This window comes from Spirochaetia bacterium 38H-sp (assembly GCA_039023545.1).
In the GTDB taxonomy this organism is placed as follows: domain Bacteria; phylum Spirochaetota; class Spirochaetia; order Winmispirales; family Winmispiraceae; genus Rarispira; species Rarispira pelagica.
The window spans coordinates 230686-288356 of the sequence record JBCHKQ010000003.1 but is presented as its reverse complement, the minus strand read 5'-3'; the positions used below and the strand labels follow the sequence as shown (position 1 = coordinate 288356).

The 57671-nt window shown below is 40.5% G+C and carries 59 protein-coding genes (2 of these 59 only partly in view); 31 read left to right on the top strand and 28 right to left on the bottom strand.

Annotated features, from left to right (window positions below):
• The 3 genes in view from pta to dapA are tightly spaced (at most 11 nt apart) and all read left to right on the top strand, a layout consistent with a single transcriptional unit that may run on beyond the window.
• Nucleotides 1-802: the 3' portion of a phosphate acetyltransferase gene (gene pta, locus WKV44_08105; GenBank protein MEM5948507.1), read on the top strand. The gene continues 191 nt to the left of window position 1, outside the view; only the last 802 of its 993 coding nucleotides appear in the window; the start codon falls outside the window, past its left edge; the stop codon is at nucleotides 800-802.
• A gap of 11 nt (nucleotides 803-813) precedes the next feature.
• Nucleotides 814-1563: a 4-hydroxy-tetrahydrodipicolinate reductase gene (gene dapB, locus WKV44_08100; GenBank protein ID MEM5948506.1), complete on the top strand. Its 750-nt coding sequence runs from the start codon at nucleotides 814-816 to the stop codon at nucleotides 1561-1563.
• Nucleotides 1564-1565: 2 nt separating this feature from the next.
• On the top strand, nucleotides 1566-2447 hold the full coding sequence (gene dapA, locus WKV44_08095) for a 4-hydroxy-tetrahydrodipicolinate synthase (protein MEM5948505.1): 882 nt from the start codon (nucleotides 1566-1568) through the stop codon (nucleotides 2445-2447).
• Nucleotides 2448-2523: 76 nt separating this feature from the next.
• On the opposite strand, the gene rsmA is transcribed toward dapA, so the two are convergent.
• From rsmA to WKV44_08075, 4 genes are all read right to left on the bottom strand, one after another.
• Entirely contained in the window at nucleotides 2524-3369 is an 846-nt protein-coding gene (gene rsmA / locus WKV44_08090) for a 16S rRNA (adenine(1518)-N(6)/adenine(1519)-N(6))-dimethyltransferase RsmA (GenBank protein MEM5948504.1), read from the bottom strand.
• On the bottom strand, nucleotides 3351-4595 hold the full coding sequence (locus tag WKV44_08085; protein ID MEM5948503.1) for a ComEC/Rec2 family competence protein: 1245 nt from the start codon (nucleotides 4593-4595) through the stop codon (nucleotides 3351-3353). The genes rsmA and WKV44_08085 overlap by 19 nt, the downstream gene beginning before the upstream one ends.
• A 190-nt stretch (nucleotides 4596-4785) precedes the next feature.
• Nucleotides 4786-5991, bottom strand: coding sequence for a hypothetical protein (locus WKV44_08080; GenBank protein ID MEM5948502.1), 1206 nt, complete (start codon nucleotides 5989-5991; stop codon nucleotides 4786-4788).
• 50 nt (nucleotides 5992-6041) lie between these two features.
• Nucleotides 6042-7079 carry a PilZ domain-containing protein gene (locus tag WKV44_08075; protein ID MEM5948501.1) on the bottom strand — a complete coding sequence of 346 codons (1038 nt, stop codon included), beginning with the start codon at nucleotides 7077-7079 and terminating at the stop codon, nucleotides 6042-6044.
• Nucleotides 7080-7161: 82 nt separating this feature from the next.
• On the opposite strand from WKV44_08075, the gene WKV44_08070 reads away from it, so the two are divergent.
• From WKV44_08070 to WKV44_08060, 3 genes are all read left to right on the top strand, one after another.
• Nucleotides 7162-7860 (top strand): type II CAAX endopeptidase family protein, encoded by a 699-nt coding sequence (locus tag WKV44_08070; GenBank protein MEM5948500.1) that lies wholly within the window; start codon nucleotides 7162-7164, stop codon nucleotides 7858-7860.
• A 92-nt stretch (nucleotides 7861-7952) separates the two neighbouring features.
• A complete protein-coding gene (locus WKV44_08065; GenBank protein ID MEM5948499.1) occupies nucleotides 7953-8570 on the top strand; it encodes a TlpA disulfide reductase family protein in 618 nt (205 codons plus the stop codon).
• Between the two features lies 1 nt (nucleotide 8571).
• Nucleotides 8572-9537: a cytochrome c biogenesis protein CcdA gene (locus WKV44_08060; GenBank protein ID MEM5948498.1), complete on the top strand. Its 966-nt coding sequence runs from the start codon at nucleotides 8572-8574 to the stop codon at nucleotides 9535-9537.
• A gap of 80 nt (nucleotides 9538-9617) precedes the next feature.
• Here the strand turns inward: WKV44_08060 and WKV44_08055 are convergent, their stop codons facing one another.
• From WKV44_08055 to accB, 4 genes are read right to left on the bottom strand one after another with little or no spacing between them, the layout of a single operon-like run.
• Nucleotides 9618-10592, bottom strand: coding sequence for an acetyl-CoA carboxylase carboxyltransferase subunit alpha (locus WKV44_08055; protein ID MEM5948497.1), 975 nt, complete (start codon nucleotides 10590-10592; stop codon nucleotides 9618-9620).
• A 1-nt stretch (nucleotide 10593) separates the two neighbouring features.
• Nucleotides 10594-11481: an acetyl-CoA carboxylase, carboxyltransferase subunit beta gene (accD, locus tag WKV44_08050; protein MEM5948496.1), complete on the bottom strand. Its 888-nt coding sequence runs from the start codon at nucleotides 11479-11481 to the stop codon at nucleotides 10594-10596.
• A complete protein-coding gene (gene accC, locus WKV44_08045; protein MEM5948495.1) occupies nucleotides 11478-12800 on the bottom strand; it encodes an acetyl-CoA carboxylase biotin carboxylase subunit in 1323 nt (440 codons plus the stop codon). Before accC ends, accD begins: the two co-directional genes overlap by 4 nt.
• On the bottom strand, nucleotides 12797-13267 hold the full coding sequence (gene accB, locus WKV44_08040; protein MEM5948494.1) for an acetyl-CoA carboxylase biotin carboxyl carrier protein: 471 nt from the start codon (nucleotides 13265-13267) through the stop codon (nucleotides 12797-12799). Before accB ends, accC begins: the two co-directional genes overlap by 4 nt.
• A gap of 143 nt (nucleotides 13268-13410) precedes the next feature.
• Between accB and fabZ the strand changes: the two genes are divergently transcribed.
• The 9 genes from fabZ (at nucleotide 13411) to WKV44_07995 (ending at nucleotide 21501) form a co-directional block, all read left to right on the top strand.
• A complete protein-coding gene (fabZ, locus tag WKV44_08035) occupies nucleotides 13411-13842 on the top strand; it encodes a 3-hydroxyacyl-ACP dehydratase FabZ (GenBank protein MEM5948493.1) in 432 nt (143 codons plus the stop codon).
• A gap of 123 nt (nucleotides 13843-13965) precedes the next feature.
• Nucleotides 13966-15873, top strand: a complete 1908-nt coding sequence (locus WKV44_08030) for an AMP-binding protein (GenBank protein ID MEM5948492.1) — start codon at nucleotides 13966-13968, stop codon at nucleotides 15871-15873.
• Nucleotides 15874-16034: 161 nt separating this feature from the next.
• Complete coding sequence (locus WKV44_08025; protein MEM5948491.1) at nucleotides 16035-16505, top strand: hypothetical protein; 471 nt, start codon at nucleotides 16035-16037, stop codon at nucleotides 16503-16505.
• Nucleotides 16506-16644: 139 nt separating this feature from the next.
• Nucleotides 16645-16986, top strand: a complete 342-nt coding sequence (locus WKV44_08020) for a hypothetical protein (GenBank protein ID MEM5948490.1) — start codon at nucleotides 16645-16647, stop codon at nucleotides 16984-16986.
• 246 nt (nucleotides 16987-17232) lie between these two features.
• Nucleotides 17233-18138: a pyridoxal 5'-phosphate synthase lyase subunit PdxS gene (gene pdxS / locus WKV44_08015; protein MEM5948489.1), complete on the top strand. Its 906-nt coding sequence runs from the start codon at nucleotides 17233-17235 to the stop codon at nucleotides 18136-18138.
• A gap of 6 nt (nucleotides 18139-18144) precedes the next feature.
• Complete coding sequence (pdxT, locus tag WKV44_08010) at nucleotides 18145-18732, top strand: pyridoxal 5'-phosphate synthase glutaminase subunit PdxT (protein MEM5948488.1); 588 nt, start codon at nucleotides 18145-18147, stop codon at nucleotides 18730-18732.
• A 45-nt stretch (nucleotides 18733-18777) separates the two neighbouring features.
• Nucleotides 18778-19668 (top strand): 4-hydroxy-3-methylbut-2-enyl diphosphate reductase, encoded by an 891-nt coding sequence (gene ispH, locus WKV44_08005; protein ID MEM5948487.1) that lies wholly within the window; start codon nucleotides 18778-18780, stop codon nucleotides 19666-19668.
• A gap of 281 nt (nucleotides 19669-19949) precedes the next feature.
• The gene (locus WKV44_08000) at nucleotides 19950-21149 is read left to right on the top strand and encodes an ammonium transporter (GenBank protein ID MEM5948486.1); all 1200 of its coding nucleotides are present in this window, start codon (nucleotides 19950-19952) and stop codon (nucleotides 21147-21149) included.
• A gap of 10 nt (nucleotides 21150-21159) precedes the next feature.
• A complete protein-coding gene (locus WKV44_07995; GenBank protein MEM5948485.1) occupies nucleotides 21160-21501 on the top strand; it encodes a P-II family nitrogen regulator in 342 nt (113 codons plus the stop codon).
• Nucleotides 21502-21549: 48 nt separating this feature from the next.
• Here the strand turns inward: WKV44_07995 and WKV44_07990 are convergent, their stop codons facing one another.
• Nucleotides 21550-22593: a polyprenyl synthetase family protein gene (locus WKV44_07990; protein ID MEM5948484.1), complete on the bottom strand. Its 1044-nt coding sequence runs from the start codon at nucleotides 22591-22593 to the stop codon at nucleotides 21550-21552.
• An 84-nt stretch (nucleotides 22594-22677) separates the two neighbouring features.
• Here WKV44_07990 and WKV44_07985 point away from each other — a divergent pair, with 84 nt between their 5' ends.
• Entirely contained in the window at nucleotides 22678-23256 is a 579-nt protein-coding gene (locus WKV44_07985) for a peptidylprolyl isomerase (GenBank protein ID MEM5948483.1), read from the top strand.
• A gap of 101 nt (nucleotides 23257-23357) precedes the next feature.
• Here the strand turns inward: WKV44_07985 and WKV44_07980 are convergent, their stop codons facing one another.
• Genes WKV44_07980 through WKV44_07965 form a run of 4 tightly spaced genes read right to left on the bottom strand, consistent with a single transcriptional unit; the run spans nucleotide 23358 to nucleotide 26013 of the window.
• Entirely contained in the window at nucleotides 23358-24047 is a 690-nt protein-coding gene (locus tag WKV44_07980) for a DUF2807 domain-containing protein (GenBank protein ID MEM5948482.1), read from the bottom strand.
• Entirely contained in the window at nucleotides 24028-24414 is a 387-nt protein-coding gene (locus WKV44_07975; protein MEM5948481.1) for a GntR family transcriptional regulator, read from the bottom strand. Before WKV44_07975 ends, WKV44_07980 begins: the two co-directional genes overlap by 20 nt.
• On the bottom strand, nucleotides 24404-25168 hold the full coding sequence (locus WKV44_07970; GenBank protein ID MEM5948480.1) for a hypothetical protein: 765 nt from the start codon (nucleotides 25166-25168) through the stop codon (nucleotides 24404-24406). Before WKV44_07970 ends, WKV44_07975 begins: the two co-directional genes overlap by 11 nt.
• Nucleotides 25165-26013 carry an ABC transporter ATP-binding protein gene (locus WKV44_07965; protein MEM5948479.1) on the bottom strand — a complete coding sequence of 283 codons (849 nt, stop codon included), beginning with the start codon at nucleotides 26011-26013 and terminating at the stop codon, nucleotides 25165-25167. Before WKV44_07965 ends, WKV44_07970 begins: the two co-directional genes overlap by 4 nt.
• A gap of 87 nt (nucleotides 26014-26100) precedes the next feature.
• Between WKV44_07965 and WKV44_07960 the strand changes: the two genes are divergently transcribed.
• Together WKV44_07960 and WKV44_07955 are read left to right on the top strand one after the other, a co-directional pair.
• Entirely contained in the window at nucleotides 26101-26409 is a 309-nt protein-coding gene (locus WKV44_07960; GenBank protein MEM5948478.1) for a thioredoxin family protein, read from the top strand.
• Between the two features lie 52 nt (nucleotides 26410-26461).
• Nucleotides 26462-29218 carry a hypothetical protein gene (locus WKV44_07955; protein ID MEM5948477.1) on the top strand — a complete coding sequence of 919 codons (2757 nt, stop codon included), beginning with the start codon at nucleotides 26462-26464 and terminating at the stop codon, nucleotides 29216-29218.
• A gap of 134 nt (nucleotides 29219-29352) precedes the next feature.
• Here WKV44_07955 and WKV44_07950 read toward each other — a convergent pair whose 3' ends face one another.
• On the bottom strand, nucleotides 29353-30183 hold the full coding sequence (locus WKV44_07950) for a recombination protein O N-terminal domain-containing protein (protein MEM5948476.1): 831 nt from the start codon (nucleotides 30181-30183) through the stop codon (nucleotides 29353-29355).
• A 57-nt stretch (nucleotides 30184-30240) separates the two neighbouring features.
• On the opposite strand from WKV44_07950, the gene lon reads away from it, so the two are divergent.
• Together lon and WKV44_07940 are read left to right on the top strand one after the other, a co-directional pair.
• The gene (gene lon / locus WKV44_07945) at nucleotides 30241-32634 is read left to right on the top strand and encodes an endopeptidase La (GenBank protein ID MEM5948475.1); all 2394 of its coding nucleotides are present in this window, start codon (nucleotides 30241-30243) and stop codon (nucleotides 32632-32634) included.
• Entirely contained in the window at nucleotides 32631-33536 is a 906-nt protein-coding gene (locus tag WKV44_07940; GenBank protein MEM5948474.1) for a M15 family metallopeptidase, read from the top strand. Before lon ends, WKV44_07940 begins: the two co-directional genes overlap by 4 nt.
• A gap of 173 nt (nucleotides 33537-33709) precedes the next feature.
• On the opposite strand, the gene WKV44_07935 is transcribed toward WKV44_07940, so the two are convergent.
• The 4 genes from WKV44_07935 to WKV44_07920 form a co-directional block, all read right to left on the bottom strand.
• Nucleotides 33710-34168: a TPM domain-containing protein gene (locus WKV44_07935; GenBank protein MEM5948473.1), complete on the bottom strand. Its 459-nt coding sequence runs from the start codon at nucleotides 34166-34168 to the stop codon at nucleotides 33710-33712.
• Complete coding sequence (locus tag WKV44_07930) at nucleotides 34155-34985, bottom strand: TPM domain-containing protein (protein ID MEM5948472.1); 831 nt, start codon at nucleotides 34983-34985, stop codon at nucleotides 34155-34157. The genes WKV44_07935 and WKV44_07930 overlap by 14 nt, the downstream gene beginning before the upstream one ends.
• A 13-nt stretch (nucleotides 34986-34998) precedes the next feature.
• Entirely contained in the window at nucleotides 34999-35607 is a 609-nt protein-coding gene (locus tag WKV44_07925; GenBank protein ID MEM5948471.1) for a LemA family protein, read from the bottom strand.
• Between the two features lie 359 nt (nucleotides 35608-35966).
• A complete protein-coding gene (locus tag WKV44_07920) occupies nucleotides 35967-38048 on the bottom strand; it encodes a glycoside hydrolase family 3 N-terminal domain-containing protein (GenBank protein MEM5948470.1) in 2082 nt (693 codons plus the stop codon).
• 221 nt (nucleotides 38049-38269) lie between these two features.
• On the opposite strand from WKV44_07920, the gene WKV44_07915 reads away from it, so the two are divergent.
• Nucleotides 38270-38884: a protein-L-isoaspartate(D-aspartate) O-methyltransferase gene (locus WKV44_07915; protein MEM5948469.1), complete on the top strand. Its 615-nt coding sequence runs from the start codon at nucleotides 38270-38272 to the stop codon at nucleotides 38882-38884.
• A gap of 76 nt (nucleotides 38885-38960) precedes the next feature.
• A complete protein-coding gene (locus WKV44_07910) occupies nucleotides 38961-39776 on the top strand; it encodes a nitrilase-related carbon-nitrogen hydrolase (GenBank protein MEM5948468.1) in 816 nt (271 codons plus the stop codon).
• On the opposite strand, the gene WKV44_07905 is transcribed toward WKV44_07910, so the two are convergent.
• Nucleotides 39769-40140, bottom strand: a complete 372-nt coding sequence (locus WKV44_07905; protein ID MEM5948467.1) for a hypothetical protein — start codon at nucleotides 40138-40140, stop codon at nucleotides 39769-39771. The two genes, WKV44_07910 and WKV44_07905, sit on opposite strands and share 8 nt — an antisense overlap.
• A gap of 210 nt (nucleotides 40141-40350) precedes the next feature.
• Between WKV44_07905 and WKV44_07900 the strand changes: the two genes are divergently transcribed.
• Nucleotides 40351-42342 carry a methyl-accepting chemotaxis protein gene (locus WKV44_07900; protein ID MEM5948466.1) on the top strand — a complete coding sequence of 664 codons (1992 nt, stop codon included), beginning with the start codon at nucleotides 40351-40353 and terminating at the stop codon, nucleotides 42340-42342.
• Between the two features lie 45 nt (nucleotides 42343-42387).
• Here the strand turns inward: WKV44_07900 and WKV44_07895 are convergent, their stop codons facing one another.
• From WKV44_07895 to WKV44_07875, 5 genes are read right to left on the bottom strand one after another with little or no spacing between them, the layout of a single operon-like run.
• Nucleotides 42388-44133, bottom strand: a complete 1746-nt coding sequence (locus WKV44_07895; protein ID MEM5948465.1) for an NADH-dependent [FeFe] hydrogenase, group A6 — start codon at nucleotides 44131-44133, stop codon at nucleotides 42388-42390.
• 20 nt (nucleotides 44134-44153) lie between these two features.
• On the bottom strand, nucleotides 44154-45941 hold the full coding sequence (locus WKV44_07890) for an NADH-quinone oxidoreductase subunit NuoF (protein ID MEM5948464.1): 1788 nt from the start codon (nucleotides 45939-45941) through the stop codon (nucleotides 44154-44156).
• A gap of 9 nt (nucleotides 45942-45950) precedes the next feature.
• Nucleotides 45951-46346: a (2Fe-2S) ferredoxin domain-containing protein gene (locus WKV44_07885; GenBank protein ID MEM5948463.1), complete on the bottom strand. Its 396-nt coding sequence runs from the start codon at nucleotides 46344-46346 to the stop codon at nucleotides 45951-45953.
• A 12-nt stretch (nucleotides 46347-46358) separates the two neighbouring features.
• On the bottom strand, nucleotides 46359-46901 hold the full coding sequence (locus tag WKV44_07880) for an ATP-binding protein (GenBank protein ID MEM5948462.1): 543 nt from the start codon (nucleotides 46899-46901) through the stop codon (nucleotides 46359-46361).
• A 6-nt stretch (nucleotides 46902-46907) separates the two neighbouring features.
• Nucleotides 46908-47384, bottom strand: a complete 477-nt coding sequence (locus WKV44_07875) for an NAD(P)H-dependent oxidoreductase subunit E (GenBank protein MEM5948461.1) — start codon at nucleotides 47382-47384, stop codon at nucleotides 46908-46910.
• 151 nt (nucleotides 47385-47535) lie between these two features.
• On the opposite strand from WKV44_07875, the gene WKV44_07870 reads away from it, so the two are divergent.
• Genes WKV44_07870 through WKV44_07850 form a run of 5 tightly spaced genes read left to right on the top strand, consistent with a single transcriptional unit; the run spans nucleotide 47536 to nucleotide 50559 of the window.
• Complete coding sequence (locus WKV44_07870) at nucleotides 47536-48219, top strand: redox-sensing transcriptional repressor Rex (GenBank protein ID MEM5948460.1); 684 nt, start codon at nucleotides 47536-47538, stop codon at nucleotides 48217-48219.
• 11 nt (nucleotides 48220-48230) lie between these two features.
• Nucleotides 48231-48575: a DRTGG domain-containing protein gene (locus WKV44_07865; protein MEM5948459.1), complete on the top strand. Its 345-nt coding sequence runs from the start codon at nucleotides 48231-48233 to the stop codon at nucleotides 48573-48575.
• 3 nt (nucleotides 48576-48578) lie between these two features.
• A complete protein-coding gene (locus WKV44_07860) occupies nucleotides 48579-49505 on the top strand; it encodes a CBS domain-containing protein (protein MEM5948458.1) in 927 nt (308 codons plus the stop codon).
• 3 nt (nucleotides 49506-49508) lie between these two features.
• Entirely contained in the window at nucleotides 49509-49856 is a 348-nt protein-coding gene (locus tag WKV44_07855; protein ID MEM5948457.1) for a hypothetical protein, read from the top strand.
• Nucleotides 49843-50559 carry a PHP domain-containing protein gene (locus WKV44_07850; GenBank protein MEM5948456.1) on the top strand — a complete coding sequence of 239 codons (717 nt, stop codon included), beginning with the start codon at nucleotides 49843-49845 and terminating at the stop codon, nucleotides 50557-50559. Before WKV44_07855 ends, WKV44_07850 begins: the two co-directional genes overlap by 14 nt.
• 76 nt (nucleotides 50560-50635) lie before the next feature.
• On the opposite strand, the gene WKV44_07845 is transcribed toward WKV44_07850, so the two are convergent.
• The 3 genes from WKV44_07845 to WKV44_07835 all read right to left on the bottom strand — a co-directional run bounded on the left by WKV44_07845 (nucleotide 50636) and on the right by WKV44_07835 (nucleotide 54551).
• A complete protein-coding gene (locus WKV44_07845) occupies nucleotides 50636-52084 on the bottom strand; it encodes a family 16 glycosylhydrolase (protein MEM5948455.1) in 1449 nt (482 codons plus the stop codon).
• A gap of 99 nt (nucleotides 52085-52183) precedes the next feature.
• Nucleotides 52184-54208, bottom strand: a complete 2025-nt coding sequence (locus tag WKV44_07840) for a family 16 glycosylhydrolase (protein MEM5948454.1) — start codon at nucleotides 54206-54208, stop codon at nucleotides 52184-52186.
• Nucleotides 54209-54344: 136 nt separating this feature from the next.
• Nucleotides 54345-54551, bottom strand: a complete 207-nt coding sequence (locus tag WKV44_07835) for a hypothetical protein (GenBank protein MEM5948453.1) — start codon at nucleotides 54549-54551, stop codon at nucleotides 54345-54347.
• A gap of 243 nt (nucleotides 54552-54794) precedes the next feature.
• Between WKV44_07835 and WKV44_07830 the strand changes: the two genes are divergently transcribed.
• The 3 genes from WKV44_07830 (at nucleotide 54795) to kduD (ending at nucleotide 57528) form a co-directional block, all read left to right on the top strand.
• Nucleotides 54795-55304, top strand: coding sequence for a nitroreductase family protein (locus tag WKV44_07830; GenBank protein MEM5948452.1), 510 nt, complete (start codon nucleotides 54795-54797; stop codon nucleotides 55302-55304).
• A gap of 298 nt (nucleotides 55305-55602) precedes the next feature.
• Entirely contained in the window at nucleotides 55603-56640 is a 1038-nt protein-coding gene (locus WKV44_07825; GenBank protein ID MEM5948451.1) for a sugar kinase, read from the top strand.
• Nucleotides 56641-56757: 117 nt separating this feature from the next.
• Nucleotides 56758-57528, top strand: a complete 771-nt coding sequence (gene kduD / locus WKV44_07820; GenBank protein ID MEM5948450.1) for a 2-dehydro-3-deoxy-D-gluconate 5-dehydrogenase KduD — start codon at nucleotides 56758-56760, stop codon at nucleotides 57526-57528.
• 4 nt (nucleotides 57529-57532) lie between these two features.
• On the opposite strand, the gene WKV44_07815 is transcribed toward kduD, so the two are convergent.
• Nucleotides 57533-57671, bottom strand: the 3' portion of a protein-coding gene (locus WKV44_07815; GenBank protein ID MEM5948449.1) for an IclR family transcriptional regulator C-terminal domain-containing protein. It continues 629 nt past the right edge of the window; only the last 139 of its 768 coding nucleotides appear in the window; its start codon lies beyond the right edge, outside the window — the gene reads right to left on this strand; it ends in the stop codon at nucleotides 57533-57535.

The window sequence follows — 57671 nt, the reverse complement described above, 5'->3', positions numbered from 1 at the left end:
TGACGGAATAACACTAATCAGTCCCGGTATCCCAGACGAGCTTGAGCCATTTGCAGAAGAATACTATCAACTTAGAAAGCACAAGGGACTAACAAAAGATGAAGCATTGGAAACAATAAGAGAACCCCTCAACTGGGGAGCCATGATGGTAAGGCTGGGCAAAGCGGATGCGATGGTAGCAGGAGCAGAAAACTCTACGGGTAACGTTTTGAGAGCAGCCCTCACAATAATCAAGACAAAACCAGGAAGCAAATACGCATCATCATGCTTTGTCATGAAGATGCAGGATGAAAAATGGGGAGTAGACGGACACATGATATTTGCAGACTGTGCAACAATTCCCGACCCAAGCCCTGAACAACTTGCAGAGATAGCAATAGCATCCGCAACATCCTGTAAAAACTTTCTGGAAGCAGAACCATATGTTGCACTACTGTCATTTTCTACAAAAGGCTCAGCAAAACACCCGCTTGTAGACAAGGTAAAAGAGGCACTTGATATCATAAGGCAGAAAGCACCTGAGCTAAAAGCAGACGGAGAACTACAGGCAGACGCTGCGATAATCCCCTCTGTAGCCGAAAAAAAAGCTCCAGCCTCTGATATAGCAGGAAGAGCCAACGTACTAGTATTTCCCGACCTAAATGCAGGCAACATAGGCTATAAGCTTGTACAAAGACTAGCAGGAGCAGAAGCATACGGCCCATTCTTGCAGGGATTTGCAAAACCTGTAAGCGACCTCTCCAGAGGCTGCTCGGTAGAAGACATAGTCAACACAGCCGCAGCCACACTTGCACAGGACTGAGGAGAAAGAAAATGAACGTTGCAATAATTGGCTACGGCCAAATGGGAAAAGAAGTAGAAAAAATACTAGTGCAGAGAGGACATAAAGTCACAGTAAGAATAGACCCGCATACAGAAGCCGACTATCCGACACTTTCTGCCGAAATGCTCTCCGACACTGACGCTGCAATAGAATTTTCCCATGCAGTATCCGTATTTGACAATGCAAAAATATACGCAGAAACAAAAACCCCAGCAGTAGTAGGAACCACAGGCTGGACAGATAAGATAGAAGAAGTAAAAAAAATAATAGCAAACAATACAGCATACCTATGGGGCTCCAACTTCTCCATAGGCGCACATATATTCTTCTCAATAGCAGCATATACTGCAAAACTAATAGAAAATTTCGAAGAATATGACATAATGGCATATGAGCTGCATCATAAAAGGAAAAAAGACAGCCCCTCTGGGACAGCCCTCACACTTGCAGAAAAAATACTCACAAACAACACAAGAAAAACAACAATAGTAACAGACAAACTAGACAGAGCACCTCAGCCACAAGAACTCCACGTAGCATCCGTAAGAGGAGGAGAAATCCCCGGCACCCACACAGTGATATGCGACTCGCAAGCAGACAGCATAGAAATAACACACAGAGCAAGAAACAGAAGCGGATTTGCACTTGGAGCAGTAAGAGCAGCAGAATGGCTGGCAGACAAAAAAGGATTCTTTACAGTGGACGACTTTATATCCGACATACTAGGAGGAATAAGATGACAATAAAACCCGGCGTATATACAGCGTTAATAACCCCATTCAACCAGGACGGTACAATAGATTACGGAGCACTCAGAGAACTTGTAGAATTTCAGATACAGGAAGGAATAACAGGGCTGGTACCGGTAGGCACAACAGGAGAAAGCCCCACTGTAAGCCACGAAGAGAACCTGAAAATCATAGAAGAAGTTGTAAAGCAGGCAGCAGGAAGAGTCCCCATAATAGCCGGGACAGGCTCCAACTGCACACAAGAAGCAATTGACATGACAAAACGCGCAAAAGACATAGGTGCTGATGCAAGCCTGCAAGTTGCACCATATTACAACAAACCCAACCAAGAAGGCTTCTACAAACACTTTACAAGCATAGCAGACACCTGCCAGCTTCCCATAGTAATCTACAACATCCCAGGCAGAACAGGAAAAAACATAGAAACAAACACTATATTAAAACTCGCCAGTCATCCCAACATCGTCGCAGTAAAAGAAGCAAGTGGAAACCTTAGCCAGATAATGGACATAATAAGAGAAGCACCCGCAGACTTCACAATCCTATCAGGAGACGACAACATAACATACCCATTTATAACACTCGGCGGACATGGTGTAATCTCTGTTGCCAGCAACCTCATCCCCGGCACAATGACAAAATTTATCTCGGCAGCCCTTGCAGGCGACATAAAAACAGCAAAAGCAGAACACTACAGACTCCTCCCCCTCTTTAAGAACCTATTCATAGACACAAACCCAATACCCATAAAATTTGCAATGAGCCTGTTAAAAAACCTCAACATCAGAGAAACCTACAGACTCCCGCTCTGTCCCCTCAGTCAGGAAAAAAAAGAAACAGTAAAAAACACACTAAAAGAATTAAAAATAATATAAACCGAACGGCAGACCTGCAAAAGCAGGTCTGCCTGCCTGAGGCAAAGAGAAAACAAACATATAAAAACTCCCAAACTCAAGCCCCCAACAACTTCCACATATTCAAAAAAACATCCGGTTCAATGACCTCTGCCCTCAAAGAGCCATCAAGCCCTACATCATCAAGAAAAGAATCCACCTCAGAAGCAGTTTTAAAATAAGGAAGAGCCTTGAGAACATTTCTAAGACTCTTACGCCTGTATGAAAAAAGTTCAAAAACAAACCTCACAAAACAACCAATCTCACTAGAGGAAACAGGAAGAACCTCTTTAGGAACAAGCTTTACAACAGAAGATACAACCCTTGGACGTGGCCAGAAAGCAGAAGCAGGCACATCAAAACAGAAAATACGCTCATAAAAAAAAGACATAACAAGAGACAAAGCACCATAAAACTCATCACCACGATCTGCCACAAACCTGCGAGCAACCTCCTTCTGAAACATAAACACAGAAGGAACAATACAAGCATTCTTTAGAAGCTCAAGAACAATAACAGTACCCACATTATACGGCAAATTACCCACAATAAAATCAGGCATCCCCCTATTAAATTCTCCCATCCAAGTCTTAAGAAAATCGCCCTCTATAATCCTGCAGGAAGGGAAAAGAGAAGACAAAATTTTTACAAACCCCCTATCGATCTCAAAAACGCACAAATCATCTATCTTATCTATAAGAAGAGAAGTAAGAGAACCTATCCCCGGACCTATCTCCCACACCCGCATATCGGGAGAAACCTCAATCACATCCGCAATTCTATGCCTAAACACAGAAGAAACAAGAAAATTCTGACCAAACCTCTTCTGCATAGAAAAGCCATAAGACTCAAGAAAAGAAGAAACAGAAGCAGGAGAATTATAATCTATCTTTTCAAATTCCATGAAAACGGATAATACCACAACAAAATAACAAAAGTAAGTATAGGCCATAAAGCAAGAAACACATATCCGAAACTTCCCTCAATAACAGGGAACAAGGAAAAAACATATACCAACTTCTCCAAAATAAAATACAAGAAACTAAGAACCCAATCAAAAACAACAGAAAACCAGGAAACAACAAAAGACAGCAATAACCTAGCAACAGAAAAAAACATAAAAAAAGTTATAACAGGAACAATAAAAATAGCAGAGACAGCCCCTGCCAAACTAAGCGCAGAAAAAACAATAATAACAACAGGAACAGTAGCCCAAAAAGCAGAAAACGAACAGGCAAAAACAGAAGAAATAAAACTCCCCACATATGGCCTTATCATTATAGAAAGAGGCCACGTAAACAAAACAATCCCCAGAACAGCAGAAAAAGAAAGAAGAGAACCGAGAGAATACATCTGAGACGGGAAAAAAACAGCCATAAACACTGCCGTAAAACCAAGAATATTTATAAGACGCATTCCCTTATATGAAAACAAAATAGTAAAAGCAAAAAACACAGAAGCCCTCAAAAGAGAAGGATAAGGCCCAGCAATAAAAACATATAAAAAGAGAAACAACGCAGAAATGGGACGAGCAATATATACAGGAAAGAAAACAGAAAAAAACAATAAACACAACAAAGAAATGATACCTACATGCAAACCAGACAATGCAAGGACATGCAAAGCTCCAGCCCTCTTAAATCCGTCATACATATAATCCAAAATATATGACCTGTCACCAAGAAAAAGCGCCATAAAAAGAGCAGAAATCTTAAAAGGCCATCTTTCTATCTCAGCCCTGATACTCCTAACAACATCCCCCCGTAATCTATAAAAAACGGAAGAGAATCCTAGAAATCGAGACCTGTCAGTGCTAAGATAACCCAAACCGCTATTGAAAGAGCTCTCAAAAACCTTAACATCCGCATCAACAATACTTTGCATAAAAAACGGCTTATCACTTATCATAAGCGCATAAAAATCCGCCGCGGCACTCCCTAAGTTTCTATCATAAACACGCTTTATTTTTACCTTTGTATTATACCTTCCTCTGTGAGAAAGCCTACTATCAGAAAGACAAACAACCCTTACTGACTTTATCCGCTCTTTGGGAAACCCCATCCAATTAGTAAAATCAGGCTTCTGAAAATACCCCGTAACAAATCCAGCAGAAACAGCAAAAAGGAGCAAAATAAACGGCAGCTTCCGATAAGCTCTAAATGACACAGTTCCAACAACAAAAAAACAAACAATGGTAAACAATAAAGCCACTTTAAGACTTACAGAAAGAACCAAGCCCCAGAAAAAAACAAAAAGGACAGAAAATAAAAAAGGTAAAAACCCTCTCAGCCGGATATAGCCAAGAGGGGAAAAAATAACATTATTCTTTGAGAGCTGACATTGCATCTCTTGCTGCATTTCTGATATTGGCAGGATAATTTAGAAAAGTAACATACAAAAGTGAATTATAGGCTTTTTTCCTTCCCAAACGCTTAAGAGCATCTATTGTTGCCAATGTAAGCTGTGTATCATAGTGAACACTTCTCTCGGTGTATGTGTTGATAAGATCAAGATATTTTATAAGCCTGTCAGCAGCAAGGTCACTGTCGGAGGAACCCAATATTGCTATAGCTTCTGCAAGAGAATTTCTTGTAGCGATACCCCTGTCATACTCAAGCACAGTAAGATTAAAATGATCTACCGCAGTCTTTGCATAATCAAACGACGGTGGATTCTGTACAAGGAAAGAAGCAATCTCATATCTCCACATGCTTATTTTCTTAACATCTGCAGGATTAGTCCTTGTATTCTTTACTGCCACATCCAGAGACTTAACAGCAACCTGCGTTTTTTGCTCTGTGGACAAAACATCCGACTCTATAAAAAACTTATATATAAGTTTCTTGGTCTCCAACCTTTCCTTTTCTATAGCAAGTCCTATCTGTTCTACGACATCCGTATTGAGAGAAAACATTGCCTTTATTACAAGGTCATTTGTGCTCAATGAGTACTGAGCAAGCAGGGTATCAAGAAGAGGCTTAAAGGAATCCGGATCTCCAACCTTACCCAGCATTATAACAACAGCCTCTATCTCCTGACGATTTCTCTCCACATCAGAAGCATACTTTCCTGTATTCTGCTCATCGAGCCAGGCATGGACAGACTCCAAAACTGGGTCTTTCTCCTTAAGAACAGCAGAAAGAGCATCAGCAGCACTAAGCCTAAATTCTGTCTTATCAACAAGCAAAAAGAGCTCCCATATGATCCTGGCAGAAGGAGCATAGGCTGTTTTTTTTGCCCCATCAATCGCAAGGATAGCTAGCCTGTTTAACTGACCATCAGTAAGAAGATCCTCCTGATGATTATAAACATAAGTGAGAGCATCTCCATAAAGAGGACCAAAATCATTTCTATCAAGCTCAAGTGCATTTGTAATTATCTGCACCTTAGTGGGCAAAGTAGCCTTCTCAAAATTCTGTCTGTAAAATGTAAGTTCCTGCGACTCGGAGGCAGTCTCCTGAGAAAAAACAGATAAAGCCCCCAATACAAGGAAAAGAACAGACATCAATATTCCAAATTTTTTCATCGTTATTCTCCTAATTTAAAATAGTAATCTCATATAAAAATATTTTCAACTCATGTTTTTTTGTCAGGCGGTGCTACTCCCGATTCTGGACCAAATATACCATAGACCCTGCTCAATATCTTGTTCTTGGTCTTCTGTGAGAGAGGAACACTTTGTATATGCAATACGGATCTATTGTTTGCCTTTTTAAAACTCACACCTTTTACAACACCAGGCATTACGATAATATCATCTCCCAAAACAAACTGCAGTTTTACAGCTATACCAGGTTTTGCTCTACCTCCTACGACAACAGCTGCGCCATCCTCGGAAACATCAATCAACTTACACTTAAAACCACCTGTTTTTTCCACATCCTCTGTTGCAGAAGAGACATTTTGTATAGGATAGAGCATTGCTGTAATATTGAGAGGTAATCTTACGGATTTTCTCTTCTGTGTTCTCTTAAGGTCATCGGAATGTTCTATATGCAATACAGCAAACTTCTTCTCCATATAATCACCAAGCACTCTGGACTCAAAAAAATAACCTGCATCCTCTTTGCGCCAAAAATACACATGTATGACCTTACCTGTCCAGTTAAGATCGCTTAGCTCCTTGTTGGGAGCTTGTGGGTGGGTTATTGCCATATATTTTCTCATATTTTCTATAACAGTACTGGTAAATATTGTACCTCTGTATTCCGGTATTATTATCCTGAGAATCTGTCCAGAATCTATCTCTCTAGATGATTTTATGCCAAGCCTATACTTGGGAAGGCTAAACTCCACCCGTTTTCTAAATTCAAAAAGCTTACCAAGATATTCTATGCTGTGAGGATGGTGCTCTATCCCTTTTTTTCTTTGCTTTAATATTGTATTGCCTATACAAGTGTTGAGTGCCTTCTCGGACCAGAAAAGGGAAGTAGGATTCTTGAGCTTATTTTCCAATGCAAGTTTTCTAAGAAGATTGAGCTCTCCAAGGGAGAATCCCGATTCTTTACCTTCTATGTAGAATTTGACCCAGGGGAAAGCAAAACCACCCATCTTAAGAAAAAAAATCAAAAAAAGAATAAGCGATATTCCAAGTACAATAAGAAAAATCAACATTCTTTACTCCACCACTCTGTTTCTACCATAAAAATCATAACACTTTATTGAAACATCTTTTTTTATCTGCTAACAAAGATACATGCAAAATAAAAACATATATCTTCTTTTTGCAGAATTCATTACGGTTACTTTAATCATACTTCTTGATGCATATATTTCGCAACTATATTTTACCAATAAACTACAATTTTCTTATATTACTCTATTAAATTTGCTTATAAAAGCGATTCCTTCTGCAGCTCTTATTCTTTTTCTGAGAATAGTCATGATAAGGTGGGGAGTAAGACCTTTCCAGTTATTTGCACCTGTGAAAGCCCCAGTTATTAAAATATTTGCTACTTTTGGCGGTATCCTTGCAATATTATTAGTTTGTGGGATATTTTTTTCTCTCGTATTAGAAAATACTAAAAATCCCGGAAATATTACAGGAATAAGTGAAATTGTGGATTTTTCCAATAAAGAGGCATTTTATGTTCTTATTCCCATTCTACTTATAGGAGCGTACTGGGAGGAACTCCTTTTTAGGTCATATATGATATCCAGACTCAGGTCAATGGGAGCGGATAACACAAGTGCTATATTTGTTTCTTCTACATTATTTGGTCTGGGCCATCTTTATGAGGGAGGGTTTGTGAGTTTTGTAGTAACTGCCAGCATAGGAGCTTTCCTAGGAAGGCAGTATCTCAAATATAAAAACATACACATTATCTCCATAGCTCACTTTCTTTATAATTTGTTTGTGATAGCAATTGCGCTGCTTTTACGTAATTATGTTTGACTTATATATTTTTAGATATTACTTGATTTTTTTTGTTATAAATATAATATTTTTATAATATTATATGTTTTATATTCTCTTGCGGAGGCAATATGAAAAAACTTTTTTTTATTATATTTGCAGTATTCCTTATCTTTTCCTGTTCGTCAGAGGATAAAAATACCGATTCTCAAGATAACAAGTCCAAGGTCGCAGAGGAAATACAGGATGTTCTAAACATAACTAAGGTATCAAAAGATACCTCCCTTGAGGACTATCTGAAAAATGCTGGTTTTGCAACTCCTGATAAACCTGTAAAGGCTCCAGATTTTATTGTAAAAGCATTGGATGGCAAGGATGTTTCTCTTTCGGATTATGAGGGAAAAGTGGTTTTTTTAAATTTCTGGGCAACTTGGTGTCCTCCGTGCAGAATGGAGATGCCTTGGATAGAAACAATGGTGCAAAAGATAAAAGGTCATGATGTTGTCTTCCTTGCTATTAATGTGCAGGAGGATAAAGATACAGTAAAGGCTTTTATAGAAGAAAATAATTATACTTTTCCTGTTTTGCTTGATACATCCGGGACTGTATCCGGTATCTATGGAGTGAGTGGTATTCCAACAACATATTTTATTGATAAAAAGGGTATGGTCAGAGGAAGATTGGTAGGAGCTCACAACTGGGATTCAGATCCCATATATAAGATTATAAAGAAGGCTCTGGAAGAATAGTATGAGCAACGCGAGTATTCTTCCTTTTTCTTTTATAGGTGGGATTTTATCTTTTTTATCGCCATGCATTTTGCCTATGGTTCCGGTGTATCTTTCTCTTCTATCAGGAGTATCTGTTAATGCTGTAGGGGACGAAAAGAAAAAGGTGGTCTTATCGTCTGTATGGTTTATACTTGGTTTTTCTATTGTGTTTGCTGTTCTTGGGCTGCTTTCTTCTGTATTGTTTTTTCTTGCTTCTGGTGTATGGATTAATTGGATTGCCGGTTCTCTTATTATTCTTTTTGGTTTACATACTATTTTTGATATTTTTCCTGCTCTCAATCTGGAAAAGAGGTTCTCTGTATCAGGTAAACCGGCAAGTGCAGCAGGGGCTTTTATCCTGGGGCTTGCCTTTGGTGCGGGATGGAGTCCATGTGTAGGGCCTATTCTTACAGGGATTCTTGCTCTTGCAGGGCAGTCTGGCAGTCTTGTTATGGGTTTTTCTGCTCTTATGCTGTATGCTTTGGGACTTGGTCTTCCTTTTATTCTTGTCGCTGTTTTCTTCTCAAGTGCAAAGGGTATTCTCGTTTTTTTTAAGCGACATGCTAAGTATGTCAAGGTTGTATCCGGCATTTTTCTTATTGCTGTGGGTTTGATAATTGCTTTTGGCAAAACTTTTGCTCTTAATGCTCTTTTTACAAGATGGTCGGGATATATTTTTTCTTTCTACTATGATGCTTATAACAGAAGTCCTGTGCTTGTTTCTGTTGTTTCTTCTGTTTTTTTTCTTTTTGTACCGGCTGTTTTGTTTGCAGTATCGGCTGTAAAAAGGATTAAAAAGGCAGCAAAGAATGCTTATGATTTTTCTTTTTATGTTATAAGCGGTTTTGCGTTTGTGTTTTTTATTGGTTTTATTCTTGCCGTAATAGGTGTGTGGGATTTTGTTTCTTCTATTTTATTTGTTTTGTCCGGTGGTGTCTCTTTATAAATTCATTAAGAATGTTTTTGTTATCCGATAAAAAAGGGCTGCCCACTGTTGTGGGCAGCCCGTTCGGTATAGTTTTGTTTTTATAGGTCTATGCTTATTTTTTTGATGGCCGGTGTTTTTTCCAGTGCGTCATATACTCCAAGAGAAAATAGTTTTTGTGTACGTTCTTTTATCAGTTGTGCGGGTTTTTTTGCTTTGAGTTGCTGGAGTGCAGATGAGAGTGTTTCTTTGATGTTGCTGGCTGTTGCATCTATGTCCGTATGTGCGCCTCCTTCTGGTTCTTCTATTATGCCATCGATAATGCCAAACTCAAGCAGATATGGTGCTGTGAGCTTCATGAGTTTTGCGGCTTCTTTTGCGCGGGATGCGTCTCTGAGAAGGATAGAGGCACAGCCTTCCGGGGATATTACAGAATAGATTGAGTTTCTAAGCATGTATACACGGTCTCCTACGCCTATACCCAGCGCTCCGCCGGATCCGCCTTCTCCTATGATTATGCATATTACAGGAACTTTTAATATGCTTAGTTCTTTGAGGTTTCTCGCTATGGCTTCGCCAATGCCTCTTTCTTCTGCTGTTATTCCAGGATAGGCGCCTGATGTGTCTATAAAGGTAAAAATGGGCCTGTTAAACTTTTCTGCTTGTTTTGCAAGTCTGAGGGCTTTTCTATAACCTTCCGGATGAGCCATTCCATAGTTTCTTTTTATGTTTTCTTTCATGTTCTGGCCTTTTTGGTGGCCTATTATGGTTACAGGGCTGCCTTCAAATATTGCAATGCCGCCTATGAGTGCGGGGTCATCTCCAAAGCATCTGTCGCCGTGGAGTTCCATAAAGTTTTCTGTTATGCGGCTTATATAGTCAAGTGTTGTAGGACGTTGTATGTGTCTTGCAAGTTCTACGCTTTTCCATATTTTTTCTTCTTCTGTTTTTGCTTCCTGTGGGGTTTCCAGCTTTTTGAGTATTGCTTCTAATTCTTCTGCAAGCTCGGGTTTTGTCTGAGAGAGCTCTGTTTTTATGTTGTTAATTTGCTCTTTTATCTTTTTTATGTCCGACATATTACAACCATCCTTTCTGAGATATGCTGTGGGTGTCTATGAGAAAAGCCAGTGTTGATCTCAGTTTGCTCCTATGCACCACAGCGTCCACAAACCCTTTTTCCTGCTGAAATGCGGCTCTCTGGAATCCCTCCGGGAGTTTCTGCTTGATTGTGCCTTCTATTACTCTAGGACCTGCAAAGCCTATAAGAGCGTTGGGTTCTGCAAGTATCACATCACCAAGCATTGCAAAAGAGGCTGTAACTCCGCCTGTAGTGGGATCTGTTAGAAGTATAAAAAGAGGTATGCCTTCTTTTTCCATAAGGGCTGCAGCATGGGAGGTTTTTGCCATCTGCATGAGGGAAAATATCCCCTCGTGCATTCTTGCTCCTCCAGATGCTGTTACCACCAATACAGGCAATCTTTGTTCTATTCCTCTCAACATTGCACGTGTTACTTTTTCTCCTACCACGGAGCCCATGCTTCCTCCTATAAAGGAGAAGCTCATTACAGACATGACAAGATCTCTGCCTTCTATTTTTGCGATTCCGTTTACAACAGCTTCGTTAAGACCGGTTTTTTCCATTGCTGATTTTATTTTATCCGCATAGCCCGGAAACCCAAGAGGGTCCTTGCTTCTTATATCAGAATCGGTTTCTTTAAAGCTGCCTTCATCTGCAAGGAAGTGTATCCTCTCCCATGCATTGAGTCTAAAGTGATGGTCACAGGTGGGACATACATATCGGGTTTCCGTAAGCTGCCAGGATTCCAGATGGGTCTGGCATACTGGACACTGGTGTTTTTTTTCTACAAAGCGTCTTGCGCTTATCCCCAGGTCAGTCTTGAGCTCCGGTCTATAAGCAGAGTTAACTCCTCCTAAGAGTTTTTTTAATGTATCAGAAAGGCTCACCTATCGCCTCCTTCTATCCTGTTGATAAAGTCAGTGCCAAAATCTCCGTTTCTAAAGAGAGGATGCGCTATTATCTTTTTCTGTTCTTCCGTATTGACCGCAACTCCGTCTATTTCAAGCTCATCCAATGCTCTTAACATTCTGGCTATTCCTTCTTCTCTGGTGTCAGCTTTAACAATTATCTTGGCAACCAAAGAATCATAGAAGGGAGAGACTTCTGCATTATTAAATAGGAAGCTGTCCACACGTGTATTAAAGCCGGAAGGTGCATAATATGATTTTACTTTTCCGGGCGATTTTGCATTAATTCTGCATTCCATAGCATAGCCTTTGAGGTCTATGTCATCCTGGGTGACGCTAAGTTTAGCTCCTCCCGCTGCAAGAATTTGCTCTCTTATTATATCAATTCCAGTTATCATCTCCGTTACGGGATGTTCTACCTGGACACGAGCATTTACTTCCATAAAATAAAAATTATCTCCCTCCACAAGAAACTCAACTGTTCCTGCTCCGACATATCCTATTTCTTTAAAAAGTCTTACGGCAGATTCCCCCATCCTCTTTCTCATTTCGTCAGAAACAACAGGAGAGGGGCTTTCTTCTATCAGCTTCTGATGGTTGCGCTGCACAGAGCAATCTCTCTCACCCAGATGTACAACATTGCCATGGGAATCAGCAAGAAGTTGTATCTCAACATGCCTGGGATTCTGAATATATTTTTCTATATAGAGTGTTCCATCAGAGAATGCGCTTTCTGCTTCCTGGGATGCTATTCTGAGAGTAGATTCTATATCCTCCTCTTTCCAGACTATTCTCATTCCCTTTCCACCCCCTCCGGAGGCAGCCTTAACTATAACAGGAAGTCCTATGTCTTTTACTATCTTTTTTGCCTCTTCTACATCGGATACAGCACCGTCACTTCCAGGTATAACAGGTACACCATATTTTTTTGCGGTATCTTTTGCCTGCACCTTATCTCCCAGCAGCCTTATGACCTCAGGAGATGGACCTACAAAAATAAGTCCTTCATTTATCACCCGCTCTGCAAAATCTGCTCTCTCGGCAAGGAAACCGACACCTGGATGTATTGCATCACAACCTGTAAGTACAGCAGCCGATATAAGATTGTTTTGATTGAGATAACTGTCTCTAGATGCAGGAGGACCTATGCAGACAGCCTCATCAGCCATTCTTACACCAAGAGAGTTTCTGTCAGCCTCCGAGTATACGGCAACAGCACGTATTCCCATCTCCTTGCATGTCCTGATAACCCTGACAGTAATCTCTCCACGGTTTGCAATAAGAAGAGATTTTATCATATCTTCTTTACCTCAAAAAGCGGTGTGCCATATTCTACCATCGTACCGTTCTCTACGAGAACCCTCACAATCTCCATGTCATATTCTGCCTCAAGCTCGTTCATTATCTTCATCGCTTCTATTATGCAAAGGGTATCGCCTTTTTTGACTTTCTGCCCCTCTTCTACAAAAGGAAGAGCATCGGGGGAAGGAGCTCTGTAAAATGTACCTACTATTGGAGAAGTAACTATCTCCGCACCAGCGGAAACTGTAGGATTTTCCGATACAGGCTGAGATACTTGCTGCTGATCAGCAGGCAAAACTGTCTGAGCATAGACTGCAGGAGCAGTAGACTGCGCAGGCAGAACAACTCCACCTTGAGGGTGTTTTTTGAGTTCAATAGAAAAATCACCGTCTTTTATCTTAATAACATCCAGATTACTTGCAGAAAATTTGTCCATAATCGTAAAAATATCATCCAGCTTCATGTTTTCCTCCATTTCCATTACTAAAAACACGCTACCACGATGATAACACTTAGTCAATCATTTTATCGGTCAATGGCCGAATTATACTTGTCTTAACAGCACAGATCAGATATACTGGAATAAAATATGCAAAGGAGACAAAAATGACAGACATAAAATCTCTTTTACCTCATAGAGAACCTTTTTTATACGTAGATGAGCTTGAGACTATATCGGACGAGCGGATTGTAGCATACAGAACCTATAAAGAAGATGAATATTTCTTTAAAGGCCATTTCCCTGAGTATCCTGTAGTACCTGGAGTCATTCTTGTTGAAACCATGGCGCAGGCAGGAGGAGCCGGAGTTCGTGCTCTTGGCAAACTAGGAGACGATGCTCTGTTTTTTCTTGCAACAGTTGACAAGGCAAAATTTAGAAGGCAGGTAAGACCCAATGACAAGGTAAAGCTTGTCATAGACAACATAAGAATATCGGCAAGAATGATAAAGCAAGCAGGAAAAGCCTATGTAGGAGATGAGCTTGCAGCAGAAGCCGAATGGCTCTGTCTCGTGGGTGATGCCCCCATAGAAAAGTAGACAGACAAAAAAAATCATATTACAATGTAATCAGGGAGGGCAAACGCCCTCTTTTTTTTGTTTTGTGGCAAAGGCATTCTATCTGATATTGTAAATACAAAGGACGTAACGGAGGCAATATACATGTTGGAGCAGAAGTTTGATTCTCTTCCCGCGAGAATACGGCAAACTGTAGAGAAATTTCCCTATAATACCGCAATAATGTCAAAAAATACGGAAGGGACATTTATCCCCATGAGCTATTCGGAATGGTGGGAAAAGGTAAAAAAGCTATCTGCAGGACTTATGGCAGAAGGCGTAAAAAAAGAAGACAAGATAGGCTTTATAAGTGATAACAGGTGGGAGTGGATAACTCTGGACATGGCCATTCTATCTTTGGGAGCAACTGATATTCCACGTGGAAGCGATTCTACCCCAGAGGAAATCGTATACATACTAGAACACTGTGAAGCAAAAATTGTAATCATAGAAACACCAAATCTTGTTGACAAAATAATAGAAACAAAAAAGCCCAAAAACATAGAAAAAATAATTCTTATAGAAGGCAAAAAAACAGATTGTAAAAACCTGCCCGATGATATAGAGCTTATAACCTTCTCTGAGCTATTGGAAAAAGGAGCAAAAGAGCTTGAAAAAGATGCTGATATCGTTGACAGAGAAATAGATAAAACAACAGGAGATGATCTTGCAACAATAATATACACATCAGGAACAACAGGAGAGCCCAAGGGCGTTATGCTCCCGCACAAGAGCTTTATATTCCAGATAGACATGATAAAGGATTATCTATTTCTTGAACCAGGAGAAATATTCCTTTCAATATTACCTGTATGGCATTCTTTTGAAAGAGCTGTAGATTACATAGTCATAGAAAGAGGCGCAACAATTGCCTACTCCAAGCCAATAGGCAAAATATTATTGGCGGATATGGCAAAGATACAACCTCAGTGGATGGCTGCAGTACCGCGAGTATTTGAGGGAATCAGAAACGCGATATACAGAAATATCAACAAAAGTCCAACAGCTACAAAAATGCTCTTTAGCTTCTTTGTATGGGTCGGCGAGATGTATTCCTATTTCTTAAACATGTTCCGGGGACTTTTACCAGATTTCTTGCCCAGAAACAGAATAGTGGATAAGGTAGTTGCAGCAGTACCTCTGCTTATTCTTGCACCATTCCGTGGGCTGGGAGAGGTTCTTGTCTTTAAAAAGCTCAAGTCCAAGCTAGGAGGACGTTTTAGATGCGGCATATCAGGCGGCGGAGCACTTCCACCTCACGTTGACTCCTTCTTCCAGGCAACAGGAATCCCAGTATTGGAAGGTTATGGACTTACAGAAACAGGCCCGGTTCTTGCTGTAAGAAACCAAAAACGCCCAATGACAGGCACAGTTGGTCCCATATTTGATAAGCTTGAGTATAAGGTCGTAGACGACAATGGACACATAATGGGACCAGGACACAAAGGCGTACTCTGGATAAAAAGCCCTCAAAACATGTATGGTTATTACAAAAGACCAAAAGAAACAGAGAAAGTTCTCAAAGACGGCTGGCTCTGTACAGGTGATATCGTAAGGTTTACCCATGGTAGAGAATTTGCAATCGTAGGGAGAGCAAAGGACACAATCGTGCTACGTGGCGGCGAGAACGTGGAACCCGGGCCTATAGAAGAAAAACTCAAACAATCGGAGCTAATAGAAAACGCAATCGTAGTAGGACAGGACCGCAAATTTCTTGGTGCACTAATCGTACCGGATAGAGAGAACCTTGAGCGCATAGCCGCAGAAAAAAACATAAACTACATAGAATATGAAGAACTTCTGGAAAGCGCAGAAATACAAGAAACACTCAGCGACGAGATAAACCGTCTAATAAGTCCAAGGGAAGGCTTCAAAGCCTTTGAGAGAATCTTCAGATTTAAGATACTTAACCACCAATTTGAAGTGGGAAGAGAACTCACCCCCTCTCTCAAAATCAAGCGCCATGTCATACAAGAACTATACAAAGAAGAAATAGAAAGCCTTTTTTCATAAATCTTATACCGAACGGATTAGCGCAGGCCTGCATAGAATAAAACCATGAATGGCCTGCGCTAATCCTGCCTGTGGCAACAATACAGTCAAGTCTTTTGCAGTCTCCAGAACACTAAAATTTTTAAATCAAAATGTTGATTGGTAAATAAAAAAACAATGCTATACTGTGTAAAATACATTATAGGGCAAAAGGAGGATACTATGAAAAAACACTCCTTTTTGCATCCATAGCTTTTACAATTTTATTATTTTCTGCATATAATAATCAAGCAACACCAGAAGAACAAGGACCAAGGCTAACAGAAATAGTAAGAACAGATTCTGTAAGAGAAGTAGATATCAAACTCTACGGAAAAAATGCTTATATCAGTCATAATCAAGGTCAGCTTTATATAGTGGATATAACATACCCAGACAAACCTGTTTTAAAAGGTACTGGATATCATGGAGCAGGTGCCGGATCTGGATTAGATGTGTTTGCAGGATATGCTTATATAGCCAATAACACATCAGGGCCTCTGCGTATTTTCAATACAAGCATAATCACCATTCCGAGACTTTCCGGCATATATACATCCGATGCAAATACAATAATAGTAAACGGAAGATACGCCTATATAATCAGAGGGTAAAAAATAATAAGCTGGATATATCGGATCCTTCTAACGTATATTAAAGAAGCTCATATACTATGGCTGATGAGATAATTTCAATGCAAAACAAGGAAACTACCTATACCTGACTACTATTTTTGGAGGCCTTTTTATAATTATGGATATCTCAGATCCTGTATATTTAAGTCCAATAGGTGCACTGGAAACAGGAGATGGCGAGAGGTATTTGGGCATAAACGGCAATATAACTTACTGTGGTTCTGTATACACTCCTAAAATTTATATCTTTGATATTAGTGATCTTCATAATCCAGAGGAGATAGCTGCTTTTACAAATAAACAAGTTAAATCTATAGTAACCCTGGAATCCAGTGGCAATTACTTGTATGCATTATACGGTTTGGGTTTTGGTAGAAGTGAGCTATATATGATAGATACCAGCGATACATATAATCCGGTAATAGTCGCAACGCTTAACGATGTTTCTTTTATAAAATGAAAGAAAAAAACGGATATTTATATGGAGTAAATACAGTGTCTTTTGGGGTGATAAAAATAGATACAGAGGAATAAGCTTATCTGCTTTCTTCTGCCGGTGGCAGTGCGGGACTCTTTTGAGTCCCGCACGTTCGGTATATGCTTTATTCATACTTATAAAGAAGGTTTTTTATCCCATTATTCTCTTGACGATGAGGGCTTTATTTGCATATTGTTTTGATAAGGAAAATAGCATAAGAGGTATGATATGAGCGAAAAATTATGGTCAGAGAGGCAGACTGCGACCTGGCGTACCAAGGTGGGGCTTGCAGAGATGCTTAAGGGCGGTGTGATTATGGATGTCGTAACGCCCGAGCAGGCTAAGATTGCCGAGGATGCCGGCGCTGCGGCTGTGATGGCGCTGGAGAGGGTTCCGGCCGATATACGTGCTCAGGGCGGTGTCGCAAGGATGAGCGATCCTGAGATCATTATAAGGATTCAGGAGGCTGTGTCCATTCCTGTTATGGCTAAGTGCCGCATAGGACATTTTGCAGAGGCTCAGATTCTTGAAGCTTTAGGGGTGGATTTTATAGATGAGAGCGAGGTTCTTACTCCTGCAGATGAGGATTTTCATGTATGGAAGCATGATTTCAAGGTGCCTTTTGTCTGCGGATGCCGTGATCTGGGCGAGGCGCTGAGGCGTATCGGAGAGGGCGCTGCCATGATAAGAACCAAAGGTGAGGCAGGTACAGGTGATATTGTGGAGGCTGTAAGACATATGCGCACTGTTATGGGTGGCATAAGGCGTCTTACTCAGCTTGGCAAAGAGGAGCTCATGACAGAGGCTAAGATTTTGGGTGCTCCTTTTGACCTTGTATACGAGATTGCTCAGACAGGCAAGCTACCCGTGCCCAATTTTTCTGCGGGCGGTGTCGCAACCCCTGCAGATGCAGCTCTTATGGTACAGCTGGGTGCAGAGGCTGTTTTTGTGGGCTCCGGTATTTTTAAGTCAGAAGATCCCAAGAAGAGAGCAAAGGCTATTGTTGAGGCTGTTACTTACTATAATGACCCCAAGAAGCTTGCAGAGATTTCCCGCGGTCTTGGAGAACCTATGTCAGGTATTGCCGTACGCTCTCTTGATGAGCGAGAACAGCTTGCAAAGAGGGGCTGGTAAGTAATAATGGCTGCAACTGGTATTCTTGGCCTGCAGGGAGACTATGCTCTGCATCTGGCTATGCTAGAGAAGCTAGGTGCAGAGGGTAAAATTGTAAGAACGCTTGAGGAGATCAATTCTTGCTCTGCTCTTATCATTCCCGGCGGAGAAAGTACAACCATGTTGAGGCTGCTAAAGCGTTTTAATATGCTTGATGGTCTTAAAAAGCTCATAAAAGAAGGAATGCCTGTTTTTGGCACTTGTGCAGGTGCTATTTTACTTGCTTCCAAAATAAGCAATTATCCAGGCCAGACACATCTAGATGCACTGGATATTACTGTAGAGCGCAATGCATATGGAAGGCAGGTTGAGAGTTTTGAGGCGGATATAGAGGCAGATCTTGGCAACATGGGAAGGCATACAATACGAGCTGTGTTTATTCGTGCTCCTAAGATAACAGAGACACAAGAAGGAGTGGAGAGCCTTGCTTTTTTTGAAAACACTCCTGTTCTTGTAAAGAAGGGTCCTGTTCTTGCTGCTACTTTTCATCCCGAGCTTACCGACGACACCTCAATACACAAATACTTTTTACAGGAAGTGGCAGGACTCTTATAGTCCTGCTTATTTTTTGTATGATTTACAGTATAAACGGATGGGGCTATGAGAATTTTTTTTCCGGATTTCTCCGGATTTTGTCCAGGTGTAAAAAAGGCAGAAAAAGAAATATTTAAAAGGGCAGAATCTAGTAAAGAACCGATATATGTCCTGGGACAGCTCATACACAACAGGTATTTTACAGAAGAACTAGAAAACCGCGGTGTATTTGTAAAAAATAGTATAGAAGATATTCCGCAGGATTCTCATGTTATCATTCGTACACATGGGATTCCTAGACAAACAGAAGAAATTTTAAGAAAAAAATATAGGGTAACCGACTTGACCTGTTATAAGGTAAAGGCTCTGCAAAAAGTAATACGAGAGTATGCTGATAAAGGCTACGGAACAATCATAAGTGGTAAAAGGGAGCATCCTGAGGTACAAGGTCTCATAAGTTATGCCGGAGACTACTGGGTTCTAAAAACAAAAGAAGAAATGGAAGATTTTTTTTACAACAGGGCAAAGCAGGATAAAAAGCTCATGTCCTTGCACAACTTACTTCTCGTTTCACAGACCACAGCAAAAGAAGAACTTTTTTTCTACATGGCAGAGTTGGCAAAAAAAAATCTGCCAGGATATAAGATAGAAATTCATAATTCTGTATGCTCCATAACATCCATGAGAGAAGAAGCTGCTCTTAAATTGCAGCAGGATGTGGATGCAAGCCTGGTGATAGGTGACCACTCATCCTCCAATGCAAGCAAGCTCTACGAGCTTCTCAGAGAAAAATCAGAAAACACATGGTTTATAACATGCTTGGATGACCTTATAGCAATAGAACAACATCTTGAACAAGTAAAAAGACTGCAGATTGTATCTTCTTCCTCTACACCAAAAAGTCAGGAGAAAGAAATAATCAACCATATAAAACAAAAATTTCCTGTGGAAAACTGATTCGATTTTTTATTTCTCTGACTTATGACTTAGAGTTACTATAACCATATTCTTAAGCAAATCCAAAAACAACAAAAAATCTCTGCCTTTATCTCATAAACATTACCAATACAACAAGTTACAAAAAGCATCTACTTGCACTAATGTAAAAATAAATAATACAACATTCAGAAAAGAAGCATAAACATAATAAAAGAACTCAAAAGAAAACATATTGACATTAAACTACAAAAAAATATAATATTTGCACAAATACTACAAAAATGTAAGGAGAAATACCAATGGAAACATCTGTGCAATCTTTGACAAGTGCGGGCAATGTTTTGTTTATACTGCTTGGAGCGGTTATGATACTTGCCATGCACGGTGGTTTTGCTTTTCTGGAAGCCGGAACAGTAAGCAAAAAAAACCAGGTCAATGCTTTTCAGAAAATATTATTTGACTGGTCTGTTACAACATTGATTTACTTCTTTATAGGCTATGTAGTAGCATACGGCATAAGTTTATACAGCGATACAAAACTTCTCACCTATGACCATGGCTACGAGATGGTAAAGTTCTTTTTTCTTACAGCCTTTGCCGCTGCGGTGCCTGCCATAATATCAGGTGGTGTAGTAGGAAGAATAAAGTTCTTTGCCCAGACAATAGCTGCAATATTTATAGCTGCAATAATATATCCCTTCTTTGAAGGCCTCATATGGGGAAGAATATCCTTCTTCCAAAACTGGCTCACAAACATTTTTGGAAACAGTTTGCATGATTTTGCAGGCTCAGTAGTTGTACATTCTATAGGAGGCTGGCTCGCACTGGCAGGAATTCTTATTCTTGGCCCAAGAAGAGGTAGATATGACGGGACACTCGATATACGGCCGAGCAATATCCCTTTTCTGGCACTTGGAAGCTGGATTCTGATTGTAGGCTGGTTTGGTTTTAATGTCATGAGTGCTCAGAAATTGACAGAAATATCAGGACTGGTAGCAATCAATTCCCTTTTTGCGATGACAGCAGGTGCCATAGGTGGCTTATTATTCTCAAAGAACGATGCTGGTTTTACTCACAACGGTGCACTCGCAGGTCTTGTGGCAATATGTGCAGGCTCAGATGTAGTACACCCCATTTCGGCAATCATAATAGGACTTGTGGCCTCTTTTATATTTGTAAAACTATTCCATTGGGAAACAGAAGTTCTCAAAATAGATGATGTACTTGGAGTATGGCCCCTCCACGGCATAAACGGAACATGGGGCGGTATTGCTGCTGGAATATTCGGTCATAAGGCACTAGGAGCTGTAAAGGAGCTTAGCCTTGGCGCTCAGATTGTAGGCTCTCTTGCTGCCGTATTGTATGCTCTATTTTTAGGCTTTATTCTCTATAAAATAATTGACCTCATCTATGGGCTTAGGATGAGCGAGCAGGAGCAGATGATTGGCTCTGACCTTACATATCACAGAATAGAAGCCAATCCGGAAGAAACACTATAAGGAGCAAATCATGAAAATAATAGTTGCAATAATAAGACCGGAAAAATTAAACGATGTAAAAGAAGCCCTTTTTAAGGCAGAAATACACAAAATGACAGTATCACATGTAAGAGGCTGCGGACAACAAAAAGGATATACAGAAAAATACAGAGGACACATTTCTCAGATAAACCTCCTTCCCAAGGTGAGAATAGAAATTGCCGTAAATGACGAGTTTGTAAAACCCACAATAGAAACTATTATGAAAGCCGCAAAAACTGGTAACATAGGCGATGGAAAAATATTTGTTACTCCATTGGAAGAAGTATACAGGATAAGAACAGGAGAAGAAGGAAAAGAAGCCATAGGTTAAAACTATACAGTAGCCGGGTCTTACCCGGCTATTCTTATAAAAACCTGTCTAAAAACTTCTCTCCGTATTATACTTCACAAGTTCCTCAAGTATTTTTTTCTTTTTCGTATCAATAGAAAGTGCTTTCAAGTTATTAAGAATTTCTGCATTCCACTCCGATATCATTTTTTTTATCTCGTCAAGGACACCCAAATCTTCTATTGCCTTTCTTATTTTATTAAGCTGATAAGAGCTTATATCACGTCCCCATAAAGAGAGTATTTTCTCTTGCTGGCTTAGCTCTAACCTGTCCTTTAACAAAAGCCAAAGTACTGTCCTTTTACCCTCTTTTATATCACTACCTTCCGGTTTGCCGGTTATGTCTGAGCTACCCATTATCCCTATAACATCATCCATAACCTGAAAAGCCTGCCCCAAGAGCTCCCCTATTCCCTCAAGGAGCCTTATATCCTCCTGCGGGGCTTCTGCAAGCATAGCTCCAACTGCAAGAGGAAGAGAAAAAGTATACCTACCTGTCTTATATCTATAGACCCTTAGAACATCTTCTAACAATATTTCTTTATTAGTAGAAGAATAATATACATCATCCATCTGAGCAAGCCCGACCTTTGCATACTCTGTGCTTATAATAGCCAAAATAGCCGGACTTATTTTTGCATCCGCAAGAAGCTTATATGCAGCAAAAAAAGCAAGATCCCCCACACAAATTGCCAGAGACTCCCCTGTCTTTTCCGGACTATTGTTTACATTGGCAAGCTCCATAGTATATCTATGATGCAAAGACCTATCTCCACGTCGTATTTTATCATTATCCATTATATCGTCATGTATAAGAAGCCCGGACTGAAAAAGCTCCAGAGCCGCCGCCACACAGTAAGCGCTATCGCTAATCGATTCTGCATACAAGCTGGAACCCAATATCACAAGAGCTCCCCTTATCATTTTGCCCCTGAGAGAAAACTGGCATAACCATCTTACCGCATCATCAGAAAAAGCAGACACATGTTTTGTCTCTTTTAAAAGACACTCTTCTGCATCCTCGATTTTCTTTGCTATCATAGACCGCTGTTGAGATAAAAATTCCTTTATCATGCCCTCTCCACCGTATAGTTTGCCTCATATTACCATTGTTGCAGAATAAAATTCCATATGTTAGAATATTTTAAAGGGGGAATTATGCGACACATATTTTTATATATCCTTATAATTATTAGTATTCTTACAAGCTGCGTAAGCAATAAGGAAACTGCAGATAACAAACCAGACATAAATCAGGAAACAGTAAAAAAAGGCCTTCTTGTACAACTCTCATATACCGGCATGCTCACCAACTCCACACAATTTGCAGCAAGCCCTCCTGATGCCCCCCTTATCTTTATAATCGGCAGTGGAATGATAATAAAAGGACTGGAAGAAGGCATAATAGGCATGCACGTAGGAGAAACAAGAACGATAATAGTACCCCCGGAAAAAGGCTATGGACTATGGGACAAGAACGCAGTTCAAAGATTTTATTATGAAGATCTGGGACTATCCGATTCTTCTACCGTAGAAATAGGCGACATAATAGGAGTGGACACACAACAAGGCATTATTCCGGCAACAGTGATAGAAAAAAACAAAGACACCATTGTAGTAGACCTAAACCATCCCCTTGCCGGTAAAACCCTTATCTTCAAAGTAACAATTCTTGCAATAAGAGAACCAACCGAGCAGGAAAAAAAGCTGTATTCCACCTTTACCTCCGGCAACTAAGTACAGATAAAACAAAACAAATAACTCAAAAAAGATATAAAAATTATACCGAACGCTGCCGCCGCTTTACGGCAGCAGCTTTTTTTTAAGAAACATGCAATCTACTTACGAAGAACACTGGCAAGCCCGCTAGAATCTATATCCACAACCTCAGGATTCCCATAGATAACAACAGAAGAAACACCGGAGACCTCACCTTTTACGCTCTTATTGGCCATTATTTTAACAGAAGACGCCCCGCTCAAATCAAGAACAACATCATCAACAGAAACAGAAGAAAAATCCACCGCACCGGCACCTGATATATCCAAACCCAGCAGAGAAAAACTACAATCTTCGGCAGAAATATTTGCAGCACCAGAGACATTAACATCAAGCTTTTTTTCCTCAAACCCCTTTATACTTATATCAGAAGAACCCAACACAGATAGGGTTTTAAGCTCCGGCATCGTAACATAGATATCCCCCTTAACATCACTACCTGATACTACATCAACAATAAGAACAGAACCAGAAACACTCACCTTTACATCGGATGGATTACCCCTTTTTATATTAAAATTGGCATTCCAGACATCTCCAAAACTAACAAATACTGACCACGAACCATGAATATCAAGACCAGCGTATTTGCCATCAGGAAAAGAAAACTTACTTTCTATAGTGGAAGCAATATCCTGTTTTTTGGACTGACCATTATATAGAAAAACAATCAGCACTATAAAAAAGCTAAAGACAAGAAATACTATACCACCACCAAGTAAAATACGATTAGAAATCTTTTTTCTCATAGAACTCTCCCTCTTCTAATTTATCATAATAACTTTTTAACTCTTTAAAACTTATCTTTAAAAACCGCATTTTTTTAAACACATCGGGAAGTTCCTCTTCTAAAAAACGCTTTCTCCACATATCAAGAACAAGTTTATAGCCATCCTCCGACACAAAGAACCCCCTCCCCCTCAACGTCATAATTATCCCCATAGATTGAAGATAAGAATAAGTTTTAAAAACAGTATTGGGATTGACCTCAAGCTCTACAGAGAAATCCCTTATAGAAGGGATCCTCCCTCCAGGCACATATTTACCCCTCAGAATTCTCTCACATATAAGGTCTGCAATCTGAATATAAATAGGCTTCTGACTCTCAAAATCCATTTATGTTCTCCAGCTCTCTAAAACGTATAAAAGACATACCCCAGAAAAACACAATAACAAATATATAAATCATGCGAATAACATCCCAGGATAAATACATACGGGAAAACACATCAAATACCATAGAGGAAGAAAAAGCAAATACATAAGCCCACAGAATAAGCCATAAAACAAAAATGACAAAAAAACATATAATAGATAGTAGGGTCTTAAAAAAAGCATTTTTTCTGAAAAATACGGCACCAAAAAAGAAAATAGCATGAGAAGATATAAACCCTAACATATAATCCCCAGAAAAAACAGGACCTATACTGTGAACAAAAGAAGGAAAAGGAGAAAAAGAAGCAGAGAACACGAGACTTCCTAAAAATTCCCCTATAAAAAAGCCAAGGAAAACAACAGCAATAAAAACAATAGGCCACAAAATGAGAGTTTTGACAAAAGCAAACAACCATTTTTCAAAAAAAGAAGCTGGAAGCATAAAAGCATCATTCATAAGACTGTTTTTCTTATAATAATCAAAGGAAGAAGCAGCAACACCAAGAGTAGAAAAAAACAGATATGTACTAAAAAACGAGCCGTTGGAGTTATCTGCAGAAACAATATTGCTGCTAAAATATTGTGAAAAAAAAGAAATAACAACCGTAATACCAAATGTTATTGCAGCAAGCAAAATATAGTTTTTTTTGTTAAAAACAAAATCGCGCAAAGAAAAATAAAAAAATCTGGCAGGAGAAAAAATAGAACCCATCATAAAACACCTCCTCCCTGCATAAGATTGGCTCTAAAAAAATCAGGATTTCCTCGTACAGCATTAAAAAGTAGCTCAAGATCAATATCCGAGACACACCGGCCTTCCGATACAACAGCGTATCCCCCAGGAACTTTCTCCGAGTAAATAAAAGATCCAGAGGGCTCATCAGCCAGTAGCCTGATATTTATAGACTCCACAATATCATCCATAAAGGCATTAAGAAGCACAACTCCTTTATGAATGATAACAACAGGGTCGATAAGACGCTCCATATCCCTTACTTGATGTGTGGAAATTATAAAAGTTCTGCCATCTGCTGCAAATCTGGAAACAACACGCCTAAACGTTCTCTTGGAAGGGATATCCAGACCATTGGTAGGCTCATCCAAGATAAGCACAGGAGTACCAGAAGCAATGGCAAAGGCAAGTACTGCCTTCTTCTTCTGTCCCATAGACATAGAAGAAAACTTACTGTCTTTAGGAACTTCAAACTCTTTTACGAGCTCATCCAAAATAGAAGAATCAAAATTAGGATAAAAAGGAACAGTATAATCAACATATTCCTTAAAAAAAACATCAGGGACCTGCAAATCCTCAGGGACATAAAACACAGATTTTAAAAAATCTGGCTCCCTTTTCTCTGGATTATAACCACAAAAATCAATCACCCCTTTATCAGGAAAAAGCTGGCCTGTTATAAGTTTTAAAAACGTAGTCTTACCTGCTCCGTTTTCTCCAAGAAGACCTACAATAGAGCCTTCTTGTACTGACAGAGAAAGCTCTTTAAACAGGATTTCCTTGCCATAGGAAAACGAAAGCTTATCTATTCTCAAAATCTCTTTCATACAATCCCCTGTAGTGTTATAGTAAAGTATAACACAGGTTCACATAAAACACAAGCCATTTGCAAAAAAAAGTGTTATATTAGCAACATGAAGATACAATTTTTATATTTTGAAGGCTGTCCTAACAGTAAAGAGACAAGAAAAAACCTTGACAAGGCGCTATCAGAACTTGGTATTATCACTGATGTTGAGGATATCTTGGTAAGCTCTCCGGAAGAAGCAGAAAAGTACAGGTTTATGGGCTCTCCATCCATACTTTTGGATAAAAAGGATATTGAAACAGGAAAAGAACCTGGTGAAGTAGGCTTTACCTGCAGGATATACAGAATAGGAGAAAAAGCTACAGGGATACTGCCTGTGGAATATATAAAAAAGCGAATTCTTGAGCTATCATAATTTTTATACTATAAACAAATAATCTCTTCACAGCCACAAAAGGGGGAATTGGATGAAAAAAGCGGCAATACTCTTGCTTTTATTTTTTTGCATTACAGATATATTTGCTGATAATCCATGGAAAAAAATAGAAACCGAGCATTACGAGATAATTTTTAGGGAATCATACACAAGAGATGCAATCATTGTAGCTAACATGCTGGAAAACTCCATAAAAGAAAACTACAGCATAAGCAACAAAAAACCAGCAAGAAAGTGGCAAGTTGTACTGACAAAAGACAGCATGGTGCCTAACGGCTTTGTCAGCATCGCTCCCTCAGTGAGTATGTGGTTTGATACACCAGTAGCCTCTTTTTCCGGTGACTGGTATGCAGCATTGGCTTCCCATGAGACAAGACATATGGCCCAGATGGATTCTCAGAGACAAGGCTTGTGGGTTTTATTCTACACATTAGGTGGAGAATATGGAGAAGCTGCTCATCTTTTTACGTATCCGTTCTGGTTTATAGAAGGTGATGCAGTCTGGAACGAAACAGTGTTGTCAGATAAGGGAAGAGGAAGGGACCCTGAGTTTTCCGCTCTTTTTAGAGCTCTTGCAATAGAACAAAAAATCTCATACAACCTTATGGTAAACCGTTCTTACAAAAAGTATCTGCCCAATCACTATGTCCTTGGATATCACCTTGTATCGTATATAAGAGAGAAATACGGAGAAGAAAAACTTAGAGAAATTATAAATAAAGCCTCATATTTTCCTTTTTCATCACTGGAATCATCAATAAAGTCCGTTACAGGAAAAAAAATAGCAGATATTTACAATGAAATGATTAAAGAATACTCAGCATTATGGAATGAGCAGATAGAAAAACAGCCGGTCCTCTCAGGAAAGAAGCTTATAGAAGATATGTCAGAAGATTTTATATCATACTCTCAGATGCATATAATCGATGACCTGATATATACAGAAAGTTTTTCTCTCGAAAAGGCAAACACCATTAATGTATATCGTAAAGATATGACAAAAAAAACAGTACTCCGACTTCCCTCTTATTTTGAATCTGCGATATCAGATAATTATATCTATTGGCTAGAATACGATAAAACCAATAATCCTAACATAAACTACAGCAATATTCACAGACTTGATATAAAGACAGGGAAAAGAGAAAAGCTCACACAAAAGGAAAAGTTTTTTGCAATATCATGCAACAGAGACGGCAATCTCATAGTTGCAGCCAGGATGAGAGATGACCACAGGGCGCAAATACAATTGTTTACAAATAAAAACAGAGGTTTTGAAGAGGCTCCTTTTTTCTCGTATACTCTACCCTCAGGTATTATGCCGGCTTATCTTGCACTTGATGATAATGGAGAACAGATAGCTATATCCGCAAACTCCATAGAAGGAAGCTCTCTACTGGTAATAAGCGTAAAAACAGCAAAAACAAAAATAGTGATACCACCTGGACTGTATACTATAAAAAATCCAGTATTTTATAACGATGGAATACTGTTTTCTGCGGATTTCAAAGGTTATACAGCTATTTTCTCAGTTCTCAACACGGATTACAGCAATGATATCTATCTTGTTGCAACAGGAAAGTACATGGCTCATCATCCTTATGTCAGAGATGGTGTCCTCTACTATGCGGATTTCTATTCTTCTCATGGGGATATAATAAGAACAAAGAATATCAATCCCCTGGAGTGGATGCCTATTTCTCAACTGGATGATATAAGTGTAGTATGTGCAAAAAAACCGAAAAACTTAGAATCTGTTTTTGATTCTTCTCATCTGAAGGATATGGATATAAAGCAATATTCTATATCCGACTATAATCCCATCATAAATAGTATTAATTTCCATTCTTGGACTATTCTGCCGGCTGATATAAGCAATCCGGAGGATAAGTATTCTGTATTTAGGAGTGCTTCCTTAATCCTATTTTCCAATGATATTTTTGGCAGAACAGGATTTATGCTATCTGGTGCTTACAATTTTTCCGACTCCGGTATAAGAGGGCTTTGGAGTTATTATTTTTCTCCTTACTTAAGTCTAAGTGGTATATATTCTTACGATACGTTGTCATCGGATTTTTCTTCGGAATATTCTGCTGTTTTTTCACTGCCTTTCAATTTTTCCAATAATGTGATGAGTTTCAATTCCCGCTATTCTTATCTTATACCTTCTGTTTCTATAAATGCTATAAATAATAATATAGGCTTGCTGCTTAGTATCAAATACGGTCTGGATTATTCTTTTTTACTTATGGGTTCCATACGAGATGTTTTTCCAATACTAGGCTTATCTGTATCCACAGCTCTTATTACTTTTCCGGAAAAGGATATGTCCTATAGTATAGGTAAAGAAAAAATGGATTTTTTTCTGCCTGGGGGTATTCCTCACTCAAGTCTGCAGTTGTCTTTTTCTTCTCTACAGACTCCTGTGTTTGCGGTTTCTTCTGATATTGTATATGGAGTTTCCGCTCCAAAGTATTCAAAGAATGTTGCCACAGGAAGGCTGTATTATGATTTTCCTGTTTTTTATCCCGATTGGGCAGCAAGCTCTTATCTGTCTTTAAAAAGAATAAGAATTGCCGGTTTTTCTGAGCTGGGTTCTTATAACGAGTCTTCCGTAGTGCCTTCTTTTTCTTTTTCTCATATATCAGCTGGTATCGGGCTTGTAAATGATTTTTCTGTAGGTATACCCACAGGCGGTTTGTCCGTTACTTCTGGTGTGTATTGGGCAGGAAGAGTGGATGGTCAGCTCACACCGGGTTTATGGCTTGATGCGGGGATTGTTTATTAGGGATATGGCTGTGCTGTTGTTATTTTTTGCCTGATATGCTTCTCTTTATTTTTTGCCGAAGGCAGGTCTTGCTGCGCCCTGCTATACTTTTTGCATGATGGGGCGCGGCAAGACCGTTCGGTGTAAAGGGATTTTTAAAGACTCAGGCATTGTCTCAGAAATATGAGGCTTTTTATTCGTCTTTCTGCTATTCTTTCTGTTTTTTCCAAAAGTAGGTTGAGTGTTGCAGAGTAGAGGTCTGGCGAGCTTAGTGGGTGGGTGTCCGGGTTCTGTCGGCCTTCTGCTATGTCAGAGAGTATTGTTCTTTGTGCTGCCGTTAGGGTTATGCGACCGTGGGTGTATTCTGCGCTTGTGCCGCTGCATGCTGGGCATAGAAGTCCGGTTTCTGTCCATATCGCGGGTTGTTTTGCAAGGCTTTTTGTACAGTGGCTGCATGTTTGCCAGTCAGGCAGGAGTCCCATTATTTCCATATAATGGAGTGCTGTGTAGAGAAGAAACATGGTGAGTCGATGTAAGTTGTATGTTTTTATAGGACTTAGGGTTATGTCTGCACCGCCACTTTTTGCCACAAATGTGCCGTCCTCTTCCAGTCCTATAAAGAGTCTGCGCCAGAGCCAGATTGCTAGTTTCCAGACTTCTTTAGGCTGTCCTGCTGCATGGGTAGAAAGCACGAGCTCTGAGAAGAAGATAAAGCTTGCGCTTACGGGTAGCACGGAGCTTGCAAGGAGTTTTGTGCCGGCTGTGTCTGTGAGTTTGTAGTTGTCTTTTACTGGGTTATAATACAGGTAGTAGTCGCCTGCAGCTCCTATCTGGCTTGCAGGTGCAAAGCGGGATGAGGGTTTTCTTGCTCCGTAGACTGCGGCGTCTATTATGCCTTCTTGTGTGAGCAGGCTTATATAGCGGTTGTGTTCTCCAAAGGAGCGAGAGGAGAGTACTATTGCTTTATAATGCTTGTTTCTTCTCATCTTTTTTTTTACTTTATAGATGAATCCATTTCTAGTAAAGAAAGTCAGGGAGGAAAAATGGAACAACAAATTATACCCGCTGATAAGCTTCTTCCTCAAAAGCTTTTGATTCTTCCTATTATAGACAGGCCTCTTTTCCCTGGGATTGTAAGTCCTGTTATTGTAACAGGTGAGCAGGATATCAATACGGTTCAGCAGTCTCTGGAGGATACAGGATATATAGGTCTTGTTCTTACCAAGGATGAAGAGAGAAAAAAAATAACTTCAGATGATATATACACAACAGGTACTGTTGCAAAGATTCTCAAGAAAATCAATCTTCCCGATGGAGGGATAAATATATTTGTATCTACTGTTAAGCGTTTTAGTATAAAAAAGTTCCTGCATACTTCTGAACCTATAATCGCTGTTGTGGATTATCCTGAGGAGATTAATAACCAGGGTGATGAGATTATAGCTCTCACACGTGCTCTTATGAGCGATATGAAGCAGATTGTAGAGAACAATCCCATGATATCAGAGGAAGTAAGGCTCAACATGGTCAATATCGACCAGCCTGGAAGAATTGCGGATTTTATCGCTGCTATTCTCAATATCAAGCGTGAGGAACAACAGGAGGTTCTAAGCGAGCTGGATATAAGAAAGAGGATGGAGAAGGTGCTCATCTTTGTAAAGCGTGAGCAGGAGCTTCTTAAGATACAAAAAAGAATACAGCAGCAGATAAACCAGAAGATAGAAAAATCTCAGCGGGAGTACTTTTTAAAAGAACAGTTAAAGGCCATAAAAGAAGAGCTTGGCATGCCTGCTGATGCAAAGTCTGCAGAGTACCAGAAGCTAAAGGATAAGATAGATAAGCTGCCTCTGCCAGACGATGTAAGAGAACAGGTAGAACAGGAACTTGAGAAGTTCTCTCTTATGGAACCCAATTCATCCGAGTTTACAGTAACAAGGAATTATCTTGAGACTATTGTAAGCTTACCATGGCACGAGCCAAAGGAAGAGAATATAGATATCAAGAGGGCAAAGAGGATTCTGGATAAGGATCACTACGGACTTGAGGATGTTAAAACAAGGATTCTTGAGTTTCTGGCCGTAAGAAAGCTCAAGAAAGAGACACGGGGTTCTATCATATGTCTGGTAGGTCCTCCGGGTGTTGGTAAGACTTCTATAGGCAAGTCCATTGCAAGAGCTCTGGGGAGGGAGTTTTTCCGTTTTTCTGTAGGAGGTATGCGCGACGAGGCAGAAATCAAGGGACACAGGAGAACCTATGTGGGTGCTATGCCGGGTAAGATTATACAGGGTCTTAAGATTGTAAAGACAAAGAATCCTGTGTTTATGATAGATGAGATAGATAAGATAGGAGCATCTTATCAGGGTGATCCCGCATCCGCACTTCTTGAGGTGCTTGACCCTGAGCAAAACATAAACTTCCGCGATCATTACCTTGACTTGCCTTTTGATATTTCTCAGGTGTTTTTTATAGCAACTGCCAATACACTGGATACTATTCCTAGACCCTTACTGGACAGAATGGAGATTATAAGACTCTCCGGATACATAGAAGACGAAAAAATAGAGATTGCAAGAAAATATATCATCCCGCGTTCTTTGGAACAAAACGGATTGGATAAGGATACCGTAAGATATACAAAACAGGCGTTGCGACAGATTATACGCGGATATGCAAGAGAAGCTGGAGTAAGGAACCTGGAAAAGGCTATCAACAAGATTCATAGAAGGATAGCAAAATCTCTTGTTATGGAAGAACTCACAAAAGAAGAGCTTCCTATAAATATTGTGCCTGAGACAGTAGAAAAATATCTGGATAAGCCAGTGTTTCCGGAGGAGGAGACTGCACGTATAAGGCAGCCCGGAATGGCAATGGGCCTGGCATGGACGCCATACGGCGGAGATACACTTGTCATAGAAGCGGTAGCTACACCGGGAAGAGAAGGCTTATCCCTAACAGGCCAGCTTGGCGATGTAATGCGGGAGTCTGCAAACATAGCATATACATATGTCAAGTCAATAGCCCACAAACACAACATAGAACCGGACTATTTTGAAAAAAACCACATACACCTTCACGTACCGGCCGGAGCAACACCCAAGGATGGTCCCTCTGCAGGCATAACAATGGCATCCGCACTGCTCTCTCTTGCTACAGGCAAAAAGCTGCGCCCATCTCTTGCAATGACAGGAGAACTGTCTCTCACAGGAAGCGTACTCCCCATAGGCGGGCTTAAAGAAAAAGTCATAGCCGCAAAAAGAGCGGGAATAAAACACATAATAATTCCCAAAAGCAACACAAAAGACTTGGAAGAAATACCAGAGTACATACAGAAAGGTATAACCTTTTACAGGGTAGAAAACATGCAGGAAGTGATAGAAATAATATTTTCGGACAGCAAAGATCAAAGAACAAAAACTGCACAGGAAGAAACAAAATGAAAAACATAGCAACACTGCTGCTTCTTACTCTTACTCTGACAACCTGTGCAAAAGAAGCACCCTCAAGATCGAACAATCCAGTATCGCCTTCTGTCCCGCAAGCAGAAAGCCCCCAAAAGCCAAAACAACCTGCAAGCCCTACAATAGAAAAACCACAAGTAGAACACCCACCACTGCACCCTGCCTTCTCGATAAACAGAGAAGACCTCATGATGCTTATAAGAGAGCTGCCTCAAGAAGTACAACACAAAATAATAGACTCCCCTTCGGCCTTCCTTGCAGACATTGAACACATAATACCACTATACAGAAAAGACCCCATGCTTTTTAAACTCATAGACAAAAAGCACGCACTCCCCTCTGACTATGTGCCGCAAGACCTTACAGAACTCTCGGCACAAGGAATAAAAATCAGCAAACAAGAACTGTATCTCAGAAAAATTATCATAGACGACCTAAAAAAAATGATTGAAGACGCAAAAAAAGAAGATAACGTAGAACTTATCCCTGCATCCTGCTATCGCTCATACGCCACACAGAAAAGAATCTACCAATGGGAAGTAGACACATACGGCCAAGAGCAAGCTGACAGGGAATCCGCTCGTCCCGGTACATCCCAGCACCAAAGCGGCCTGGCCATAGACTTTTACCCCATAGACAGCAAAATGGCACAACTTCCCACAGGGAAATGGCTAGCAGAAAACGCCTACAGATACGGCTTTAGCCTATCATACCCCGAGGAACAGGAAGCCCTCACCGGCTACATGTACGAACCCTGGCACTATCGCTACATAACCCCCGCCGGAACACAGCTTGAGAAAAAATACTTTATCTATCAACAATATCTGCTGGAATTTCTTGATAAACATATGGGAGAAATCCTAAAAAAATACAAAAAATAGACCGAACGGATTGCCCTATGCCACCCCCAAGAGCACAAAACCACGGGCAACCCTGCCTACGGCATACAAAAAGCAAAACAAAAAACACTGTCCCCCTCTGACACTATCCCACCAAAACGTAGCAGAGGGGCGCAATATTGCGCCCCTCTGCGTTCGGTATAAAATAAAAACAGCTATTTCCCAAAAGAAATATCATCGGGAAGCTCGTTGGTATCACCAGCTTCATAGGGAAAGTACTTTTCAAGCACAGCGCCAACTTCCCTTATTCCGGCTACAATCCCCTCGCCAAAGCGACCCTGCCTAAAAAACTCCTCCATCTTAACAGCAGTATCCCTCCAAAAATCCTCACCTGCCTTCTCGTTTATACCCTTATCACCTATTATAGCAAAAGCCTTGTTTTTGACAGCAAAGTAAAGAAGAACCCCCGTGCGTTTACGTGTCTTATACATACCCAATTTATTAAACACACGCTTTGCAGCATCTAGCACATCGCCCTTAAAAGAGCGCGCAATATGCACCCTAATCTCACAGATAGAACGGCTCTCAACCTCTTTTATAGCCTCAAGAACAGCATTTTGCTCCTCCTTGGTGAGAAAAAAAACCGGATTTGCAGACCTCTTACCAACTTCCACTTGCTCCACCTCCTCCAAAACTTCCGCCTCCGCCGCCAGAGAAACCTCCTCGCGAAGAGCTTGAACCGCCTATTGTCCTGCCGCTAAACATAAGCATAAGCAAAACCCTAAAAAGAATCTTTATCAAAAACAAAGTCCAGCTGTAAGCAAGCAGCCACTCAAAAAACCCCATCCTTCTTCCTGCACTGCCAAACAAACGAAAAAAAGACCTTATGACATCCACAAGAAGAATAACAACAAACACTATAATAACAAGACGTACAATCTCTTCTACTTTTGTATCATAGTAGCTGCCATTACTCCTTGGCACATAGACATCACCAGCAGACAAATCCACATCGGACGTGAGAGCTACAATCTGGGAAACACCTGCTATAATGCCAGCATCATAATCGCCACTCTTAAAATGAGGGAAAACATAATCATTGAGAATAGCAGAGGAATACGCATCAGTAAGCACAGCCTCAAGACCATAGCCGACTTCTATTCTGGCCTGTCTGTCATTGACAGCAACCAGAAAAATAATGCCATTATCCCTATCCTTTTGCCCTATCTTCCACCTCTCTGCAAGCCTTATGGAAAAATCCTCTATTGCTTCCCCATCAAGAGAAGAAATCGTAAGAATCACAAGCTGATTCCCAGTCTGCATTTCATAATCATACAACAAGGACTCGAGATTTGCCCTTGTATCAGAAGAAAGCACACCCGCAAAATCGTTGACATAAGAAGAGGGCCTATCCGGAATATCCAGAGAAAAAGCAAAAACAGGCAGAAGCAAGACAACAACAAGCCCTGCAAAAAATCTTTTTGCACCCATATTTATACAACACTCAGTCAAAGTTTACCTGCGGAGCCTTCTCTGCCCCCTCGTCAGCCTTAAAGTATGCTTTTTCCTTAAAACCATACATATTAGCAATAATCACAGTAGGAAACTGCCTGATAGTCGTATTAAACTGCGAAGCAACCTCATTATAACGCCTGCGTTCTACAGCAATCCTGTTCTCAGTACCCTCAAGCTGTGACTGCAAAGCAAGAAAATTGGTATTAGCCTTAAGTTCGGGATAATTCTCAGCCACAACAAGAAGCCTAGACAAAGCACCACCCAGTTCCCCCTGCGCCTTCTGAAAAGCAGCCAACTTCTCAGGATCGTCCACGATAGAAGAATCAAGCTGCAAAGACCCTACCTTGCTCCTTGCATTGACAATAGCCTCAAAAGTCTCTCTCTCATGACTAGCATACCCCTTAACTGTTGCAACAAGATTGGGAATAAGATCCGCACGCCTCTGATACACATTCTCAACCTGTGCCCACTGCTTCTTAACAGACTCATCAAGAACAACAAGCCTATTATAAGTACCTGCAAAAAAACTGTAGAACAACAAAACAATTACAAGTACAACACCAAGAACGATGAGAAGATTCCGAAAAGAACGACTCATAAAACCCCCTAAAAAATATACATCACATAAGTAAATAACTATAAAAAAGCCACACGTCAAGGACAAGAGCATAATATATAAAAAAACATAAAATCCCTTATACCGAACTCGGAGAGCCTACCGCCTCCCCGCTGCCTCCAGCACAAGAAGGAAATAATATAAACCATTATCAAGAACACTACTATGGGAATATATCCAGATTTTTAAGACCAGCTGTCCGTTGCGGATTGACCTCTTTTTCTTATTAGCTACAATTTATGGTATTAAAGATGAGACCCATCTGCTACGGCAATGGGATTTTTTTTGCGCTGCTGCCAGAGGCAAGCAGAGTGGCGGTTATGCGCCACTCTGCGTTCGGCTTATTTTATTTTTATTTCTTTTTCTATACCACGGGGTGCACCTTTTTCCCATGCTTCTGGCAGAGGAGAAGATAGCCCTATATGCAATTTTATACTGCCTTCCGGCTTGATTGCATGCCCTGTGTTATCAATCCATCTGAGAGAATCTGGTGCTATGTCCATCTTGACTGTGGTCTTGCTGTTGGCTTTTACCTCTGTGCGTTTAAAACCTACAAGTTGCCAACGTGGCAGTTCAAGTCCGTCTTTTTTCCAGCTTGCATAAACCTGGACTACTTCTTCCGCATCTATGGCGCTTGTATTGGTAAGCACAGCTTCCAAACTCAGTGCCTCATCCGGGTTCCATGCATCTTGGACTTTTACTTCTTCTGGCTTGATATCTGCATAGGTAAGACCAAAGCCAAAGGGGAAGAGAATCCCATCTTCCATATATCTGTAGGTTCTGCCGCGCATGCTGTAATCCGTAAAATCAGGAAGAGCTGCGGTGCTTGAGGGGAAGGTTATGGGCAGCTTTCCGGACGGACTCTTTTTTCCAAAGAGAATGTTGGCTATAGCATTACCGCCCTCCTGCCCGGGATACCAGCCATAAAGGACCGCATCCGCAAGTTCATAGAGCTCTGGGCTGCTTACGGGGGAGCCTGCCAGAATAACGGCTATAACCGGCTTACCCATGGATTTGAGCTTTCTAAGATACTCAAGCTGCTCCTCTGTTATCTCAAGTTCTTTGAGATCCGCATAGTTGTCAGAGAAAATGGCGTCCCCCTCTTCTCCTTCTACAGTCGTATCACGACCAAGAACAGCTATTGTAACATCCGTATAACGTGCAACACCGGTTGCCCAGTCATTGGGATTGATTTTCTTTCCGTGCAGAGGAACACCTACCTTGTAGCTAATGCTGATGGCAGGCCCAGCTTCTCCTGTAATGCCTTCCAGTATGGTTACTAGCCTGGATGATACACCAGAATAGTTTCCAAGCAGAGCTTGCACATTGGCTGCATTGGGACCTGTCACATATATGGCAGCAAGTTTGCTCTTATCAAGAGGCAGAATACCGTTATTCTTTAACAACACAATAGATTTCTCCGCAGCCTCAAGAGACAAAGCCCTGTGAGCCTGCCAATCTATATCAGATAACCTTATCTTGGAGTAGGGATTGCTCCCTTCCTCCAGCAGCCCCAGCCTATCAAGCGTAGTAAGCAGTCTCTCTACAGCCCTGTTTATATCATCTTCTGTGATAAGACCTTTTTTGAGAGCATCCAGTAAGTGCTCGTATGTATTGCCGCAGTTTAAATCACATCCAGACTTAAGAGCCATAGCGATAGACTCCTCCGGCCCGGAAGTAACCTTATGGTTCTGATGGAAATCCGCAATAGCCCAGCAATCAGACACTACATGCCCGTCAAAACCCCACTCGCCCCTGAGAATATCCTCAAGAAGCCTCTTGCTTCCACAAGCCGGCTCACCATTTACCCTATTATACGCACCCATAACAGCCTCCACCCCGGCCTCAACAAGCGCCTTAAAAGCGGGAAGATAAGTCTCGCGCAAATCCTTCTCCGACACCCTCGCATCAAAAGTATGCCTTAACCCCTCGGGTCCAGAATGCACAGCATAATGCTTGGCACAAGCTGCAACACGCAAGTTATTCCTATCCTCACCCTGCAGCCCCTTTACAAAAGCCTTGCCAAGCCTTGCAGTAAGAAACGGATCCTCACCATAAGTCTCCTGTCCTCTACCCCACCTGGGATCTCTGTAGATATTTATATTGGGCGACCAAAAAGTAAGCCCTCTGCCATAACGGCAGGCATCACGCGCACCCACCTCATTAAACTTAGCACGCGCCTCAAGAGAAATAGCCTCGGCAACACGCCCTACAAGATCATCATCAAAACTAGCAGCCAGACCAATCGCCTGAGGAAACACAGTAGCTTCACCGGAGTTAGCCACCCCATGCAACGCCTCATTCCACCAATTGTAAGCAGGAAGCCCCAATCTATCGACCGGCTTGGTCACATGAAGCATAAGGGAAGCCTTCTCCTCCACAGTCAACTCTGAAAGCAATCTTTTAACATGCTCCTTAGCCATAAAAACTCCTTAAAATTATTTTATACCGAACGGCATACCCGCAGCCCAAAGGCAAAAAACAAAGAAAGGCTGCGGGAATGCCTGCCTGCGGCATATACAAGGTAAAATTAAAATACTTTTAAAAAAGTATATCATAAGTCTTTTAAAAATGCCAGATAAAATAACAACACAAACACAAAATTACTGACAAAAATACAACCCAGAAGTACAATGAAATCATAATGGAAAAAGAAAAGCTTTTGCAAACTCTATCAAAACAAGGCATAACAGAAGAAACAATACAAGCAATAGCAAAAGTGCCACGAGAACTTTTTATAGGAAACAACACGCCAGAAACAGCATATAAAAACATAGCACTGCCTATTGATTATGACCAGACAATAAGCCAGCCCTATACCGTAGCATACATGATAGACCTTCTAGAACTAAGTCCCGGGAAAAAAGTCCTGGAACTGGGAGGAGGCACGGGCTACAGCGCAGCAGTAATGTGGGAAAAGATGAAAAGACAGGGAGAACTATATTCCCTAGAATTAATACCTGGACTCCAAAAAACAGGAAAACAAAACCTTGCAAAAGCGGGTTACAAAGAAATACACCTCATCTGCAAAGACGGAAAAAAAGGATACCCCGAGCATGCCCCATATGACAGAGTAGTTATTGCAGCCGCAGTATCAACCCTTGCAAAGGAGATTACAGAGCAGTTAAAAGAAGAAGGAATACTAGTATTTCCGCAACAGACAAGTCAAAATGCCTGTATAATGACAAAAATAAAAAAGAAAAAACAAGGATTTGAAACAAGCACACACGGATACTTTGCATTTGTCCCCTTTGTGTAGTACAAAATACAAAACATCGCATATATCTTCTTTAAAATCAAAAAATATAATATAATACATATATTAGGGAGGCTATATGAGAGTAGGCTATCTTCAATACTGTCCTGAGTTTTTAAACCCAGAAGAAAATATAAAAAAAATAGAACAACACATAAAATCATACAAAGAAAAAAACCCGCAGGACATAGACCTTCTTGTCCTACCGGAGCTTGCACTATCAGGATATTTCTTTGCTGACAAAGAAGAAGTTATAAAAATAGCAGAAAACATTGATACAGGAAAAAACATAAAGAAGCTGCACGAGATTGCAAAAAAATATCGCATAAACATAGTAACAGGCTTTGCAGAAGAAGAAGACGGCAACTTTTACAACAGTGCAGCAATGCTAAGAAGAGACGGAGGCAAAGAAGTATACCGCAAAATGCATCTCTTTGCAGAAGAAAAAAAGTTTTTTACAGCAGGCAATCTCGGTTTCCCCGTATTTCAGCTGGAAGATATAAAAATAGCAATGCTGGTGTGCTACGACCACTTCTTTCCAGAGGCAGCAAGAAGTGTTGCACTGCAGGGAGCACAGATAATATGCCATCCGTCCAACCTTGTTTTGCCGGAATACGGGCAGATTACAACATGGGTGAGAGCAGTGGAAAACCACGTATTCTGGATACTTGCAAACAGAATCGGTACAGAAAAACAGGGAGAAAGACAGCTTACATATACAGGAAGAAGTCATATAGTAAAACCGGATGGAACAAAACTAGCTGTAGCATCAGAAACAGAAGAAGAACTAATGGTCTACGAGATAAACCCGGAAGAAGCAAAAAACAAGACAGTGACTCCCTACAATGACTTATTTGCAGACAGGCGAACAGACTCCTATATAATGTTTACATAAGATTTGCAGGGCAGGTTTTTATCTTTTCTATAACAATATTAAAAATAACAGGCTCAAGAGCTTTACCAGCTTTATTAAAACGCTGTAGAACATCAAGCATATCAAAGCTGCCATCCGCAACAAGTATGGGAGACATCTTTGCACTGAGAGGCTCTTCACCCGCATCTACTGCAGTATGGAGATAAGAGTCAGGAGATTTCCATGTAAAAGCCCTCTCTTTACCCGGCTTATCATAACATAATTGAAAACCAGTTATGGTTTTCTTATCCTCTGCATACCACACAATAAGATCAAAATAATCATCCGAGAACCAGCGCCTGTATTCTCCCGGATTCTGTTTGACATTTTTTATCTCTCTGAGCATAACACCTCCATGGCCCAATATAAATAATAGCACAAAACACGATATTTGCTAAGCAAAGATTATCTTTATTGAATCAGAATAACAGTTTTTTTTGTCAACGAGATAGCGAAGAAATATTTATATCTATGAATTTATTTGCATATCAGGCATCTGCATACTAAAAAAAATTTGCATGAATACCATAAAAATATATTCCTTAAGGATAAAAACATGAATATAAAAAAAAGCATAAGAAGCAAGTTTATAATTCTTCTCTCGTCTATATCTTTACTTATTATATTAAGCCTGTCAATTATAGCCATACTAAGCATAAAAAATCTGGGGAAAAAACAGATAGAAGGTTACAGAACAACTGCCATGGAGGATGCAAAAACACGCCTCAAAAACTACACGGATATAGCCTTTGCAACGACAGAATCCATTTATAAAAAATATAAGGATACACAATGGCTGCAAGAAAAATACGGAAAACGGCTCAAGAATATAATAGACGAGGCAGAAAGCATAATCAATCATCTTATGATAAGAGTACAACGCGGAGAAATAAGCACCTATACAGCAAAACAAGAAGCGATAAAACTTATAAGAAGTATAAGATATGACGGAGGTACCGGATATATATGGATAAACGATACTACAAGGCCGTATCCATATATGATAATGCACCCTACAATTCCTGAGTTGGATGGGAAAATCCTTAACGATAAGAAATACAATGTTGCCGATGGAGGCAAAAATCTCTTTGTAGCCTTTCTTGATGTAACGGACAAAGACGGAGAAGGATTTGTAAGATATCTATGGCCAAAGCCTACAAAAGAAGGTCTTACAGAGGAGCAGCCTAAGTTGTCTTTTGTAAGGCTTTTTAAGCCTTTGGATTGGATAATAGGAACCGGATTTTATATAGACGATATAGACAAAAACGTACTTCTTAAAGAAAAAGAAATAGATAAAACCATAAACACTCTCGTATTAACGGTTATTCTTGCCTCTGCAGTACTGGTCATAGTAGGAGTGATTACAGCCATGCTGTTTATAATAAGAATCACAAGACCTTTAAGACTTGTGATAGAACGATTAAAGGAATTATCAAAAGGTAAAGGTGATCTCAGGGGGAGACTTCCCGAGCTTACACAGGATGAGGTTGGAGTATTATCCGGAGAGTTTAATATATTTGTAGAACAATTGGCCTCCATAATAGTAGAGATAAGAAACAATATAAGAGGGACAACAGAGCTGGGAAAACATCTTGAGTCATCCACACAAGAACTATCAGAAAAAGTAGATATTTTGACCCGCAATGCTAATGAGACCCTAGCAGAAAACAATAGGCTTGTAGAACAGATAGAAAAGACAAATATAGTCGTAAACAGTATTTTGGACTTTTTACAGGATTTGACAGAAAAAATAGAAGCTCAAGCTTCTGCAGTAACTCAATCTTCTGCCAGTATCCAGCAAATTACAGCATCCATAGGAAACATATCAAGAGTTGCAGATGAAAGAAAAGAAAAAAACAAAGAGATATACTCTCTTATAGAAAAAACCGGTAAAAACATGGAGAACACAGTAAACTCCATAGCAGATATATCAAAGTCTGCAGATGATATAAAATCTCTTGTATCTGTTATAAGAGAAATAGCAGAACATACCAATCTCCTTTCTATAAATGCGTCTATAGAAGCTGCTCATGCAGGAGATGCGGGAGCAGGTTTTTCCGTTGTGGCAGATGAGATTAATAGGCTTGCAACAACTACGGCAAGTCATGCATCAAGGATATCCGGAGAGATAGAAAGCATTCTACACAAGATAAACGACAGTTACCGATTCTCTACAGAGACTTCCGATACTCTAAAAAGGCTCATGGATTATGTAAAACTGGTAACAGAAGGTATAGAAGAGATTCAACTGGGGCTTAAGGAGCTTTCTATTGCAAGCGGTGAGATTTATGATAGCACCAATTCTCTCATAAATATATCTCAGGATATGAAGAACTCTTCTTCTGGGACCAAAGAAAAAGCAGATTATATAAGAAATACTCTGTCAGATGTAAACTCCATTGCAGATAATACCAGGAAAAAGATGCAAATTCTAGGTAAAATTCTTGTGGATATGGAAGGTAGCTTTATAAGAATGCGCGAGGCAGGAAATAAAACTGTAAAAGCTTCTCAGAATCTACAAGAGCTTATAATGCGTTTTTCTTTATAAATAGCTTTTTTTAAAAAAGGCGCCCTTAGGGGCGCCGTTCGGTATTTATTTTTGATAGAGTGGTCTGGGTGTATAGTGTGTATGTAGATACTTGTGTGCTTTCTCTCCAAGAGGTTCTCCCAGAAATTCTTCGTAAAGTTTCTTGATTGCAGGGTTCTGATGAGAACAACGGATTTCTGACTTTTTGTCATCTGCATATATACCTGCAGTGCGCTTTGCCCTTATGGCATCCGTTGCTCCGTAAGGCTGTCCGCCTCCACCAACACATCCGCCACGGCAGGCCATAACCTCTATAAAGTGATATGGAACATCTTTCCCTGCGGCTTTTGCTTCTTTTACTTTGTTGAGAACGTATTCTACGTTGGAGATAGAATGAGCAACCGCTATTTTAACCTTGGTGCCATCTATGTCAAGCTCGGATTCTTTTACTCCCTCAAGTCCGCGTACCGGTGTGTACTCTACTTCTCCCATCTCTTTGCCGGTTACAAAATAATAGGCTGTTCGTATGGCAGCTTCCATAACACCACCTGTTGCACCGAATATGGTTCCTGCTCCCGTATACATACCCAGAGGAGAATCAGCTTCTTCATCCGGCAGCTTGGAAAACTCTATTCCAGCTGATTTTATCATGCGTGCAAGTTCTCGTGTTGTGATGGAGATATCAAGGTCTTTGTATCCGGAAGAATACATATCCTCATCCCGGTTTATCTCATATTTCTTACTTGTACAGGGCATTACGGAGACAACTACTATCTTAGCAGGGTCTATTCCGGCTTTTTGTGCATAGTATGTCTTAATCATAGATGCCATCATCATTTGCGGAGACTTTGCTGTAGAAAAGTGAGGTATCATATCTGGGAAGTATTTTTCCAGATAATCAACCCATGAGGGACAACAGGTTGTAACCAGAGGAATCTCGCCTTTTCCTTCTAGAAAGCGTTTTACAAATTCACTGGCTTCTTCCATTATTGTGAGGTCAGCAGCAAAATTAGTATCAAATATGGTATCAAAACCAAGCCTTCTGAGAGCTGCATAGGTTTTGCCAGTAAGCAATGTCCCAGGCTCATAACCAAAAGCTTCTCCTATAGCAACACGCACAGCAGGTGCTATCTGCACTACTGTGTGTATCTCAGGATCTCTTATTGCATCCCATACTTTACGAGTATCATCCTTCTCGTATATGGCTCCTACTGGACAATGTGCAGAACACTGACCACACTTGATACAGGGGCTATCGTTAAGATATATATCGCCTGCAGGAGCGATTCTTGTACCATCCCCTCTTCCAAGAAACTCAAGTGCCCATACATTCTGCATTTCCTGACATACATTTACACAACGTCCGCATTTTACACACTTGGATGGATCAAGAACAATGGAAGGGGTAGAATTGTCTTTGGGCAAATTCTGAGGATTGGGCTCATAGGGCTGCTCTCTTATTCCAAACTCGGCAGCAAGTTTTTGAAGCTCACAGTTACCGTTACGGCCGCAGTAAAGACAGTCATTGGGGTGATCTGCAAGTATAAGCTGGAGAGTGTTTTTTCTTACTTCCACTATCTCAGGATCATCTGTTATGATGCTCATTCCCTCTGCAACAGGGGTTGCACAGGCTCTAAACATCTTTGGGCTGCCCTCTGTTTTTACAATACAGAGTCCGCAAGATCCCCATGCCGGAAGATCTGGGTGGTAACACAGAGTAGGTATATCTATCTGAAAATGTCTTGCAGCATTGAGAATAGACGTTCCTTCCGATACTTTTAATTCTTTTCCGTTTATCTTTATATTTACCATCTTACCCATAGCCTTCTCCCTTATTTCTTTTCTATGGCGCTAAACTTACATGCGGCATAGCACTCGCCACACTTGATACACTTGGTCTGATCGATAAGATGAGGCTGTTTTTTCTCACCGCTTATGGCATTGACAGGACAGCGTCTTGCACAAAGCCCGCAGCCTATACACTTATCCGATATAATCGTATATGTCACAAGGTCAACACATTTTCCTGTAGGACAGGTCTTGTCTATAATGTGTGCCTTATACTCATCTTCAAAATACCTCATAGTAGAAAGAACAGGATTTGGTGCTGTCTGTCCAAGTCCGCAGAGAGAAGCCTTCTGCATTGTATGTCCTATTTCCTTGATTGTCTCAAGGTCTTCCATAGTACCATTACCCTTGGAAATCTTATCAAGAAGATTGTACAGCTTTCTTCCGCCTATTCTACAAGGACTACATTTACCACAGGACTCATCAACAGTAAATCCTAGATAGAATTTGGCTACATTGACCATACAGTCGTCTTCGTCCATTACTATCATACCGCCGGAGCCCATTATGGACCCAAGTTTCTGCAGGTTTTCGTAGTCTATGGGAGTATCGAGATATTCTTCTGTGATAACTCCTCCGGAAGGCCCTCCTGTCTGTACAGCTTTAAACTTCTTGCCGTTGGGGATTCCTCCACCTATGTTAAAGACAATATCCCTAAGAGGAGTACCCATTGGTACTTCTACAAGACCAGAATTGTTTATCTTACCTGTAAGGGCAAAAACCTTGGTACCCTTAGATGTTTCTGTGCCTATGCCAGAAAACCATTTTCCTCCACGCGTTATTATAACAGGAATATTTGCAAGTGTTTCTACGTTATTTATAACAGTAGGCTTGCCCCACAGTCCTTTTACAGCAGGGAATGGAGGTCTGGGACGCGGTGTACCTCTGGAGCCTTCTATGGAAGCAAGAAGAGCCGTCTCCTCACCGCAAACAAAGGCACCTGCACCAAGTCTTATCTCTATATCAAAGGAGAACCCGCTTCCCATGATATCTTCCCCGAGAAGCCCCATCTCCCTTGACTGTTTTATAGCAACTTTGAGACGATGAATTGCAAGAGGGTACTCAGCTCTGACATAGATAAAACCCTTGGTAGCACCCACAGCTTTTGCAGCTATTGTCATTGCCTCAAGCACAGAGTGCGGGTCTCCCTCCAATACACTCCTGTCCATGTAAGCGCCGGGATCGCCCTCGTCTGCATTACATACTATGTATTTTACGTCACTCTCTACTGCCTTAGAAAAAGCCCATTTTCTCCAAGTGGGGAATCCTGCCCCCCCCCTTCCTCTAAGGCCTGATATCTTAAGTTCTTCTATTATGTCATCGGGACTCATCTCAAAAAGAGCCTTCTCCAGTGCAGCATACCCATCTCGGGCAATATACTCATTGATATCTTCCGGATTGATAAAACCGCAGTTTCTCAGAACAACTCTAAACTGTTTCTGATAAAACTCTATATCATCAACCTTTGCAAACTCTTTACTCTGCTCTTTGTTGTATAACAGATTGGAAACCGGACGGCCTTTTATAAGATGCTCATTTACTATGCCTTCTGCATCTTCCGGCTTAACCTGTACATAAAAAGACTCATCAGGAAGAACCTTTACAATAGGTCCCTGCTCGCAAAACCCAAAACATCCTGTCTTAAGAACCTGCACATCAGACTGAAGATTTTCTTTTTCAAGCAGGGATAGAAAGTTTTTATAGATAGTATCTGATTTATTGGATTCACACCCTGTGCCGCCACAGATAAGAACATACTGCTTATATGCCATATCAACCTCCTACTCTTTATCCACTATGTCGGCAGCAGGCCGATCGTAAACGTGGTTTTCTACAAGCTTTTTGCCTATGATATGCTCAAGAACAATCTTCTCCGCTACATCGGGCGTAACCTTCCCGTAAATAACACGCGGCATATCGGGCATAACAACCTCGACAGTTGGCTCCGCATAATCAAGGCCAAAGCTACCAACCTGCCTTACCGCAACATTGGTAAGACCCCTATTTTCTATACATCTTAAGAATGCATCCAGGGTATCCTTTGCACCTGCTGCGATACCACTGGTACCCATACCAACAACAATATGTATTTGCTTATTATCGGGGTCGCGCATATCCAACTGTTTTTTCTTTTCTTCTCTCAGCTTTCTAAGCTGTTCCAAAGTCATCTTTGCCATTTTTTCCTCCACTTAGGTATTACAGGAAGCTTCCTGCTCCCTGATAAAGGAGTCAAGAAGAAGGGCATTCTCAACTATAGAGAAATCGCCCAATACAGAAGCAATTTCTCTTCTGGAAAGAGTGTAAGAATAGCCAGAAGGGCAAGTTCTCTCAATAAAGAGCTCATAATCATAGTCATAAGAAAAAGCCTGCCTTATAGCAGAAGAGATGTCACCCACAGGAGGGGTATCCACATTATCAAGAGGAACAGAAAAGCTCACACAGGTACCCTTGTTTTTCCCGCTTATAACAGAAAAATCCCCCTGCACCTGTGAAACCATCTGAGATAGAAAAGCAAGCCCAAGACCTACTCTTCTATTGGGATGTTTTATCCCATCTGTAAAAAAAGGATCAAGAGCTCTGTTTTTCTCCTCTTCTGTCATACCCTTTCCATTATCAGAAAGCTGCATAAAAAAATGTCCTTCTTCTTTTATAATAAGATGCAAGTCATTCGCTCCCGCTTCCAGAGAATTTTGTACAAGCTCCAGTATAAAATCCGAGAGCGAATAGTGCATAACGCCCTATTCCTTGTTTCTGAACTTTGCAAGAATACCTGGGAGCTCATCCTTGGTAACTTTACCAAAAACCTCATCATCAACCATAAGGACAGGAGCAAGTCCACAGCACCCCACACATCTTACAGCCTCAAACGAAAACAGACCATCATCCGTCGCAGTGTTGGGTCCTACACCAAGAAGCTCTTCTAGCTCTTTGAGAATGTCTTCTCCCCCCTTTAAGAAACATGCAGTACCCATACATACTGCAATCCTGTGTTTACCTGGCTTTTTGAGCTTAAAAAAGTGATAAAATGTTATTACACCATAAATCTTTGCAAGAGGGACATCCATAACACGGGAAAGCTCCAGAGCAATGTCTCTGGGAATATATCCGTACTTTTCCTGCGTTTTATGGAGAACCATAATCAAGTTACCGGGCTTATCTTTCCATTCTTCTATAAAGGACATAAGCTCGGGATCAAGCGTTACCTGCGCTGCCATGCATCCTCCCTGAATATTAAAGATAAAAAATTCTTGAGTTGCATTATATGAAATAAAAAAAAATATATCAATACTATTTGCATTATTTTTATATTATGCTATCATTATAACAATATCAATAAATAATAAAATAACATAAAGAGGTTTTTTTGTGAAAGATAGCACAAATAATAACACATTGCTCACAAAAAACATAATAACCAGACTTGCAAAATACCTCAGAATACTTAAAAGTCTCAAAAGCATAGGACTCATCAAAGTATTCTCCAGCAATCTTGGTGATGCAGCTGGTATCGCTCCAACAGTAGTAAGAAAAGATTTTTCCATATTAGGTATAAACGGAAACAAAAAAGGCGGCTATATAATAGACAATCTTATAAAACAGATAGAAGGATTGCTTGGCATAGAAGATGAGTACAAGGCGATAATAGTAGGATGCGGCAGAATAGGAAAGGCGCTTATAGAATCTGAGGAGCTCAAGAGGGAACATATACACATAATAGCCGGATTTGATCTCACACCATCTGAGCCCTTAAACAATGTTCCAATATACACAACAGATAAAATGGAAGAAATAGTAAAAAAAGAAAATATAAAGATTGGAATCATCTCAGTGCCCAATCATGCGGCCATAAAGGTCTTTGAACACATGAGAGAAGCAGGGATAAGAGGCTTTCTCAATTTTACCTCAGTGGATATAAAATGTGGAGATAAATGTCCTGTTGGCTGCGAACATAAGTGTGTAATCAATCAAGTAAACATAGGTCTAGAACTGGAAAATCTTTTCCACCTGGTGCATATTACAGAAAAGCATCCCGATTTACTTATAGAATAACAGGGGGAAAAATGGAGTTAAAAAAAATAATACAATCTCTTGATGCAAAAACAATAACAAAAAACAAAGAAGATAAAGAAATACGATGCAGTGGTATAGTTGCAAGCGACCTTATGAGTGATGTACTTGTTCAACACCAAGAAGGCTTCCTTCTCATAACAGGACTTGTTTCGGAGCAGGTAGTAAGAACAGCTACTATAGTTGGAGCTCCGGTTGTAGTCTTTGTTTGCAATAAAAAGCCTCAACAAAAAATAATAGAACTCGCAGAAGAAGAAGGCATAATACTTCTTTCAACGGGCTTATCCACATATCAGGCCTGTGTAAATCTATCAAAACTTATGGAAAACAGGGGATAATATATGGAAAGCCACAACAGCATAGCTGAGATACCTTCCCCGAGACTTCTCGAGCTCATATACACGCTCAAAGTAAGAGACGTCATGAGCAAAAATCTGATAACAGCAAGTCCCTCAGAAAGCCTGTCGTCCATACAACAAAAGATGAAGGACAATAGGATTACAGGAGTGCCTATAGTAGATAAAAAAAGGCTGGTAGGAATAATAAGCCTGGACGATATAATTACGGCGCTGGATAAAGGATACATCCAGGAAAAAGCAGAAAAACACATGAGCAAAAATGTAATAGTACTGGAAGATGACATGCCTCTGAGGTTTGCAATATCATATCTGGAAAAATACCATTATGGAAGATTTCCTGTTCTGAGTAAAGAGAGGGAGCTTGTCGGAATAATAACAAGCAGAGATATAATCACCACCCTTCTATTAGAAGCAAACAAAGCCCTGGAAAAAATGGAAAAAACTTTGCATCAGCAACAACACATAACACAGGGCAGTTCTGGTACATACACAAGGGAATTCCTTATACAGCAACTTGATTTTGAGCATGCTGGGAAAGCATCTACAGAAATAAAAAAGGTACTGACACAGAGAGGGATCCCTCCTCAGGTTATAAGACGAGCTGCAATAGCAGCCTACGAGCTAGAAATGAACATAGTTGTCCACTCGGAAGGCGGTAAAATGGTGTGTACGATAAGCCCCCAAACAGTGGAAATAACTGCAAAAGACAGAGGTCCGGGGATTCCGGACATAGGACTCGCCCTACAGGAAGGATATTCTACAGCAGCAGAGTGGATACGTTCTCTGGGATTTGGAGCAGGAATGGGGCTTCCCAATACAAAAAGAGTATCAGATGAGTTTGCAATAACATCCACGGATAAAGGAACCAATGTAAAAATTGCAATAAAAATACCGGAAAACAAGGAGTAAAAAATGGCAATCAGCCTGGAAAAACTTGCAGAAACATTAAAACTTTCAACAATACTTATACCTGATTCTTCTACAGAGATAGAAACTGCATACACATCGGACCTTCTGAGTGACGTTATGGCACATGCTCCAGCACAATCTGCTCTCATAACAATACAAGCACATAAGAATACAATAGCAGTGGCAACCCTTGCGGGAATAAAAGCAATAATAATATGCAACAAAAGGCAAATACCAGACGATATGATAGATGCTGCACAGCAGGAAGGAATTGCAATACTGGGCACAGAAGAAGACCAGTTTACAATATCCGGCAAACTGTACACTCTTCTAAAAGATGCCAAGGTTTAAAGCGGACTTACATATACACTCCTGTCTTTCTCCCTGCGGCGATCTCAGTATGGGTCCATTTAATATAGTGGAGTATGCAAAAAAAAATGCTCTTGATATCATAGCACTCACAGACCATAACAGCGCACTTAACACAGCGGCCCTCATGCCTCTGTGCAAAAAAGCAGGCATAACTCTTATTCCCGGACTTGAGATATGCACACAGGAAGAAGTGCACATCCTCGCTCTTTTTCCCACAATAGAAAAAGCACTCCTTATGGACAAAGTCTGCACGGAGAATCTGGTAAAAATACCCAACAATCCGGAGAAAACAGGAGACCAAATACTGGTAAACAAAAAAGAAGAAATCACAGGAGAATATCCATGGTATCTTCTTAGTAGTACAAACCTCAGCCTAAAAGAAACGACAGAAGAAATCCATAAGCTGGGAGGACTTGCAATCCCCTCCCACATAGACAGACCCACATTTTCGTGCTACAGCCAGCTAGGATTTTTGCCAGAAGAAGACTTTGATGCCGTAGAAGTATATAACAACCCTTCTCAACTTGATACAAAAGGCTATACAATAATAAAAAACTCAGATGCACACTTTCCTGAGGATATAGCAAGAAGACACTTTTTTCTGGAAGCAGAGCAACCTGATTTTTACGGAATCAAGGAAGCACTCGTCAAAGCCAGAGTCACCACTTATCCCTTCCCATAACATAAAAAAACCGAACGGGCTGCCAGCACCAAGCAGGCAGCCCTTTTATAAAATATAGAAAAAATCCCGGGAAGGATTATTTCTCAAGCTCGCAATCCCATACCTCTTTTCCAGTTATTGAAGCAGGGTTATTATCCGTATATACCCTTATATAATCCACATACATCCTCTGAGGGAAAACAGTAGAATTGTCCGGCGAACCAGGCCAATTGCCCCCCACAGCTACATTAAAAATAAAAAAGAAATTATGATCAAAAACCCAGTCCGGACCAATCTCATCTTTGTTTACAACATGATATAAAACATCATCGACATACCACTCTATCTCATCCTCATCCCACTCTATGGCAAAGACATGAAAATCATTGGAAAAATCGCCTTTTTTGAGCTTATATGCAGCGCCTATGCCATTTGCGCCGTAGCTAAAGGGGGCATGTATGGTGCCATGCACTGTACTAGGCTCATGCCCTACGAGCTCCATGATATCAACCTCACCGCAGCGCGGCCATCCTTTACTCCCTATATCAGAGCCCAACATCCAAAGAGCAGGCCAAATTCCCTGTCCTTTGGGCAGTTTTGCACGTATCTCAACACGACCATAGGTAAAATCGTATTTTCCCTGTGTCTTCATCCTTGCAGAAGTATAGTGAAAATCCTTATAACCTGTTGATACAGTTTCTTTTTTTGCCTCTATTACAAGCATTCCATCCTCTATAAAGGCATTCTCTTCTTTATAATATTCCAACTCGTTGTTTCCCCAGCCATTGGCACCATTTCCTGTTTCAAAAACCCAGATGTCTCTATCAATCTCAGGACCGTCAAACTCATCACTCCATGCAAGCTGCCAATCTTCTACCTTATCCTCATCTTCTTCCGTAAGAGTACCCTCTACGGGCATATCCTTTTTCTGACCTACTTTGATAAGCTTAAAATTATCTACTCTGTATTTTCCTTCATCGAGAAACCACATCTCAAGCCTTGCATTTCCATCTGTATCCTTGAGCATATCAAAGCTTATGTTGTATGTTTTCATCTCTGTCCCAAGCTTAAAATCCTGCTGCATATAAGCAACCCAAGAGCGTTTTCCCGTTGCTCCGACTTTTACCATTATCCCCATACCGTCGGATTCTGATGCTGCATCAAAAACAAGCTTATATGTTCCACCTTTATCCAATTTTATCGGTGACTGCAAGAGCTGTACTGCCCATGGCTGCATACCTTTCTTGGTAACGTCTATGACTGCAACACCGTCCTCTATTGTAGCATTGCCCTCTCCACCTGTGTTGGTATAGAATATCCAGCTCTCTGCAGAGTCAAAAGCTCCGCTGGCATCCGGACTTGCATCAGAAAACGGCATGGAAAAATCGGAGTTACCAGAAACTTGTTTAAAAAGCTTTTCATACACAACCTCAGGCTTTTTCTCTTCTTTGGTCTCTGCAGTCTCTTTTGCCCCTCCAGCAAAGACAAACAAATTAAAGAATGCAAACATAAATAGATATAAACTTATCTTTATTTTTATTTTCATAATGCCTCCTCTTATCAGATGATTATAATAATATAAATTATAATATGCAAACAAAAGGCTGCCGCAACTGCGGCAGCCGTTCGGTATAGGATATTTTTATTATTGATATATAAATCCAAGCTTGGATAGGTAATAACCGTTCCCTCCCGGCATAAATACTGCAACTTGTGTCGTTCCTGCAAGTTCTGCTTGTGTGCCAAACACACTTAACGGTATCGTTGCTTCCTGCCAGTTGGTAGTGTCATTGAGATCAAAGTAGGATGCAACGCTGATTTCTTTCTCTGAGCCGGCAAGCTTGATTCTTATATCATTCGGTGTGGATTTGAGCGCAATTCTTACTACTATATTTGTGTAGGTGCTTACATCTACAGGAAAATCGGCAGGATTGGTTCCACCGTAGAGGTCGCCCATAAAGGCAAGCACGCTAAAGAGTCCTCCCCAGCCGTAACCACCTGTTATATCAAAGCAGTCTTCTCCTGAGTATGTTGCATTAGGATCGTAGCTAGAACCGCTTCCCCACACGTCCGGTGTGATGTCTCCGTCGTAGGAAGTGTTGTTCCAACCTATTGTTGCATCTGTCAGGTTGGAATCCGGGTTTAGCAGGTAGTATTCTGTATCGTCTGTTGCAGTAACTTGGGTTACAGTAGGAGCAGGCTCTGCGGGAGGTGTCCACGTTTTTTCGTAATCACAGTCCCATACCTCCTGACCACTTATAGTATCGGGATTTATATCCTCATATACTCTTATGTAGTCAACCTGCATCTGCTGTGGAAAAACAGTTGTTGCATCAGGATCACCTGGCCATGAGCCGCCAACAGCAACATTAAAAATAAAATAGAAAGCATGGTCAAATACCCAATCTGACAGTATTTCGTTTTTGTTGACAACATGGAAGAGTATATCATCCACATAGAACTCCACTTCATCATCATCCCACTCCATGGCAAATACATGGAAATCATCTGAGAAATCGCCGGAAGTAAGGGTATAACCAGAACCTACTCCAGAGCCGCCACTTATAGGGCCATGAATAGTACCATGAATAACCTCTGGCTGACTACCTATTAGCTCCATTATATCTATTTCACCACAATTGGGCCATGCATTGGTATCTATATCCGCACCAAGCATCCAAAGAGCGGGCCATATTCCCTGTCCTTTGGGCAGCTTTGCACGTATCTCAACACGACCATAAGTAAAATCAAACTTATCCTTGGTTACAATTTTACCGGATGTATAATTGTAAGAACCATAAGAATCAGTAACAGTCTCGTTTCTGGCCTCTATGGTAAGATAACCACCGGAAACAGAAACATTGTTCTGCTGATAATACTCAAGCTCATTATTACCCCAGCCAGGTATGCCCTGAGCCTGCCCGTTTCCAATCTCGTATGACCAATATGTGGTATCCAGACTTGTCCCGTCAAACTCATCACTCCAAACAAGCTGCCAGTTTTCGACCGCATCTTCATCGGTTTCTGTGAGAGTTCCCTCGTTACTTGAATACGTGCCTGTTCTGGTAAGAGAAACATTATCCAGAGTATAGCTTCCAGTATTTTGAAACCAGAACTCAAAACGAGCCTGATTATCAGTAGAACCAGTCATGGTAAAATCAGCAGTATAGGTAGTCATCGTAGTAGAGAGCGTAAAAGTCTCCTGATGATAAGCCTGCCAGCTTACACCCGCTGTACCACCAACCTTAAGTATTACCTGCATTCCATCCGCAGAAGCAGCAGCATCAAACGACACATGATAAATACCATTTTCCTCTACAGTTATGGGAGCCTGCAACAGTTGCACAGACCACTGAGCTGTACCAGCATTGGTAACTGTAACCGCAAGCTGATTGCTTGTAACATCTGCGGTAGCCGCTCCACCACTATTAACATACAATGCCCAACTGCCACCAGTATCAAGATTGCCATCTGCATCAGGCTCGGCAGTAGAAAGCGGCTCAGAAAAATCACCGTTGCCACTTATGACAGTGCTAGTCGGTGTGGGAGTCGGAGTAGGAGTCGCCTCCGAACTGTCAGAACTACTTGCAGGATTCTGACACCCTACAGCCAGCAAAACAGCAAGCACAAGCAACCTGCCTGCAAACAAAGCATTTCTAAGACCCTTCATAAATCCTCCAAAATTGTTATCGATATCATTGACAGTATATTTTCACCCCAAATATCCAATATGTCAAGAAAATTTTGTTATCGATAACAAAACAAACACAAAAAAACGCCCCATAAGGGGCGCCATAAGAAATCACCTACCGGACCATAAGCCCGGCATCCTCAAACTCCTTTAAAGCCTTTCTCAACTTATCATGACTTATCGCATAAATAGCAACAAGGACCTCCCCCACCTTTACCCTCACATGCTCATTCTCTTCCCTCTCCTGCTGAATCATAAGTGCAGTCTCTACCTGCTCATCAGTGACATACCCCCTGCTCACAAGAAACTCGCCAAACCTCATAAGCAGCTCCTTAAAATAATCTTACTTATCTAAAGTATAAGACACAAAAAAACAGGATGCAAATTCAAAACCCCATTAAAAAACCATAATACCGAACGGATTGCCCGCAGCAAAAACAAAAGTAAACCATACGGGCAATCATGCCTATGGCACATAAAAGAAAAACACAGAGGGAAAACTACCACCTTTAACAACATACAAAAAACAGATATAATACAACAAAAAAGTACAAGGGAGGGGCCTATGCATCTAATGGAAGAAATAAAAAACAGAGTCAGCATAAGGAAGTTCTTACCAGAACCCATAGAAAAAGACACAGTACTAAGAATATTAGAAGCAGGACGATTGGCACCATCAGCCAAAAACAGGCAGGCATGGAGATTCATAGCAATACAAAAAGACACTATGAGAAAAAAAATACAGGAAGCAGCCTATAATCAAGAATACGTAGGCGCGGCACCACTCATCATAGCAGGATGCACAACCAACATAGAGTACAAAATGCCCAACGGACAGTTATCATACCCCATAGACATAAGCATAGCAATGACACAAATGATGCTCCAAGCCGTACACGAAGGCCTGGGCACATGCATAGTCACAAGCTTTGATGAAGAACAAATAAAATACTATCTAACCGTACCTTATTCCATGAGAGTTGTAGCACTTCTTCTTGTAGGTCACCCTGCAGAAACACCTATAAGACCCGACAGATACCCTCTTGAGAGGATAAGCTCCTTTGACCACTGGTGAAAAAACCAATTTTTTATACTCATCCATCTCTTTATCAAACCTGTTCCCAAGTAAATTTTTATCACTAATTATACAAAGCATAATTCTATGTGGTAAAAAATCAGCCTGTCTAGAAAATTCATGCTCAAAAAATACCCCATATACCCCAATAACCATACATCCTAATATACTTTTGACATCCCTTTGCAAGACAAAGATTTTGGAATACCCTCAAAAAAATGAAACGTTGTTTCAAAACAATTGACATTTTATCAGTAGAGAGTAATAATAAGTTAACATCACTAGAAGGAGTAAAAACATGGGAAATAAAATCATAACATTTGGCGAGATAATGCTGAGACTAAAATCTCCAGAACACCAGAGACTCTTTCAATCCCCTATGCTGGAAGCCACATTTGGCGGAGGAGAAGCTAATGTGGCTGTTTCACTCTCAATTCTGGGAGAAAAAGCAAGCTTTGTATCTGCCTTACCTGACAACAGCATAGGAGATGCTGCCATAAGAGAACTTATGAAATATGGAGTAGACACATCATACATAAAAAGAGAAAAAGGCAGAATGGGGATATACTTCCTTGAAAGAGGTGCAAACCAGCGCCCCAGTAACGTTGTATACGATAGGGACAATACATGTATATCACAAGTAAAACCAGATGACTTTGACTGGGAAAAAATATTTAGCGATGCAAAATGGTTTCATATCACAGGCATCACACCAGCCCTGTCACAATCCACTGCAGACACATCACTGACTGCAGTTCAGGAAGCAAAAAAACACAACTGCAGTGTATCCATAGACCTAAACTACCGTAAAAAACTATGGAATTATGGTAAAAAGCCTACTGAGGTTATGAGCAAACTCGCAAGCCATGCGGATATAATAATTGCCAACGAAGAAGACATACAGAAATGTCTAGGAATAGAAGTAGAAGGAATAGATGTGACAAGTGGCAGCCTCAATTATGATGCATACAAAACACTCGGACAAAAAGTACTGTCCACCTATCCCAACATAAAATATCTTGCCATAACACTTAGAGAAAGCCATTCTGCGGACTATAACAGCTGGTCATCAGTACTGATCAGCTCAAAAGGAATGACAATCTCAAGAAAATACGAGATCACCAACATAGTTGACAGAGTAGGAGGAGGAGACAGCTTCTCTGCAGGATTGATATATGCTCTCAATAACTTTGGAGATGATACAGAAAAAATCATCAACTTTGCAACAGCAGCATCTGCACTCAAGCATTCAATATACGGAGATTTTAATCTTACAAAACTCTCAGAAATAGATACTCTAATGAAAGGAGATGGTTCAGGAAGAGTTCAACGCTAAAACATAATATATTAATACAAGAGGGAGTAAAAATCATGGTATGCTCCGAACATCAAATAGTTTTTAATTTTTACTCCCTCCTTTAAAAAAAATAAATCATATTAACACAACAAAATCATGAATGAAATTATTGATAAATTTAGACTCGACAATAAGGTTGCTATAGTAACCGGATGCTCTAGAGGATTGGGACAAGGCATGGCACTTGCCCTGGCAAAAGCCGGAGCAGACATAGTGGGAATAAGCTCCTCTGATTCGGCTCCGATAACAGGGAAACTTGTGCAAGAAACAGGCAGGCAATTCTTATACATAAAGGCAGATTTATCTTCAACAGAGCCTGTTTCCCAAATAATATCAAAAACTATTGACCACTATGGGCAAATAGATATTCTCATTAATAATGCAGGTATAACAAGAAGGAGCCAAGCACTCTATTTCTCAGAAAAAGACTGGGATGATGTAATTAACATAAATTTGAGAACCTTATTCTTCCTTAGTCAAGCTTTTGCAAGATATATAATAAAAGAAAATAAAAAAGGCAAAATAATAAATATAGCAAGCATGCTTAGTTTCCAAGGCGGTATCAATGTGGCTGCTTATACAGCAAGCAAAAGTGCTGTAAAAGGTCTTACAATGGCATTGGCAAACGAATGGGCACAATACAACATAAATGTAAATGCGATAGCACCGGGATACATGATAACGGACATTACAAGCCCCATCAGAAAAGATTCAAAAAGAAATAGAGAAATATCGGATAGAATACCTGCAGGACGATGGGGAACTCCGGAAGATTTAGCAGGTGCAGTGGTATTTCTTGCATCCGAGGCTTCCGACTATGTCAACGGACACACCTTAGCAGTAGACGGAGGATGGTTAGCAAGATAAAAGGTTATTCTGTCAGCATATAACCCATAATGCTGCTTATTTCGGAAGCTGCTTTTTTAATTTCGCTAAGATAAAAATTTACTTGTTTATCATCAAATCTAAAAACAGGCCAGGATACACTTATAGCAGCTATAATCTTATCC

Bases quoted from the DNA above. Each gene is read 5' to 3' on its own strand.
- WKV44_07890 (MEM5948464.1), bottom strand. From the start codon at position 45,941: ATGGCATATAAGCAGTATGTTCTTATCTGTGGCGGCACAGGGTGTGAA.
- WKV44_07970 (MEM5948480.1), bottom strand. From the start codon at position 25,168: ATGATGGGTTCTATTTTTTCTCCTGCCAGATTTTTTTATTTTTCTTTG.
- WKV44_08070 (MEM5948500.1), top strand. From the start codon at position 7,162: ATGCAAAATAAAAACATATATCTTCTTTTTGCAGAATTCATTACGGTT.
- WKV44_07960 (MEM5948478.1), top strand. From the start codon at position 26,101: ATGAAGATACAATTTTTATATTTTGAAGGCTGTCCTAACAGTAAAGAG.
- WKV44_07950 (MEM5948476.1), bottom strand. From the start codon at position 30,183: ATGAGAAGAAACAAGCATTATAAAGCAATAGTACTCTCCTCTCGCTCC.
- WKV44_07915 (MEM5948469.1), top strand. From the start codon at position 38,270: ATGGAAAAAGAAAAGCTTTTGCAAACTCTATCAAAACAAGGCATAACA.
- WKV44_08030 (MEM5948492.1), top strand. From the start codon at position 13,966: ATGTTGGAGCAGAAGTTTGATTCTCTTCCCGCGAGAATACGGCAAACT.
- WKV44_07855 (MEM5948457.1), top strand. From the start codon at position 49,509: ATGGCAATCAGCCTGGAAAAACTTGCAGAAACATTAAAACTTTCAACA.
- WKV44_07830 (MEM5948452.1), top strand. From the start codon at position 54,795: ATGCATCTAATGGAAGAAATAAAAAACAGAGTCAGCATAAGGAAGTTC.
- WKV44_08020 (MEM5948490.1), top strand. From the start codon at position 16,645: ATGGATATCTCAGATCCTGTATATTTAAGTCCAATAGGTGCACTGGAA.
- WKV44_07975 (MEM5948481.1), bottom strand. From the start codon at position 24,414: ATGGATTTTGAGAGTCAGAAGCCTATTTATATTCAGATTGCAGACCTT.
- WKV44_08000 (MEM5948486.1), top strand. From the start codon at position 19,950: ATGGAAACATCTGTGCAATCTTTGACAAGTGCGGGCAATGTTTTGTTT.
- WKV44_07985 (MEM5948483.1), top strand. From the start codon at position 22,678: ATGCGACACATATTTTTATATATCCTTATAATTATTAGTATTCTTACA.
- WKV44_07840 (MEM5948454.1), bottom strand. From the start codon at position 54,208: ATGAAGGGTCTTAGAAATGCTTTGTTTGCAGGCAGGTTGCTTGTGCTT.
- accB (MEM5948494.1), bottom strand. From the start codon at position 13,267: ATGAAGCTGGATGATATTTTTACGATTATGGACAAATTTTCTGCAAGT.
- WKV44_07940 (MEM5948474.1), top strand. From the start codon at position 32,631: ATGAAAAACATAGCAACACTGCTGCTTCTTACTCTTACTCTGACAACC.
- WKV44_07980 (MEM5948482.1), bottom strand. From the start codon at position 24,047: ATGAGAAAAAAGATTTCTAATCGTATTTTACTTGGTGGTGGTATAGTA.
- WKV44_07910 (MEM5948468.1), top strand. From the start codon at position 38,961: ATGAGAGTAGGCTATCTTCAATACTGTCCTGAGTTTTTAAACCCAGAA.
- WKV44_07880 (MEM5948462.1), bottom strand. From the start codon at position 46,901: ATGCACTATTCGCTCTCGGATTTTATACTGGAGCTTGTACAAAATTCT.
- WKV44_07925 (MEM5948471.1), bottom strand. From the start codon at position 35,607: ATGAGTCGTTCTTTTCGGAATCTTCTCATCGTTCTTGGTGTTGTACTT.
- WKV44_08055 (MEM5948497.1), bottom strand. From the start codon at position 10,592: ATGTCGGACATAAAAAAGATAAAAGAGCAAATTAACAACATAAAAACA.
- WKV44_07835 (MEM5948453.1), bottom strand. From the start codon at position 54,551: ATGAGGTTTGGCGAGTTTCTTGTGAGCAGGGGGTATGTCACTGATGAG.
- WKV44_07885 (MEM5948463.1), bottom strand. From the start codon at position 46,346: ATGGCAAAGATGACTTTGGAACAGCTTAGAAAGCTGAGAGAAGAAAAG.
- WKV44_07905 (MEM5948467.1), bottom strand. From the start codon at position 40,140: ATGCTCAGAGAGATAAAAAATGTCAAACAGAATCCGGGAGAATACAGG.
- WKV44_07900 (MEM5948466.1), top strand. From the start codon at position 40,351: ATGAATATAAAAAAAAGCATAAGAAGCAAGTTTATAATTCTTCTCTCG.
- fabZ (MEM5948493.1), top strand. From the start codon at position 13,411: ATGACAGACATAAAATCTCTTTTACCTCATAGAGAACCTTTTTTATAC.
- WKV44_07995 (MEM5948485.1), top strand. From the start codon at position 21,160: ATGAAAATAATAGTTGCAATAATAAGACCGGAAAAATTAAACGATGTA.
- WKV44_07930 (MEM5948472.1), bottom strand. From the start codon at position 34,985: ATGGGTGCAAAAAGATTTTTTGCAGGGCTTGTTGTTGTCTTGCTTCTG.
- WKV44_07865 (MEM5948459.1), top strand. From the start codon at position 48,231: ATGGAGTTAAAAAAAATAATACAATCTCTTGATGCAAAAACAATAACA.
- rsmA (MEM5948504.1), bottom strand. From the start codon at position 3,369: ATGGAATTTGAAAAGATAGATTATAATTCTCCTGCTTCTGTTTCTTCT.
- WKV44_08065 (MEM5948499.1), top strand. From the start codon at position 7,953: ATGAAAAAACTTTTTTTTATTATATTTGCAGTATTCCTTATCTTTTCC.
- WKV44_08060 (MEM5948498.1), top strand. From the start codon at position 8,572: ATGAGCAACGCGAGTATTCTTCCTTTTTCTTTTATAGGTGGGATTTTA.
- WKV44_08075 (MEM5948501.1), bottom strand. From the start codon at position 7,079: ATGTTGATTTTTCTTATTGTACTTGGAATATCGCTTATTCTTTTTTTG.
- pdxS (MEM5948489.1), top strand. From the start codon at position 17,233: ATGAGCGAAAAATTATGGTCAGAGAGGCAGACTGCGACCTGGCGTACC.
- accC (MEM5948495.1), bottom strand. From the start codon at position 12,800: ATGATAAAATCTCTTCTTATTGCAAACCGTGGAGAGATTACTGTCAGG.
- WKV44_07920 (MEM5948470.1), bottom strand. From the start codon at position 38,048: ATGGCTAAGGAGCATGTTAAAAGATTGCTTTCAGAGTTGACTGTGGAG.
- pdxT (MEM5948488.1), top strand. From the start codon at position 18,145: ATGGCTGCAACTGGTATTCTTGGCCTGCAGGGAGACTATGCTCTGCAT.
- WKV44_07860 (MEM5948458.1), top strand. From the start codon at position 48,579: ATGGAAAGCCACAACAGCATAGCTGAGATACCTTCCCCGAGACTTCTC.
- WKV44_07965 (MEM5948479.1), bottom strand. From the start codon at position 26,013: ATGAAAGAGATTTTGAGAATAGATAAGCTTTCGTTTTCCTATGGCAAG.
- WKV44_07955 (MEM5948477.1), top strand. From the start codon at position 26,462: ATGAAAAAAGCGGCAATACTCTTGCTTTTATTTTTTTGCATTACAGAT.
- WKV44_07845 (MEM5948455.1), bottom strand. From the start codon at position 52,084: ATGAAAATAAAAATAAAGATAAGTTTATATCTATTTATGTTTGCATTC.
- kduD (MEM5948450.1), top strand. From the start codon at position 56,758: ATGAATGAAATTATTGATAAATTTAGACTCGACAATAAGGTTGCTATA.
- WKV44_07850 (MEM5948456.1), top strand. From the start codon at position 49,843: ATGCCAAGGTTTAAAGCGGACTTACATATACACTCCTGTCTTTCTCCC.
- WKV44_07990 (MEM5948484.1), bottom strand. From the start codon at position 22,593: ATGATAAAGGAATTTTTATCTCAACAGCGGTCTATGATAGCAAAGAAA.
- ispH (MEM5948487.1), top strand. From the start codon at position 18,778: ATGAGAATTTTTTTTCCGGATTTCTCCGGATTTTGTCCAGGTGTAAAA.
- dapB (MEM5948506.1), top strand. From the start codon at position 814: ATGAACGTTGCAATAATTGGCTACGGCCAAATGGGAAAAGAAGTAGAA.
- WKV44_07895 (MEM5948465.1), bottom strand. From the start codon at position 44,133: ATGGTAAATATAAAGATAAACGGAAAAGAATTAAAAGTATCGGAAGGA.
- WKV44_07825 (MEM5948451.1), top strand. From the start codon at position 55,603: ATGGGAAATAAAATCATAACATTTGGCGAGATAATGCTGAGACTAAAA.
- lon (MEM5948475.1), top strand. From the start codon at position 30,241: ATGGAACAACAAATTATACCCGCTGATAAGCTTCTTCCTCAAAAGCTT.
- WKV44_07875 (MEM5948461.1), bottom strand. From the start codon at position 47,384: ATGGCAGCGCAGGTAACGCTTGATCCCGAGCTTATGTCCTTTATAGAA.
- WKV44_08080 (MEM5948502.1), bottom strand. From the start codon at position 5,991: ATGAAAAAATTTGGAATATTGATGTCTGTTCTTTTCCTTGTATTGGGG.